Source organism: Enterobacter sp. 940_PEND, from assembly GCF_001059415.1.
Taxonomy (GTDB): Bacteria; Pseudomonadota; Gammaproteobacteria; order Enterobacterales; family Enterobacteriaceae; genus Enterobacter; species Enterobacter cloacae_M.
This window is the reverse complement of sequence record NZ_JUMS01000058.1, coordinates 56844-114514: the sequence shown is the minus strand read 5'-3', so window position 1 is coordinate 114514 and position 57671 is coordinate 56844. Positions and strand designations below refer to the sequence as shown.

Genomic DNA, 57671 nt, shown 5'->3' with positions numbered 1-57671 from the left:
TAACGCCTGCTCAGACTCCATCGGCGGGAAGCGCCATTCGCCCTCTTTGCGCACGAAAATCCGACTTTCACCTTTATGACCATCCGCACTGTAGACAAGATGTTCCAGCCAGAGTTGCAAACCCTGTGAAACGCTAAGCATAGAGGGCCGCCAGCGCAGCAGCCCGTCCGGCTGAACCTGGGTTAACCAGCCCGTGAGCTGTACACCATTGCAGTTGAGATCGATTTCAATGCTTTTCCCTGGCTGTCGGCACGCTCTTACGCGCTCTGCCAGGGCGGTCATCTCCTGACACTGCGCCTCCCAGACAATTTCCCCGAACGCCCCATAGGGCAGCTGCCCTGCAGCACGGTAGCGGCGATAAAGTTTGTCAGCATCTTCCTCTTCAACCAGCGCATTCAACAGCTGCAGGTTTAACTGGTAGCGCTCCAGCCCTTCCAGCGTAAAGGGCTCTGCATCAGGAATTTCACTCTCTTCAGAACGGAAGTTGACCTGCAATCGCTGCTGGAAGAAGGCGCGCACCGGATGCGCCCAAAACCGCTGAAGCTGTTCAAAGGTCAGGGTATCGACAGGGCGCGGGTCAAGTTCCTGTATGAAATCGGTATGCGCACTCCCCTCCTTTTTCGCTGCCGGTAACCACTCCTGCGCATAGCTCTGGCGCTCGCTGGGCGTGTAGTTCACCGGCTCAAACGGCATGCGGCTGTGGAAACAGGTGATATGAGATTTCACCCTCTTCTCGCTTTCATCGCAGTTGCGCTCTTCATCCCCCGGCAGATAGTGACTCTGGCCGATATAGTCCACCAGCTCCTGCACCAGAACGGAGGGAAAACGCTCGCTGTTGTCCTGAATGGAACGGCCGATATAGCTGATATAGAGCTTACTCTGGGCGGAAATGAGCGCCTCAAGGAAGAGGTAGCGGTCATCATCGCGGCGGCTACGGTCGCCCCGCTTTGGATCTGCGCTCATCAAATCGAACCCCAGCGGCGCCAGCGCGCGCGGATAAACGCCGTCGTTCATGCCAAGCAGACAGACCACTTTAAACGGGATAGAACGCATTGGCATCAGGGTGCAGATATTGATGGGACCTGCCAGGAAACGCTGGCTGATTCGCTCCTGATCGAGCCGCTGCGTCAGCTCATCCCTTAACAGCGACAGCGGGATGGCCTCCTGATAGTGGGAGTTCACGCCTTCGTCGATGATCGCCTGCCACTGCGTTTCAATCAGTGCCATTGCCGCTTCGGTGTCACTGTCTGGCAGGAAGAAATCATTAAGCAATGCCCTGCAAACCGGAAGCCACGCTTCAAGCGGACGCGGCTGCATCAGCTCGTGTCGCCAGCGGTTAAGCTGCATCAGGAGTGACGCTAAATGCCCCACCAGTTCAGCAATTAACCCGCTGGACTCATCGTAAGGCAGCACCTCATTCCACTCGCCCTGGCTGCTCTCCATGGCGTAGCCCAGCAGCATACGCGTCAGGCCAAAACGCCACGTGTGCTGCCCGGTAGGAGGAAGTTCGAACTCCTGAACGTTATCGTCATCGATCCCCCAGCGTACGCCAGATTCGTTCACCCACTGACGAAGGTAGCGCAGCCCCTCTTCAGTGATGTTAAAGCGTGCAGCCAGCACGGGAACATCCAGTAACGCCAGGACATCTTCGGAGATAAAGCGGCTATCCGGCAGTGAAAGCAGAGTGATAAAGGCCTGCAGTGCCGGATGCGACTGGCGGGCACGACGGTCAGAGATAGCGTAAGGCAGATATCGCTCGCCCGTCGCACTGCCAAAAACGGCCTGAATGAAGGGACTGTAGCTGTCGATATCCGCCACCATCACCACGATATCGCGTGGCGTCAGTTCGGGATCGTCCTGCAGCATCGCCAGCAGCTGGTCGTGAAGCACTTCGACCTCACGCTGAGGGCTATGGCAAACGTGGATCGTGATGCTGCGATCGTCAGCATCCAGCTTGCGCTTGCTGTCGCTACGTTCGAATTCGTTCGCCGTCACGCCCATCACGGCACGGTTTTCCAGATCGAGGATATCCAGCTGAATATGATGCAGCAGGCTATCAGGGGCAATATCGACAAAGGCATCCACGTCGCCTTCGCCTGATGAAGTGATGTCTGAAAGCATGTGAATGTAGTCACGCCCCAGCTTCCCCCACGAGGCAAGCAGTGGATTGGGCAGGTTCTGGATACCGTCTTCATCAAAAAGTTGCCCGGCAGTCGAGCCGTCTTTAAACAGCGGGACGGAACGTTCTTCAAAAAGGCGCTTTCGTTGGCGAGTTACCAGCCGCGCAAGCCAACGTTCGTCGAGGATATCCCCCCAATACTGTCGGCAAGGGTTGGTGAACAAAATATGGATATCAATATGTTTACCCAGCGCGTTCAACGCCTTCAGATAAACAGGCGGTAAGGCGGATATCCCGCAGATAAAAACGCGTGACGGCAGTCGGGCCGGGCGCTCCGGGGCATTCTCGAGTATTGAGATAAACCGCTCGTACAGGTTGGCACGATGCCACTTAGGCTGCCCAAGTTTCTCCGTATGCTCTACCAGTGCTTTCCACAGCGGTGCCTGCCATATTTGCGCCTCCGGTAGCCCTTCAACCAACTCGCCCGCTTCCCAACGAATTAACCAGTCAGAACGGTAAACAAGGTATTGGTCGTAGAGATCGGCGGTACGCGACGCCAGCTGGAACAGCTTGCGCTTATCGGTATCGTCATTGAGGTAGTGGCGCAGCATGGCGAATTCATCGTGCTGCAGCATTTCCGGCAGCAGCGCCATGAGCTTCCAGCTCATGCCTTGTTTGTTGAAGGCGCTCTGCTCCGGGATGTCCGGCAACACGCGCACAAACATCTCCCAGATAAAACTCGCGGGCAGCGGGAAATCAATATTTGCGGCTATGCCAAATTTACGGGAAAGCGACATTTGCAGCCACTGTGCCATACCGGTGCTCTGCACCAGCACCATTTCAGGCTCAAAAGGATCGTCAAGCCGCTCGCGCTCAACGATAAATTCCATCAGCGCTTCCAGCACATCCAGACGATTTGAGTGGTAGACCCTTAACATAGACGCTCCCGACTACTGGCTAACCGGGCAATGCAGACGCGTTATCTCACCGCGCCGCCCCAGAGGAGAAATAAGTGTGACCGTGATGCTGACACATCCTGCGTGCGTTGTCTGCCCCCGACTGGCCTGCCAGCCTGCCGGGAGAACGTTTGTTGAGAGCTGAGACTGATTCCAGGCATGGTGCCAGAGCTGGCGATACTGATTAAACAGGGTAAACCGCGCCGCCAGCGCCCGGTGATAACCGGACAAAGCCGTCACGACGATCACCAGCAGCATCATCGCCAGCAGTACCTCAACCATGCTAAACCCTTTTTCTCTGTTTACGGCAGCTGGCATAACGCGCTCTCCTTAAGGGGACAAAAATCACTCCAGCCGTGAGGCGAAAAGCGAACGTTCCCGTCGACAATCTCTCCTGAGCGCCAAAGCAGCAGGCCGCTGTCTCCGGCAATCAGCAGCACACGTGCCCCACTCAGCTGGCGCAAACACACTCGCCACGCCGGTGTCTCCTTGCACTGAACCTGTGTCTCTGACGACCAGCTCTGAACCCGTCCCCATTCAAGCGCGGACTGCACCGTCGCCTGCTGCTGAATCGAACTTTTCTCACCGCCAACGAGCGCGCTAAAGGTTGTGAGCTGCTGATTGAGACCGGTGAGGATCAGGGTACCGAGCACCAGTAAAAGCAGAACCATCGCCAGCGAAGACATTCCGCGTTGACGATTCACAGGTTGTACCCCGTGACCGTATACAACGCCTGCCAGGGTTCCCCCTGCTCGCCTTTACGAATCGCCGCCAGTTCGATATTCACCTCTGGCGCAAAACCGGCATGTTCCACTGTCCTCACCACAAAATGCGCGATCGTTAGCCTGTCCGGGTCCGTGAGCTTTTCCCATCCTTTTCCTTCACATGAGGTCGCTCCACGCTGGGTTTCAAGCGCACCAGACTCCAGTCGAAAACCGTTGCTGTCATTTTCTGATGAGCTGTTATCCCAACTGCCGTTACTGTTGGCATCCCACCGCACAATGACGCAACTTCCTTGCCTGGCGGTCACCAGCGCCTGTCCCTGACAGTTTCCCGCACAGTACCCCGCACGCTGGAGCTGTTTGCCCAGGGCAAACAGGTGGTGCCAGACCTCTTCCTCCAGTTGTCTCTGGCCAGATTGCGCTAAGACCGCCCGCTGCAAGCCGGGTAAAAAACGCGATGCGCTTATCAGCAGGAGGCTGCTAATCGCCGTGGCAATCAGAACTTCAGTCAGTGAGAAACCACGCTGCTTCATCGACATGAACCTCCTGCAGAGACCTTACACATCCTGATGCGTCCTCCATTTGAGACAATAATCAGCCATTCTCCCGCACGGCTTTGAACGCGTATCCGCCCTGCCCATGCCGTATCCTTTAATCCATAGAACGCGAGCGACGGCGTTACCTCGCCGATCGCGACCTCAGGCCAGAGTGGTATCAGCACAAAGGGACTGCCCTTCTCACAGCCTTGCACGGCAGAGCTCACCAGACAATCCATGCCTGCCACCCGCAGACGGGTAATTTGATGGTCGCGGTTGTAGCGGTTGGCATGGTTGCGCAGAAACAGCAGGTAATCTCGCACCTGACTGGCGGTTTGCCACAGCCGCTGCTGCCGCTGCCAGCTGTCCCAGCCGTACAGCCCTGAGGCGCTGAGGATAACGACAAGCGAAATCGCGACCAGCGTTTCGATAAGCGTAAAACCGTTCTCTTTTTTCATACCGGGAGTGTGGCGAAGCGCCGTGAACATGACGAGCGACGGTTCTTCGTTTTACGAGGCGTTATCCGAGGAATTGAGAGTGTTGCAGCGCGTTGCACGCTTTCTGGATAGCGCTTCGGGAAACGGGATAAAGGCGAAAAAAAACCGGCGCTAAAGAGCACCGGTTGTGTCACGCTTTATCGCATCAGATAGCGACAGGCGCTTTGATGCCCGGATGCGGGTCATAGCCCTCAATCTCGAAATCATCAAAGCGGTAGTCGAAGATTGATGCCGGTTTGCGCTTGATAATCAGCTTCGGCAGAGCACGCGGTTCGCGAGTCAGCTGGAGATGCGTCTGTTCCATATGGTTGCTGTAAAGATGGGTGTCCCCACCGGTCCAGACAAAATCACCCACTTCCAGATCGCACTGCTGCGCCATCATGTGGACCAACAACGCATAGCTGGCAATGTTAAACGGCAGGCCGAGGAACACGTCACAGGAGCGCTGGTAGAGCTGACAAGAAAGCTTTCCATCCGCCACATAGAACTGGAAGAACGCATGGCACGGTGCAAGCGCCATTTTATCCAGCTCGCCGACGTTCCAGGCGGAAACGATGATTCGGCGCGAGTCCGGATCGTTTTTCAGCTGGTTCATCACGGTGGTGATCTGGTCAATATGGCGACCATCAGGCGTCGGCCAGGCGCGCCACTGCTTGCCGTAAACCGGGCCCAGGTTGCCATTTTCATCTGCCCACTCGTCCCAGATTGAGACGTTATTTTCGTGCAGATACGCAACGTTGGTATCGCCTTGCAGGAACCAGAGCAGTTCATGAATGATCGAGCGCAGGTGGCAGCGCTTTGTCGTCACCAGTGGGAAGCCTTCTTGCAGATTGAAGCGCATCTGGTGGCCAAAAATGGAGAGCGTACCGGTGCCGGTGCGGTCGTTTTTCGGCGTGCCCTCGTCGAGCACTTTTTTCATCAATTCAAGATACTGTTTCATGGTTCCTCAGGAAATTTGTTGCTGTGGACGACGACGATACGCCCAAATCATCATAATGGCACCCGCGACAATCATCGGAATGGAGAGGATCTGCCCCATGCTGATGTACTGTACCCATTCGCCGGTAAACTGTGCGTCAGGCTGACGGAAGAACTCGACGATAATACGGAATGCGCCGTAGCCAATCAGGAACAGGCCGGAGACAGCGCCCATCGGACGCGGTTTGCGGATAAACAGGTTGAGGATGATAAACAGCACCACGCCTTCCAGCGCCAGCTCGTACAGCTGAGACATATGGCGCGGCAGAACGCCGTAGGTATCAAAAATGGACTGCCACTCCGGGTGTGATGGCAGCAGCGCGATATCCTCTGCGCGGGAGCCCGGGAAGAGCATCGTGTACGGCACGCTCGGGTCGACGCGGCCCCACAGCTCACCGTTGATAAAGTTACCCAGACGGCCAGCGCCGAGACCAAACGGGATCAGCGGTGCGATAAAATCTGAAACCTGGAAGAAGTTGCGTTTGGTGCGTTTGGCAAAAATCACCATCACCAGGATCACCCCAATCAGGCCGCCGTGGAAGGACATGCCGCCATCCCAGACGCGGAACAGATAGAGAGGGTCATTCAGGAATACCGGGAAGTTATAGAACAGCACATACCCAATACGGCCACCGAGGAACACGCCGAGGAAGCCCGCATAGAGCAGGTTTTCAACTTCGTTTTTCGTCCAGCCGCTGCCCGGACGACTGGCGCGACGGCCAGCGAGCCACATGGCAAAAATGAAGCCCACCAGGTACATCAGACCGTACCAGTGAAGCGAAACAGGTCCTACTGAGAAAATGACCGGATCAAATTCCGGAAAATGCAGATAACCACTGTTCATCTGTCACCACAAGATGTTGTTATTCCGCTGAAAGTGGACAGCGGTAGAAATGCGATTCTGCCGTAAGCAGAGGCTCCAAAGTTGCGAATCATAGCACAAGGCGGGCGCGGAGGATGCGCCAGAGATGTAAAAGATGTGTATAGGGTTTTATGCGCGCTGGAGCCCTCTCCCGGAGGGAGAGGCAGAAAGATGATTAGCGGCCGCCGCGGATCAGGCCGCCCATACCGCGTCGTTCCATAAACGCTGCGACCTGATGACGAACCTCTGCTGCCAGCTGCGCGTCAAGGCTGCGTTCAGCCAGCTCGCGGGCATCGTTGATGTCGATATGCCGCAGCAGGTACTTCACGCGGGCGACAGCGCGACCGTTCATCGACAGATGGCGGTATCCCAGACCAATCAGGATCGCAACGCACATTGAATCCCCGGCCATTTCACCGCACAGGCGTAAATCAATGCCGTACTGTTCCGCTTCACGGGCAATCATCGCTAACGCGCGAATGATCGCCGGATGCAGGCTGTCGTAGATACTGGCGACACGGGTGTTGTTACGGTCGACGGCCAGAATATATTGCGTCAGGTCGTTCGTGCCGACAGAGATAAAATCAACACGGTTTGCCAGCTGCGGCAGCATAAAGACCATAGACGGCACTTCAAGCATCACCCCGATCCGCGGTTTCGGGATCGCATAGCCGATCATCTCTTCCACTTCACGGCCTGCACGTTCGATCAGTCGCCGGGACTCGTCGATCTCATCAATGCTGGTGACCATCGGGAGTAAGATGCTGAGATTGCCCGTCGCCGCGTTGGCGCGCAGCATTGCACGCACCTGGATCAGGAAGATCTCCGGCTGATCGAGCGTAATGCGGATCCCACGCCAGCCCAGGCACGGGTTTTCTTCGCTGATCGGCATATAGGGCAGCTGTTTATCCGCGCCGACATCGAGGGTTCGCAGGGTGACAGGTTTGTCGTTAAACATCTGCAGCATCCCCTGATACTGCGCCACCTGCTCCTCTTCGGAGGGGAAACCGCTCTGCAGCATGAACGGGATTTCAGTACGGTACAGGCCAATACCGTCGATGCGGCTGCCAAGCTTTTCTTCATGCTCAGGGCTTAAACCGGCGTTGAGCATGACTTTGATCCGCTCTCCGCTCTTAAGCTGTGCGGGCAGGTTAACGTCATCCTCCGCCAGCTTGCTTAATTCATTCTCTTCGCTGATAAGTCGCTGGTATTCCTGGAGCAGAACCGGCTCAGGATCGACCAGCAGCTCACCGCGATAGCCGTCAACCACCAGCGTACGGCGGTGCAGTACCGACGGCTGGATGTCGGCCCCCATTACGGTTGGGATACCCAGCGCGCGCACCATAATGGCGGCATGCGAGTTGGCGGCACCATCGCGCACCACCACACCGGCCAGCCTGTCCTGGGGCAGTTCAGCCAGCGTCGTTGCCGAGAGTTCATCGGCGACCAGAACAAACCGTTTTGGCCAGGCATTCGGCCCCTGAATGGTGTCATCGAGATGGAACAGCAGACGCTGTCCCAGGGCGCGGAGATCGCCAGCCCGCTCTTTCAGGTAACCGTCGGTCAGTGCCGCAAATTGGTCGGCAAATTTTTCGATGACCTTCTTAACCGCCCACTCTGCGACCGAGCCTTTATCCACTTCCGCAAAAAGCTCACGACGCAGACGCGCGTCGGAGAGCAGATGCGAATAGAGGTCGAAGATGGCCGCCGTCTCTTTCTGTGCGCCTGCGGCAAAACGCTTGCTGTAACGACGAAATTCATTCGCCGCCTCTTCCAGCGCAGCGGTAAGACGCTCGCGCTCAAGCGCTTCATCAAGCGTAGAGGCTTCGTAAACCTGCTCCATCAGCGGCAGCGTGGCGTCCATCCAGCCTTCCGCAATCGCTACGCCTGGCGATGCCGGAAGGGCACGAATGCGCGTATGGCGATACTGACCAAAGAGCGCGGCAAGCTGGGACTGGGAGAGGATCGCCGCCATCTGCGTGGCCAGCGTGACGAGGAAAGACTCTTCGCTTTCATCGTACTGACGTAGCTCGCGCTGCTGGACTACCAGCACGCCGAGCAGCTGGCGACGCTGGATAATCGGCACGCCAAGGAAAGCGCGGAAGCGCTCTTCTTTTACGGAAGGGATGTATTTAAAGCTGGGGTGTTTTTGCGCATCAGCAAGGTTGATGGGTTCAGCCAGCCGCCCAACCAGACCCACGATACCTTCATCAAAGGCAAGCGTGACGGTGCGTCCACGTGGTTTTTTCAAACCACGGGTCGCCATCAGGTAATAGCAGCGCCGATCGTGGTCGGCCAGATATACCGAACAGACCTCGGTCTCCATCGCAAGACAGATGTCAGTAACCAGAATATTCAGCGCCTCGTTCAGACGCGGAGCACTGGCCACCTTCTCGACTATTTCTCGCAAGCGGGTGAGCATGATTTGCGTAGCTTAACCTCTTTTACGTCGCCAGGCAGGTGCGCTCTGCGGCTTAGGCGGGATCTCCTGCAGCTGCATTACCACACTTGCAAACTCTTTCATCACCCTACGGTAAACATCGCGTTTAAATGACACGACCTGACGAACAGGATACCAATAGCTCACCCAGCGCCAGCCATCGAACTCCGGCGTACTGCTGGTTTGCATATTGATGTCTGAATCGTTGCCCACCAACTGCAACAGAAACCACTTCTGTTTCTGGCCGATACAAACCGGCTTTGTGTCCCAACGCACCAAACGTTTCGGTAACTTGTAACGCAACCAGTTGCGGGTCGAAGCCAGGATGCGAACATCTTTTCGGCTCAAACCGACCTCTTCAAAAAGCTCCCGGTACATCGCTTGTTCTGGGGACTCTCCCGGATTGATCCCGCCTTGCGGGAACTGCCAGGAGTGCTGACCATATCGCCGGGCCCACATTACCTGGCCCTGACGATTACAAATTACTATTCCTACGTTCGGGCGGTAGCCATCGTCATCAATCACCGGACTACCCCAAATTAAACCTTATATATGAATGATTGTTTCACACTACAGGGAGGCGGTAAACCACTCTCTTACAGGGCTGCAACCTAATAACATTTGAATAACTCACAAATAAGTACTGAGTTATAAACAGATGAGAGGCAGTGAAGGGAATTTTATTCACCTTTTCTGTGGATATAGTTGTGAAGAAGTGTCTGATTACCGATGAACAACCTCAAACCCTGTTTTGCCAACGCTTTCGAGTCATTCAAATAATTCAATATTTTTCATAAAGTTAAATGTGTTTTTATGAACAAAAAACAGAATAGCGTGACGATCGTCACATCAGGGATCGTCGTACTGATGAAAGATCGAACAGCGTCGGTTTTATCCACAGATTGTGCCAATAAGTTAGTCACAATTTGTTTGAAAATTCGATTTTCATCGCACGTCAAGGCTGTAAATTGAAACAGTAGTCAGGGTTATGCCCAGTTATCCCATTTTTCTGTGGATAACATGGTGTAAGATCCTGTTCATTGTCAGTGACCAGATTTGAACAACCGGTTTTCTGAGTCTGGTGAAACGATTTAAAAGCAATAAAAAAACCTATAAATCATATACATGGAATATTGGTACAGAAATAGTTAAACTCTATCCACAGGGGACAATTTCTTCGTTTATTTTTTAATCAAAAGGTTACCTTCATGCATCTGCTTACACCCTTGCTCTCACCGCCGTCCAGCGAGGGCCAGTTGCTACAGCAGGCACAGCGTCTGGCAGGCTTTTCGCTTGGCGAGCTGGCGGCAATGGCAGGGCTTCAGATCCCGAAGGATCTAAAACGGGATAAAGGCTGGATCGGCATGCTGCTCGAGCTGTGGCTGGGCGCCAGCGCAGGGAGCAAACCCGAGCAGGATTTTGCAGCGCTTGGCGTGGAGTTAAAAACCATCCCCATAGACAGCCAGGGCAAGCCCCTTGAGACCACCTTCGTCTGCGTTGCGCCATTAACCGGCAACACCGGCGTGACGTGGGAAACCAGCCACGTTCGCCACAAGCTGAAGCGCGTGTTGTGGGTGCCGGTTGAAGGTGAGCGTCAGATCCCGCTGGCTGAGCGTCGCGTTGGCGCGCCGCTGCTCTGGAGCCCGAACGACGATGAGGAGCAACAGCTGCGTCTGGACTGGGAAGAGCTGATGGACATGATCGTGCTTGGGCAGGTAGAGCGCATCACCGCCCGGCACGGAGAAGTATTACAGCTGCGCCCGAAAGCGGCCAACAGTAAAGCGCTTACCGAGGCAATTGGCGCGCAGGGCGAGCCGATACTGACGCTGCCGCGCGGTTTTTATCTCAAAAAGAATTTCACCGGCGCACTCCTGGCACGTCATTTCCTCCTAAAAACATAGTTTTTTACTTATTTTGCGAGCTCCCAAACATAATCGACTGCTTTTTAAGATTTTACCGCTTCCTCCTGTTGCAATATCAGGTTAAAACTAAACTATGATTTGATACGCGCCAGATGAGGACGATAACGATGAAAAAATGGGCAGTGTTAGTTTCAGCAGTCGGTTTAGCGTTTGCCGTATCGGGCTGTAGCAGCGATTACGTTATGGCGACAAAAGACGGTCGAATGATCCTGACCGACGGCAAACCCGAAGTCGACGATGATACCGGTCTGGTCAGCTACCGCGACCAGGAAGGCAATAAAATGCAGATCAATCGCGACGAAGTATCGCAAATTATCGAGCGATAAACAGAGAGAGGTCAGTCGCTTGCTGGCCTTTTTGATTTTTTTCTTCCCCTTTTGCTTCCCCTCTGCCATGTTTATATTCCTTTGTCGGGCACGCCCTGACGCGGTCTATAAGTCTACTGAGGAAGCCGGCTATGCATTATCACCGTATCCCCCACAGCGCTCTGGAAATAAGCCAACTGGGGTTGGGCACGATGACATTTGGTGAACAAAACAGCGAAGCCGATGCCCATGCACAACTCGATTACGCCGTCAGCCAGGGGATTAACCTGATTGATGTCGCGGAGATGTACCCTGTTCCGCCACGTCCGGAAACGCAGGGACTTACCGAAACCTACGTCGGTAACTGGCTGGCAAAACGCGGCAACCGTGAAAAGCTGGTGATTGCCTCAAAAGTCAGTGGTCCCGCGCGCAACAACGATACCGGGATCCGCCCGAATCAGATCCTCGATCGTAAGAATATCCGCGCCGCACTGGACGCCAGCCTGAAGCGCCTGCAAACCGACTACCTCGACCTGTATCAGGTGCACTGGCCGCAGCGTCCAACCAACTGCTTTGGTAAGCTCGGCTATAGCTGGAATGAGAGCGCCCCCGCCGTAACGCTGCTGGAAACGCTGGAAGCGCTGACCGAGTGCCAGCGCGCGGGAAAAATCCGCTACATTGGCGTCTCTAACGAAACGGCCTTTGGCGTAATGCGCTATCTGCACCTGGCGGATAAACACGATCTGCCGCGTATCGTCACCATCCAGAATCCGTACAGCCTGCTTAACCGTAGCTATGAGGTTGGTCTGGCCGAAGTGACGCAATATGAAGAAGTGGAACTGCTCGCCTATTCCTGTCTCGGCTTTGGCACGCTGACGGGGAAATACCTGAACGGCGCGAAACCGGCCGGGGCGCGAAATACCCTCTTTAGCCGCTTTACCCGCTACAGCGGCGAGCAGACGCAGAAAGCCGTTGCCGCCTATGTGGATATCGCAAAGCGTCACGGTCTTGACCCTGCCCAGATGGCGCTGGCCTTCGTACGCCGTCAGCCGTTTGTTGCCAGCACCCTGCTGGGCGCGACCACGATGGAACAGCTGAAAACCAATATTGAGAGTTTCCATCTGAACCTGAGTGAAGAGGTGTTAGCGGAGATTGAAGCGGTGCATCAGGTTTATACGTATCCTGCGCCGTAATAAAAGCAAAACGGCAACGCACGTTGCCGTTTTTAGGGTTTGCTCCCTCTCCCTGTAGGAGAGGGCCAGAGTGAGGACATCAGGCCGCACTTATCAGCGCCGACGTTGCCAGATCCACAATCCCGCAATCGCCAGCGCAAACAGCCCGCCAAACCCGACGCCAATCCCCACCACCGGCACACCGACTTTTACCGCCAGCGAGTAGAGCCCCAGCATTAGCAGCATCGCCAGGTTTTCACCCAGGTTTTGTACCGCGATGGCATTCCCCGCCCCGATGGTCTGCTTGCCACGTTCCTGCAGCAACGCGTTCAGCGGCACCACGAAGAAACCGCCCAGAATACCAATCAGGATGAGGAGGACATACGCAGGCAATAATGCATGTTGCAGCGAGAAAATCAGCACCACGACGCCAATCAGGATCCCTGCGGGCATGCAGCGTGCTACGGTCTCTAGCGTCACCAGCTTCGCCGCCGCGCCAGCTCCCACCACAATGCCGATGGCCACCATCGCGTTAAGATAGGTCGGCGTCGCGTTGTCGGTAATTCCCAGCGCCACCGGCACCCACAGCACCAGCAGGAAGCGCAGCGTGACGCCCGCCCCCCAAAACATACTGGTTCCCATCAGGGAGAAACGCGTTTCTCCGTTACGCCACAGCACGCGACAGGCGGTAAAGAAACTGCCTGTCATCGGTTTAAAGCGCCAGGATTGCCCCGGGCGAGCCACAGGTAGCTTAGGAATAAACAGGTTCGCCACAACTGCCCCGCCATACACCACCGCGCAGATGCCCAGTGCCGCCAGGACATGCCAGTCGGCCAGTACGCCGCCCGCGACGGATCCAAGCAGGATTGCGGCGATGGTTGACGACTCCATCAGGCCGTTGGCTTTCACCAGCTTATCGCCCGTGGTCAGTTCTCCGAGAATGCCGTACTTAGCCGGGGAGTAAGCGGCAGCGCCAATGCCCACCAGCGTGTAACCAATAAACGGATTGAAGCCAAAGCAAATGCTGGCGGCACCCAGCAGCTTGAGACCGTTGGCAAACATCATCACCCGGCCTTTCGGGAAACTGTCCGCCACCTGCCCGACGAACGGAGCAAAGATAATGTAAGCGCCCACAAACACCATCTGCAGGATCGGCTGGCTCCAGTCGGGGTAAAACTCGGCCTTCAGCAGCGCCAGCGTGGCAAACAGCAGCGCGTTATCACCAAACGCAGAGAGAAACTGCGCAGCGATAACGGCCATCATGCCTTTCGATCTGAGCGATGTGTTAGTGTGTACTGACTCACGCATTTTGCTGTTCCGCCTCTTCAACCATGCCTTTCAGGGTCACGAAATCGGGCTTCCCGCTACCCAGCACCGGGAGCTGCTTCAGGAAGCGAATATCGCGCGGCACCGCCAGTTCAGGAATACCGTGTTCACGCGCATAGCTCAGTAACCTGTCGCGCTTAAGCTCAGCGTCAGTCGTAAACAGCACCAGCGCCTCGCCTTTGCTGGCATCACTCTTCACCACCGTCGCATGCATCTTATCCGCGGAGACGGCCGTCGCCAGCTGCTCAACCATTTCCAGAGAGACCATTTCACCGGCGATTTTGGCGAAGCGCTTCGCGCGTCCCTGAATCTGTACAAAGCCTTGTTCATCAAAACGGACAATATCACCGGTGTCGTACCAGCCGGTTTCAACCTCGCCGTTGACGTTTTCAGCCGTCGGCACCTCAAGCACGCCTGGGTTTTCCACGCGCAGATAACCGTTCATCACGTTTGGCCCTTTCAGCTGCAGACGGCCACCGTCCTCAATGCCCGGCACGGCCAGCAGACGCGCATCCATCCCCGGCAGAATTCGGCCAACAGTACCCGGCTTCGCCGCCATCGGTACGTTAATCGAGACCACGGGAGCACACTCGGTAACGCCATAGCCTTCGAGAATGCGCAGGCCAAACTTGTCCTGCCAGATCTGACGCGTGCTCTCCTGCAGTTTTTCCGCACCGGCCACCACATACCGCACGCGATAGAAGTCATACGGATTGGCGAAGCGCGCGTAGTTGCCGAGGAAGGTTGAGGTGCCGAACAGAACGGTGCAGTTACGGTCATACACCAGCTCCGGCACAATGCGATAATGCAGCGGGCTTGGATAAAGGAACACTTCTGCGCCGGTCAGCAGCGGCGTAAACAGCCCCACCGTCAGGCCAAAGGAGTGGAACAGCGGCAGCGCCGACATAAAACGGTCATTCGCGGTAAAGTCGGCAATGCTTTTGATCTGTTCAACGTTCGCCAGAATGCTCTTGTGGCTGTGGACGACGCCTTTCGGGTTGCCCTCCGATCCCGACGTGAAGAGAATGATCGCGTCATCTTCCGGCTGCTGTTTGACCTGCGCCAGACGCGGCATCAGCAGGTGAGCAAAAATCCACAGCTTGTCGCCGGTGGTCACGTCCGCTTTCAGATCCTCCAGGAAGACCCAGCGCACCTGGGTGAGCTGCTCGGGAAGATGCCAGAGCTTGCCTTTGTCCAGGAACTGACGAGAGGTAAAGACGGTATTAATCTGGGCAGCGGTGATGGCGCTGGTCAGCCCTTTCACGCCCGCCGTGTAGTTCATCATTGCCGGGATGCGCCCCCGGGAAACCGCACCAAAAATCACCGCCGCGCTGATGCCTGCGTTAGGCAGCATCAGGCCAATCTTTTCGCCCTTCATGCTGTATTTCTCAAGAATGCGGCCCACAAAGAGGGTCTTAGTCAGCAGCTTGCGATAGGTATCCGGGGTAAAGTTGATGTCTTCGATGCAGTTTTTCTTCGCGCCATAGCGGTGCTGCGCGGAAAGCAGAGATTCGTACAGCGTTTCGCGCGGACGCACGGCCATGCGCGCTTCCATCATAATCTGATGCAGCATTTCCCCGGCGATTTTACGGCGATCGCGGGCACGCGGGGCGTCCGGCATCGGTAACGACGTGGGCGGCAGAATATGCAGCGTGATTTTTGGGAACAGACGCTGCTTCACCAGCCCCTTCAGTCGGCTGAAATGGGTCAACTCTGCGCCTTCAATACGCAGCGGCACCACGGTCGCTTTTGATTTCGCTGCAACAAACCCCGCGCCATCGTAGATTTTCATCAGCGAACCGGTCACGGAGATACGCCCTTCCGGGAAAATAACCACCGGACGCCCCTGCTCAACCAGACGCACCAGATGCTTAATCATCATCGGCTTTGTCGGGTCGAGCGGCACAAAATCAATCAGCGGCGTGAGCCAGCGCATGTACCACTGCTGGCTGATAGAGGTATAGACCGCAAACACCGGGCGCACGGGTAAAAATAGCGCCAGCAGAATGCCGTCTATAAAGGAAACATGATTTGGCGTGATAAGAACGCGTTCGCCGCGAAGCGCCTGGGTATCGCCAGTAACGCGGATGCGAAAAAGAATACGGAAGAGTGTACGGAAGAACCCAAATAGCATCTCAACTCCCTTTGCCAGCCAGTGTGGAGGGTTGATAGTAAATGGTGGCAGATTACACGAGAAGTGATACGGGAGCGACAGCAAAAGTGGAGGCGAAAAAAAACCTGCGCATCCGCGCAGGTTGGTGCAAGAGATGAGTACGAAACCGTACTAAGAATTCTCACCAATCAATACCTCTGGGATCTTGATTGTGGTCGTTCGACCTGCGCTTCGCCAGCAGGAAAACGCAAGGGAATGAGCCGAAGTGCAACCAGGTGTGAATATTTTCTATTGCTGTTACAGGTTGAACTTTCAGGCAAAAAAAAACCTGCGTAAAAACGCAGGCTGGTGTAAGCGTGTTAATCAACCGGAGTTGACTCCACCTATCAATACCTCTGGGATTTCGACTGTATCAACCTCTCTAACATCCTTGCCATCGGACAATCGCAACAGCCTGACGCAAAGTGTAACCAAAGGTTCAGATTGACATTCTTCAGACATGACTGCGCGTGTAACGATTACACTACCAGTGTTGTCCTGCGTCACGTTTGTGGAGAGCGAAAATCCGCTCCCCTTGAATGCGCGGCGCTTTTCCGCAACACTATTTGGTGTGTAAACGCTTACCCCCAATAAGAAGGTAATGAATGGCGACAATAAAGGATGTGGCCCGTCTGGCAGGTGTGTCGGTGGCAACCGTCTCTCGAGTGATTAACGACTCCCCAAAAGCCAGTGACGCATCGCGCCAGGCGGTACAAACCGCCATGGAATCCCTGAATTATCATCCCAATGCCAATGCCCGCGCGCTCGCCCAGCAGTCCACCGAAACCATTGGGCTGGTAGTGGGTGATGTTTCCGACCCCTTTTTCGGCGCCATGGTGAAAGCGGTTGAACAGGTCTCTTACCAGACAGGCAATTTTTTGCTGATCGGCAATGGCTATCATAATGAGCAAAAAGAACGCCAGGCCATCGAGCAGCTGATCCGCCACCGCTGCGCCGCGCTGGTGGTTCATGCCAAAATGATCCCGGATGCCGAGCTGATTCACCTGATGAAGCAGATGCCTGGAATGGTGATCATCAACCGCATTATTCCCGGGTTTGAAAAACGCTGTGTGGCCCTCGACGACCGCTACGGAGCCTGGCTTGCGACCCGTCATCTGATTCAACAGGGCCATACCCGGATTGGCTATCTCTGTTCCAATCATCCGATTTCTGATGCGGAAGACCGCCTGCAGGGCTACTACGACGCCCTGCGCGAAAACGGCCTGCCGTGTAACGATCGTCTGGTGGCCTACGGTGAGCCGGATGAGAGCGGCGGTGAACAGGCCATGACCGAGCTGCTGGGTCGCGGACGAAATTTCACGGCGGTTGCCAGCTATAACGACTCCATGGCCGCGGGGGCAATGGGGGTGCTGAATGACAACGGGATTGAGGTTCCGGCAGAAATTTCGCTGATTGGCTTCGACGACGTGCTGGTCTCTCGCTACGTGCGCCCGCGGCTGACCACCGTACGCTACCCGATTATCACCATGGCGACGCAGGCCGCCGAGCTGGCGCTAGCGCTGGCTGAACAGCGCCAGCCGCCGGATATTACGCATCTGTTTAGCCCGACGCTGGTTCGCCGTCACTCCGTTGCTTCACCTGCGGAAGCGCAGAGCGAATAACGATAGAGGTGAACCCGCGTGTTGGGGTATTCCAGCCCATCACCGATATACTGCCAGCCGTAACGTTCGTAGAAGTCGCGGCAGGCAGACCAGAGGTGCAGTTCTTCATATCCCGCCTGCGCGGCCCAGGTAATAACGTGCTGCTGTAGCTTTCCTGCCAGCCCCTTGCCTCGCGACGCGTCGTCAACGTAGAGCGCCGCCAGCCACGGAAAGAGATCCTGACGCGTGATCAAATCGCAGCGCCAGAGCCCTACCGTACCAACAAGCTTTTCGTCTTCAACGGCGATAAAGGTCAGCGGTAATGCTCCCGGCGTCTGGCTATGCTCAATAATGCTGTGGAAAAATTCCCGGGAAAGCCCTTCGCCAAAGGCCTGCCAGAGCCAGTCGGTGACCTGCTCCGCATAGTGCGGTGCCTGGTAAAGCGGGAGGATAGCTATCTTTTTCACGTTTCACCTGCGTTTTCTCATCTATTTGCTGGCCTGTCGCCCCAGCTCGGTTCGGCGATTACTTTACCAGAGTCAGACTATTTAGTTTTACTTCAGGCATGCATGACGGATCGTGACCAAAAAGCGTGATCGTGGCAGAAGTTTTGCGCTTCCCGCATCGCTTATACGCCGTGAGGTCTGTGTTAAACTGCAAATCATTACGTGGAAGCAGGAATGTAGAATGGCAACAATGCTGGATGTCTCACTGCGTGCGGGCGTGTCGAAGGCTACCGTCTCGCGCGTGCTGAACGGCACAGGTCAGGTTAAAGAGAGTACGCGTCAGCAGGTCTTTGCTGCGATGGAAGAGCTGGGCTATCGCCCGAACTTTCTCGCGCGTTCGCTGGCTAACCAGACCAGCAACAGCATTGGCCTGGTCGTCTCGACCTTCGACGGCTTTTACTTTGGTCGTCTTCTCCAGCAGGCGTCGCGGCAGACGGAAACTCACGGGAAACAGCTGATCGTCACCGACGGTCACGACGCGCCGGAACAGGAAGAACAGGCGGTGCAGATGCTGGCCGATCGCCAGTGCGATGCCATCGTGCTTTACACGCGCTACATGAGCGAAAAAGCGATCGTCAAACTGATGAACACCGTGAAAACGCCGCTGGTGGTCATTAACCGCGAAGTGAGCCAGGCGCCAGATCGCTGCGTGTTTTTCGAACAGCAGGATGCCGCGTTTAAGGCCGTGGATTACCTGATCGCCCAGGGCCATCGGGAGATCGCCTGTATCACCGTTCCGATCCACACCCCAACCGGGAAAGCGCGGCTGATGGGCTACCGTAAGGCGCTGGAAAAGCACGGCATTCGCCTGGACGAGCGTCGGATAAAGTACGGCGATGCGGGAATGACGCGGGGATACGAGCTGTGCAAGGAATTGATTGTCGACGGTGTGCCGTTTAGCGCCCTGTTTGCCTGTAACGACGATATGGCCCTGGGGGCGTCCAAAGCGTTACACCAGGCAGGGCTTAAAATTCCGCAGGATATTTCACTGTTCGGCTTTGACGATGCCCCAAGCGCGAAATGGCTGGAGCCTGCGCTCTCATCGGTTTATCTGCCCATCGACAACATGATTGTCACGGCCATCGATCAGGCGATCCGGCTGGCAAAAAACCAGCCGGTCGATGCCATCCCGCCGTTTACCGGCACGCTGGTGTTACGCGATTCGGTTACAACGGGGCCATACTTTCATCAGATGAGTTCTAAAGCCAGCAGTTCCTGAATGGTCTGACGACGACGGATCAGCCGTGCCTTGCCGTTATCAAACAGCACTTCCGGCAGCAGCGGGCGACTGTTGTAGTTAGATGACATCGACGCCCCGTAGGCACCGGTATCATGCAGCACAAGATAATCACCCGGTTTGACCTCTGGCAGCGCGCGGGTCTCCACTTTGCCGCCTTCCTGCTGGGTAAACACGTCACCCGATTCGCACAGCGGGCCCGCAACGACCGTCTCAACGCGCGGCGCCTGCGTTAAATCACGGCCGTCGGCGGCCAGGGCGGTAATGTGGTGATAGCTGCCGTACATGGACGGACGCATCAGATCGTTAAAGCCTGCATCAATCAATACGAAGTGGCGAGACCCCATCTCTTTTACGCTGCGCACCTGCGAAACCAGCACGCCGGCTTCCGCCACCAGGAAACGACCCGGCTCAATTTCCAGCTTCACCGAGTGGCCCAGATGCGCGGCGATTTGGTCACGCGCGGCGCTCCACAGACCGTAGTAGTGATCGGTATCGATCGCCTCTTCGCCTTCGCGATAAGGAATGGAGAGACCGCCACCGGCTGAGATCGCCTCCAGATCCTGGCCGAAGTCGACAACCTGGCGCACCATCGCACCGCACACCTGCTCCAGGTGGCCGTAATCGACGCCAGAGCCAATGTGCATATGAATACCCACCAGCTTCAGGCCGTAGCGCTGTAATACCTCCAGCGCGGCAGGCATATCGGCATACCAGATCCCGTGCTTGCTGTTTTCACCGCCGGTATTGGTTTTTTGGCTGTGACCATGACCAAAGCCCGGGTTCACGCGCAGCCAGACGCGATGGCCGGGAGAAACCTGACCCAGCTGATCCAGCATATCTACAGAACCGGCATTCACCGGGATCTGCAGTTCGTGGACGCGCGCAAGCGTCGCATCGTCGATCACATCGGCAGTAAAGACGATCGCGTCGCTGTCGGCTTTTGGATCGTATCCGGCCGCCAGCGCGCGCTCGATTTCGCCGAGTGAAACGGAGTCAACCTTCACGCCCTGCTCACGCATCAGGCGCAGAATATGAATATTGGAGCAGGCCTTCTGGGCAAAACGCACCACGTCAAACTGATGCAGGGCGGCGATCTTCTCGCGAACGATCTGCGCGTCGTAGACCCACACCGGACAGCCAAACTCGGCAGGCAGGCGCAGCAGGTTGTCGGCGTTCAAATCGGTATCGGTCTGGTTCAGCGGGCGTGGCATGGTCTTCTCCAGGTAAATGCGTTTTGATGATTACGCCACAGCGCGAAGAGAATAAAAAATATCGTTTTATCGCGAGTCTATGCAAAAATGATATGGACAGTAATCTGCTTTCAGGTGCCCTATGCCCGCCGTCAATTTACGCCACATCGAGATTTTTCACGCCGTGATGACTACCGGCAATCTCACCGAAGCCGCACAGATGCTGCATACCTCGCAGCCGACGGTGAGCCGCGAGCTGGCCCGCTTCGAGAAAGTGCTGGGGCTGAAGCTGTTCGAGCGCACCCGGGGCAGGCTTCACCCTACGGTGCAGGGGTTGCGCCTGTTCGAGGAAGTCCAGCGCTCCTGGTACGGACTGGACAGAATAGTGAGTGCTGCGGAAAGCCTGCGCGAGTTTCGCCAGGGCGAGCTGTCGATCGTCTGCCTGCCCGTCTTTTCGCAATCCTTTTTGCCGATGCTGCTGCAGCCTTTTCTGGCCCGATACCCGGAGGTCAGCCTCACCATCGTGCCTCAGGAATCCCCCCTGCTTGAAGAGTGGCTTTCGGCCCAGCGTCATGATTTAGGCTTAACTGAAACCCTCTCCACGCCGGCGGGAACGGCGCGCACGGAGCTGATCTCGTTAGATGAAGTGTGCGTTTTGCCCGCAGGGCATCGGCTTGCCGGTAAGGCGGTGCTCACACCGGAGGATTTCCACGGGGAAAACTACATTAGCCTGTCGCAGACAGACAGCTACAGACAGCTGCTGGATGCGCTGTTTGCCGAGCATCAGGTCAAACGGCGAATGGTGGTGGAAACGCACAGCGCGGCTTCGATTTGCGCGATGGTGCGTGCAGGGGTCGGCGTCGCGGTGGTGAATCCGCTCACGGCGCTGGACTATGCCGGAAGCGGGATTGTCATCCGCCGCTTTAGCGTCTCCGTCCCGTTCACCGTGAGCCTGATCCGCCCGCTGCACCGTCCGGCTTCCGCGCTGGTGGACGCGTTCACCGAACACTTAACGGAGCACGCGCGCCAGGTGGCGCTTCGCTTACCTGACCTGCAAAACCCGTTATGACAGCATAAACGCCACGGCATCCGCGGCATGGATGGCGGTGGTATCGAATACCGGGACGGGGCTTCGCTCGGCTGGCACCAGCAGGCCAATCTCGGTGCAGCCGAAGATCGCGCCTTCAGCCCCCTGCTGCGCGAGTTTATCGATGACGCTGACGTAATACGCGCGGGAAGATTCGGTGAAGGTACCGAGGCAGAGCTCGTCAAAGATAATCTGATTGATGCGCGCCCGATCTTCTTCATTCGGGATCAGGCTCTCGATCCCAAATTCGCTGTGCAAACGTCCACGATAAAAATCCTGTTCCATGGTGTAGCGTGTCCCCAAAAGCGCTACGCGGCGCATCCCGGATGCTGCAATCGTACGCCCGGTTGCGTCCGCGATATGCAGAAACGGCAGCGAACAGCGCTCCTCAATATGCGACGCCACTTTGTGCATGGTATTGGTACAAAGCACGATACCCTCGGCGCCGGCGCGCTCCAGCCCCAGCGCCGCCTGGGCCAGGATCTCCCCGGCTTTATCCCACTCCCCGCTCGACTGGCAGGCTTCAATTTCATGGAAATCAACGCTGTGCAGCAGCAGGCTTGCGGAGTGCAGACCACCCAGACGCTGCTTTACCCCTTCGTTAATCAGACGATAATAAGGGATTGTCGATTCCCAGCTCATTCCACCTAAGAGGCCGATCGTTTTCATCATCCCCCCTTTTCGTTGGTTTCTTCTTTTAACACAACCGATGCCAATAAAAAAAGGCGCTCTGTTCAGCACCTTCTTAAACTGCAGCGTTTATTCCGTCACCGGCTCGGGGAGTGGATTACGGGTGAGCATCGCCTCGCGCAGTAAAACGCTACCGCAGGCAAACAGGCCGCCCAGGAGCGCCGCCAGAACGACAATCAGGGCCTTGCCCGGACCATCCTTTTTCACCGGCATGGAAGGAGAGAGCTGGTACCGGAATGGCTCAAGTTTAACATCAGCAAAGGAGAGCTTTTTCAGCTGTGCGAGGTGGTATTCCCGGTTCTGGAAATCCGCATTCAGCTCGGTCACGTCCTTCAGATTTTTTTCGATCTGCAGCTTTTGCGCGATACCGTCAGCGCCGAGCGCAACGGAGTAATCCGGATCGTCTTTTACCGCCTGCCCGTTGCTGTAAACCGGCTTCTTGATGCCGGCGGCATTCGCGACTTCCAGGGAATAATTCAGCCGCTGCAGGTTGGTATTATGAACATTGGTCAGACGGACGCGATCCAGTTCCAGCTGCTGCGCAACCACGTTCGTTTTCAGGGCGATCTGGTTGCGGATATTCTGTACCGTCTCTTTTTCGACGATAGCCGCGATATAATCGATATATCCCTCCAGAACGTTTTGCGCATCGCCTGCCGTCGGCGCAGTGAAGCTTAATGTCCAGGAGACATAGGGGATTTTATCCGCGTCTTTTCCCTGAGCGTTATTCACCGCTACCATTCTGTCTGAGATGTTGACTATCGCCCGATGCAGCTCAAGCGGATCCACCTCCGTGTCTTTAAGCTGCGACATCACGTAAGAAGAGGATTTCAGATACTCTTCAAGCAATGACTGCGACTGAAACTTTTTAATGAACAGGTCAAAGACTTCCGGACGGGTAATCTTCACGTCCACATCAAGCACCTGTAACGCCACCATCATCTGGCGCAGCGGGTTCCACTGCGACTGTTCTGCCGGAGTGATCACCGCTTTGCTGGTCCACTTCTGCGGCAGTAAAAATGAAATGGCCAGCCCCGCCAGTGCAAAAGCAAGGGTAATGGTGACAATGCGTTTTTTGGCCGCCAAAAGGACCGCTAATAAACCGAAAAGATCAATTTCTTTAGCGTGTATTGCCGGGGAGGTATAACGGGGAAAATCAAGATCGGTGCTTTTTTTGATATCCATCTCAGACATAGACATTCTTCTTTTTAGGATGCGTTTCATGTTGCGCAAATAACAGCGGTGTTCCGATGATACATTATCCTAAGAATTATCCTAAGTTCAAATCCCTCTATTCATCCTTCCCTGCCAGAGTTGGTAGTGAATTTCATTACGTTATTATTGTAATGACTAACCATTTTACCAACTCTGACTTGTGTTGAACGCTTAAACAGGCATTACGATCGCACGCCGATATTCCGCAGTTTCTCCCCTGCCATCAGCTTGCGCTCGATATGTTCCAGCGTCACGCCTTTGGTTTCCGGGATCAGCCAGAACGTGACGCCAATAAACGCCACGTTCAGCACCGTATAGAGCCAGAACGTTCCCGCTGCGCCAATCGCGTCCAGCAGCGTCAGGAAGGTCGCGCCGATGATCATGTTCGATACCCAGTTGGTGGTCGTGGAGCAGGTGATGCCAAAATCACGGCATTTGAGCGGCTGAATTTCGGAGCACAGGATCCACACCACGGGCGCGGCGCTCATCGCGTAACCTGCGATACACATCATGGTCATACCGACAGAAAGCCAGGAAAGCCCGCTTGAGGCCGTGCCGTTATCAAACTGCATCAGGCAGTAGCCGAGGATCAGCGTGCCGAGCGCCATCACGCTGAAGCCAATCTTCAGCGCCGGTTTGCGGCCCGCCTTGTCCACGGTGAACACGGCAATAAAGGTGGCGAACATGAAGGTCAGCCCGACCACCAGGGTCGCGATCATCTGCTGTTCCGTAGTGGTAAACCCGGCCATTTTGAAAATGCGCGGCGCGTAGTACATGATGATGTTCATCCCGGTGAACTGCTGCATCGCCTGCAGCAACATGCCGAGGAAGACCGCGCGGCGCACGTTGCGGTTGATCTTAAATAGCGCCCAGCCGCCCTGCTTTAACTTCAGGCTTTCGCGGATGTCGTTCAGCTCTTCGCGCGCTTTTTCCGAGGTATCGCGCAGCATGCGCAGGACCTCTTCCGCCTCCACGTGACGCCCTTTTTGCGCCAGCCAGCGCGGACTGTTTGGCAGGAAAATCACCAGGACGATCAGCACCAGTGCAGGTAAGGCCAGCACGCCCAGCATCGCGCGCCAGTTGCCGCTGTAGCTGAAGTAGGTATCAGACAGGAACGCCAGCACAATACCCAGCGTGACCATCAGCTGATACATGCTGATCATCTTGCCGCGCACGTTTTCACTCGCCATTTCGGAGAGATAAAGCGGCGCCGTGTAGGACGCAATCCCCACAGCCACGCCCAGCAGCACGCGGGAGAGCAGGAGGATTTCAACGTTAGCGGCAAACGCCGAGCCAATGGAGCCGGCAACGAACAGAATTGCCCCGACCATCAGGCTATATTTGCGCCCCAGACGGAACGACAGCCAGCCGTTGAACAGCGCACCGATGGCCGCGCCGAGCATCATGCTGCTCACCACCCACTCCTGCAGGCGACTGCTGAGGGTAAAGTGATCGGTAATAAACGGTAATGCGCCGGCAATGACGCCGATATCCAGTCCAAATAACAGGCCCGCCACGGCGGCGGCAATGGAGACAAACTGGTTCATGCGGCGAGTATCGCGCAGCGCAGCGGGCATTAGGGTAGAGTCATTTATCGATGTCATATTTTTCCTGCCTCAACAGCAAAATTCGTTAACTGAAATTACGAGAAAGCGAGGAAAAGTGTCAGGCCGGAAATCGCGAAGTTATGGATTATTCCGCTACGGCATACGGTTCTGTGATGGATATTACAATTTCAACTCGTGGCGAATAATCACGTATTTTTACTAATCAGTTAATATTTAAGCAATAAAAGTGTGATTGCCGTCATTAGTGATTTTTTAGTATGGATTTTTCATCTTTATCGATATGGACTAAGCCAATTATTGCGCAAAAAAACCTCCGCCCACGGGCAGAGGTTCTTAATACGGGTGGAATTAACGCGCCAGCCAGCCACCGTCTACAGCCACGGTGTAGCCGTTGATGTAATCCGATGCGGAGGAGGCCAGGAAGACAATCGGCCCCATCAGATCGCTCGGCAGACCCCAGCGTCCTGCCGGAATGCGGTCGAGGATTTCCGCGCTACGCTGCTCGTCCGCACGCAGCTGCTGCGTGTTGTTCGTCGCCATGTAGCCCGGCGCAATCGCATTCACGTTGATGTTATGTTTCGCCCATTCGTTTGCCAGCAGGCGGGTCACGCCCATTACGGCGCTTTTGGACGCGGTGTACGACGGCACGCGGATGCCGCCCTGGAACGAGAGCATAGAGGCAATATTGATGATTTTGCCGCCTTTTCCCTGCGCGATAAAGTGCTTCGCCGCCGCCTGGGACATGAAAAATACGCTCTTGATGTTCAAATCCATCACGTCGTCCCAGTCGCGTTCGCTGAAGTTGATCGCATCTTCACGGCGGATCAGCCCGGCGTTGTTCACCAGAATGTCGATATGACCGAATTCAGCCACCGCGCGGTCCAGCAGTTCAGGAATGGTATCGATTTTACGCAGGTCGGCGGTCAGGCTCAGGAAACGGCGCCCAAGAGCCGTCACGCGCTCGATGGTTTCCGTAGGCTCAACGATATTAATCCCGACGATATCGCAGCCCGCTTCCGCCAGGCCTAACGCCATGCCCTGACCCAGCCCGGTGTCACACCCGGAAACCACCGCCACTTTCCCCTGCAGAGAGAATGCATCCAGAATCATGTTTATTCCTTACTCTTTCAGAGCCTGTCACTCACAGGCAGGTTTATGCTTCACCGCCCGCGACTAGCGCAGATCGCCGACCGCAACGTGGTCCATATCATCAAAGACCTGGTTTTCACCCACCATTCCCCAGATAAAGGTGTAGGCTTTCGTCCCTACGCCGGAGTGGATGGACCAGCTCGGTGAAATCACCGCCTGCTCGTTGTGCATCACGATATGGCGCGTTTCCTGCGGCTGTCCCATCATGTGGAACACGCAGGCGTCCTCATCCATATTGAAGTAGAAGTAGACTTCCATGCGGCGCTCGTGGGTATGGCACGGCATGGTGTTCCACAGGTTGCCCGGCGCAAGCTCGGTCAACCCCATGCTGAGCTGGCAGGTCTCCAGCACGTCCGGCACGAAGTATTTATTGATGGTGCGGCGGTTGCTGGTGAGGTTGTCGCCCAGCGTCACAGGCGCGACGTCTGCCGGGGTCACTTTTCTGGTTGGGCAGGTGGCGTGAGCCGGCGCGCAGTTGTAGTAAAACTTCGCTGGCCTGCTGCCGTCGATGCTGGCAAAGACCACGTCTTTCGCCCCTTTACCCACGTACAGCGCCTCGCGATGGCCAATCTCATAGCAGTGTCCGTCTACGATGATGGTGCCCGGCCCGCCGATGTTAATCACGCCGAGTTCGCGACGCTCAAGGAAGTAGCTCACGCCCAGTTGTTTACCGACTTCACCGCCCACGGAGACGCTTTTCGTGACGGGCATAACCCCGCCCACAATAATGCGGTCGATATGGCTGTAAACCATGGTGTACCTGTCGGCCTCGAATACCTGCTCGACTAAAAATGCATTGCGCAGCCCCTGAGTATCGAGCGTTTTGGCGTGCGCACTGTGGATGCTTTCTCTGACGTCCACGGTAACCTCCAGATGTGGTCATGCCCGAAGGCGGAAATAAACGAAACAGCGTTCCGTTTTTCATAATGAGCACATACTATCGGCATAAAGTGGGCTTTTCAATTATATTTAAAACAACGTTTCATTTTTATTTTTGTTTATAGCGGAAATGATGTTCGGATCACAATTCAACCGCCGGGAGAAAAAGGACGCGAAAAAAAACCTCCCGGAGGAGGTCATTTTGTTTGAGAAGAGGTTAGCGTTCGATGGCCAGCGCCACCCCTTGCCCGCCGCCTATACAGAGTGTGGCAATCCCTTTGCGGGCATTACGTTTTTTCATTTCGTGGACCAGCGAAACCAGGATCCGGCAGCCGGACGCACCGATAGGATGCCCCAGCGCGATCGCGCCGCCGTTAACGTTGACCCGCAGAGGATCCCACTCCAGCATTTTTCCGACGGAGATCGCCTGCGCGGCATAGGCTTCGTTCACTTCGATCAGATCCACATCCGAAAGCTGCCAGCCCGCGCGCTCCAGGCAGCGGCGGGTAGCGTAGACCGGTGCGATCCCCATTAGCGCAGGATCAACCCCCACGCTGGCGAATGCTTTAATGCGGGCCAGGACCGGAAGATCGAGTTCAAGGGCTTTGCTTTCGCTCATCATCATCACGGCGGCAGCGCCGTCGTTAATGGAAGAGGCATTTCCCGCCGTCACCGAGCCCTGCATTTCAAACGCGGGGTTCAGCCTCGCCAGGCCTTCTGCGCTGGCGTCGGTGCGCGGCTGTTCATCGGTATCCACGAGGATACGCTCGCCGCTCTGACGCTGCGTGCTGACCGGGACAATTTCGTCGCGAAAGCGACCGGAATCAATCGCCGCACGCGCTTTTTGCTGCGAGCTTAGCGCATAGGCATCCTGCACCTCACGGCTGATGCCGTACTCGCGCGCCAGGTTTTCCGCCGTCACGCCCATATGATAGTCATTGAACGCATCCCACAGCCCGTCATGCACCAGGCTGTCGAGCAGCTGGCTGTTGCCCAGCTGTGCGCCGGTACGGCTGTCGGTCAACACGTGCGGCGCGCGGCTCATGTTCTCCTGCCCGCCCGCGATGATCACGTCCGCCTCACCACACTGAATGGCCTGCGTCGCGAGATGCAGCGCTTTTAATCCAGAACCACAGACGTCGTTGATGGTGATAGCGGAGACGGTATTGGGCAGCCCGCCCTTCAGCGCCGCCTGACGCGCAGGGTTTTGCCCGGCACCGGCCGTGAGGACCTGGCCCAGAATCACCTCATCAACTTCATGTGCTGCGATCCCGCTACGTTCCACCAGCGCTTTTACCACCACGCTACCCAGCTCAACCGCCGAGTGACGCGCGAGCGATCCCTGAAAACAGCCGATAGCTGTACGCAACGCACCCACTATAACGACATCTTTCATCACGACCTCTGTGTTAAATGACATGACGATAGTAGAGGATTGTTACTGGCAATTATCTTAATTGTTTAAAAATAGTGAGTTTAATCACAAGGATCAGCGCGCATCCTGCAGATACTGCCGTAGCCAGCTTCCGGCAACGCCGGGAGGGGATCGTTTATTCCACAGCAGATCGATGCCGATCGCCCGCGGCCAGCCGGGAACATTGAGCTGTACCAGGGATTTCGCGGCGGCAAATTCATCCACCAGCGCACACGGCAGCACGCACCAGCCAAATCCCTGTACCGCCATACTCAAGAGTAACAGGTAATTCGGCGCTGACCAGACGGGCCCGCGCGCGATCTCAGCCTCGCGCTCAAGATAGGTGCTGAGCCGCAGCTCCCGCCAGCCGTGCAGCTCGTCATGCTGAACGTCATGTTGTCCGGCCAGCGGATGCGTGGTCGCGACGTAGATCGCCATGCGGGTCTGCATCGGCAACCGGGTGACGCCAATATCCGTAGGGTAACCGTCGCGCGCTTCCGTCAGGCCAACCTGCGCGCGCTCCTTTTGCAGCAGATCGATCACGTCCTCTTCCTCGCCAATCAGACATTCGAATTCCGTATGGGGAAAACGCGCGTCAAACTGTTTCATCATCTCTTCCAGCACGTCCGGGTTAAGGGTATCGGAAAGAACAAACGTCAGACGCGCTTCCGTTTTCGCCGTTAGCGACACCGCCAGCTCGTCCAGCCGCGTGCTGGCGGCCAGGATAGCCTGCACGTAGCCCAGCACCTGTTCTCCCTGGACCGTTAACACCGGCTGACGCGCCGAGCGGTCAAACAGCTCGAAACCGAGATCGACTTCAAGATTGGCAATGGACGTGCTGATCGTCGACTGGCTTTTACGCAGCCGGCGTGCAGCAGCAGAAAAAGAGCCCGCCGCAACGGTCTCGACAAACGCGGTAAGGGCTTCGGGTGAATAGCGCATAACCTATCTACTTTAGCGATGGATACTATCTTTAATATATCAGCTATAGCGATAAAAATAGGCTGCATCAACGCCCATACCGGCGAATTAATGAGGTCTATGACTATGCAACATCAGGATGCACTCCAACGTAAGCTGCCGGAGCGGATCTTTCATGCTGTCTGTTTCGAAGGGATTGCTACGGCGATCCTCGCCCCTACGGCGGCGTGGCTAATGCAGCGTTCCGTGGTGGAGATGGGGGGATTGACCATTATTCTGGCCACCACCGCCATGCTGTGGAACATTATTTATAACTTTGGCTTCGACCGTTTCTGGCCCGTTCAGCGCGTCAAACGTACCGCAAAAGTCCGTGCGCTGCATGCGCTGGGGTTCGAATGCGGGTTTATTGTGATTGGCGTGTCGATTGTCGCCGCCGTGCTGGGCGTTACCCTGCTTCAGGCATTCACGCTGGAAATAGGTTTCTTCCTGTTCTTCCTGCCGTACACCATGTTCTATAACTGGGCGTACGATAGCCTGCGCGAGAAATTTCTTAAGCGTCGCCAGCAACGGCGCGCCCTGGCAGGCTAAACCGCCTCTGGCCGGACGCCCGTTCCGGCCAAACTCCGTCGAAGCAACTGCGCTCTTCAGGCATAACTATGGTAAATTGCACGCCATTCCGATGGTTTGATAGTTGATACGTTGCTCTAATGTCGAAAATTTGGTCAAAAGATGAGACTCTCTGGAGTTTCGCTCTCTATGGCACGGCCGTGGGCGCAGGAACGCTGTTCTTGCCCATTCAGCTGGGCTCCGCAGGCGCAATCGTCCTGTTTATTACCGCCCTCGTGGCCTATCCCTTAACCTACTGGCCGCACAGAGCGCTGGCGCAATTTATCCTCTCGTCGAAAACGAAAGGCAACGAAGGGATCACCGGCGCCGTTTCGCACTATTACGGCCGGAAGATCGGCAACCTGATCACCACGCTCTATTTCATCGCCTTCTTTGTGGTGGTGCAGATTTATGCGGTGGCCATCACCAACTCGCTCACGGAACAGCTGGCGAAACACCTGACGGTGGATACCGCCGTTCGCGTGCTGGTCAGCCTTGGCGTGGTGCTGGTCCTGAATCTGATCTTCCTGATGGGACGGCATATCACGATAAAAGTGATGGGCTTCCTGGTGTTTCCGCTGATTGCCTATTTCCTGTTTGTCTCGCTCTATCTGATCGGCAGCTGGCAACCCTCGCTGCTGACCAGCCAGATGGCCGTCGATCGCCACACGCTGCACCAGGTCTGGATTTCGATTCCGGTGATGGTGTTTGCGTTCAGCCATACCCCGATTATCTCAACGTTTGCCGTTGACCGTCGTGAGAAGTTTGCTGACGGCGCTATGGATAAATGCAAGAAAATCATGAAGGTGGCTTACCTGATCATCTGCCTGAGCGTGCTGTTTTTTGTCTTCAGCTGCCTGCTCTCAATTCCGCCGTCGTACATTGTGGCCGCCAAAGAGCAAGGGGTAACGATCCTGTCCGCGCTGTCGATGATGCCTTCTTCTCCGGCGTGGCTGGGCATTTCCGGGATTATCGTGGCGATTATTGCGATGTCGAAATCGTTTCTCGGCACCTATTTTGGGGTGATTGAAGGGGCGACGGAGATCGTGAAGTCGTCGCTGAACCAGGTGGGGGTGAAAAAGAGCCGCGCCTTCAACCGCGCGATTTCCATTATGGGAGTGTCGTTAATCACCTTTGCCGTCTGCTGCATTAACCCGAACGCCATTTCGATGATTTACGCCATCAGCGGCCCGCTTATCGCCATGATCCTGTTTATCATGCCGACGCTGTCGACGTATCTGATCCCCTCCCTGAAACAGTACCGCTCCATTGGCAACCTGCTGACGCTGATCGTCGGCGTGCTGTGCGTATCGGTGATGTTTGTCGGCTAAACGCCCTGCATGCCCGGCGTTCTGCCGGGCATGCCTCTCAGTCTCGCCCAGCTGATTCCAGCGGAAAAGGCCTGTCCTGCACCACAGTTTTCATGACAAGCGTAGAGCGAAGATGCTGCACGCCGGGCATGGCGGAGAGCTTCTCGTCGTAGAGCTTCTGGAAAGCGGAGAGGTCGCGGGTCACGACGTGCATCAGATAATCGGGATCGCCAAACAGGCGCTGTGCCAGCACGATCTGCGGAATTTCCTCCACCGCCGCTTCAAACGCGCTAACCGCCTTACGGTCACCCTCCTTCAGCGTCGCAAATACTATCGCCAGGAAGTTGAATCCCATTTTGGCGGGGTCGAGGCTGGCACGGTATCCCGTTATGGCCCCGCTTTGCTCCAGCGCCCTCACGCGACGATGGCACGGCGAGAGGCTCAGATTCACTCTTTCCGCCAGCTCGGTCAGGGATAAGCGGCCATCAGACTGTAGCTCAGCAAGAATTTTTCGATCGATGCTATCCATGTGGAAGATTTTCTCAATTTCACGGTGTTATGAGCATAACATTGAAAGCCTATTTCGCAGGGTTAGCGATATTCTTTTTCTCAACCTTTGACGCACTGCGGGAGTCTTCAGGACGATGGAAATGAGTATTGTGGCCGGCTTTTGGGTGGTTTCTTTTCTGCTTATCATGACGCCAGGCGCCGACTGGGCCTACGCCATTAGCGCCGGGATTAACGGGCGACGCGTGGTACCGGCGGTGATGGGGTTAATGTCCGGGCATCTGTTAGCCACGCTGATTGTGGTGGCTGGCGTGGGCGTAGTGATTGCTCAACACCCGATGGCGTTAACCGGGCTGACCGTCGCGGGGGCCGCGTATCTCCTGTGGCTTGGCATCGGACTGTTGCGTCACCCTGCCGCACCGGAAAAGGCCCCCCATCATGGGGGAAACTGGAGGCAGTGGGCGGTGAAAGGGCTCTGCATTAGCGGTCTTAACCCGAAAGTTTTTTTACTTTTCCTGGCGCTGCTTCCGCAGTTCACCGACCCGACCGGAAGCTGGTCGATAGCGAAGCAGATGTCCGCGCTTGGCGTGATGCACCTTATCACCTGCACGCTGGTCTATCTGCTGGTGGGGTATGGTTCGAAAGCGGTACTGGCGACCCGGCCACAGGCGGCGCGTCTGGTAAGCATGGCGTCAGGAGGGATAATGGTGCTGATCGCGATGGTATTGCTGTTTGAGCAGGTAAGATAAAATAACACCGGCCATCGCCGGTGTTATTTACGCCCGAATATCGTCATATTCCCGCGTTTTATCAAACTCATGCTTCGCGAACGGGCACAGCGGGATAATTTTGCGATTCTCACCGCGCATCTTCTCCACCACTTTCGCCACCAGCTGTTTACCGACGCCCTGCCCTTTCAGGCTCTCATCCACGTCGGTGTGCTCGATAATGCTCAGGTGCTCGCCGGTCGGTACGAAGACAATCTCCGCGACCTGATTGCCGTTCGCATCATTCACGTAAAACTTGTTATGGCCTTCCAGAATATCCATGGTTCCTCGCTTATTTTTGGCGATACTTCAGCGCACCGCTCGGGCAGGTATCAATCACGCGTACAACCGTTTCAACGTCCACTTCATCGGGAATGATCCACGGCTTACGTTTCAGATTAAACAGCTTTGCGCTCCCACGCACGCAGTTACCTGAGTGTTTGCAGATCCCGGTATTGAAGTAAACGTCAATTTTCTCGCCGGTATAGACCCGGTAACCTGCATCCAGTAGTTCTTTATCCATGACATTGCCTCTGTAATTATTATCGTGCTGAATGAAGCATAGCCTTACGGGATCCTGATGGCTATAACGCCGAAAACGAAAAGCCAGGTCACAACTCTTTTCTCGCCAGATTGCGTCCGCTATTGGCCCATGTCAGGCTCGGCAAATGTCACTTTTACATAACTTCCGCAGGTTGAATGAAACGCAGACTCTCTTTTCAGGTAAAGCTGTTTTTAGCGCTGGTGTGCTTCTCCTGCCTGCTGTTAGTTCTGCTGGGAACAATCCTGTTTCATTTTATTGACCGTCAGCTCCACCACGATCTCGGCCAGCGCGCCCGGGTTCAGGCCAGCCAGATCGCGCTGATGCCGGGTCTGGCGGCAATGGTAGCGGCCAGGGATATTCCGGGAATAGCCCGCTTAATTCAGCCGCTGCGCGCCGAAAGCGATGCCAGCTACATTGTGATTGGCGATACCGAGGAGCAGCACCTCTATCATTCGGAATCCCCGGAGCGGATTAATTTACCGATGATCGGCGGGGATAATGCGGAGGTATTAAAGGGCAAAACCATTATTTCCGTGCGTCAGGGCGGGATTGGCGTGTCGCTACGCAGTAAAGCGCCCATCTTCAACGCGCAGCATCAGGTGATTGGTATTGTCTCGGTCGGCTATCTGACGTCGTATATTGCCAATATTAACGCCCGCATTCTCTGGCAGTCCGGGCTATACGGCGCTGCGCTTCTGCTGCTGCTGTTTATTTTCTCCTGGCTGTTTACCCGCAATTTAAAAAAACAGATGTTCCGGCTGGAGCCGAAAGATATCGCTCAGCTGGTTTTGCAGCAGCGCGCGCTATTAGAAGCCATGTACGAAGGCGTATTTGCCGTTAATAGCGAGAAGCAGCTGATTTTAATTAACCGCGCGGCACGCGAAATGCTGGATATTCGGCAAAATGAGAAAGAACTTATCGGTAAACCGCTGGAGGACATTCTGCAGACGGCGCCGGGATTTTTATCCCAGCGCTACGCCTCGGTGAGCAGCGGGAGCCACGACCAGATTGCGGTGCTGAACCAGCGCGAGGTGATCGTCAACCGGGTAGCCATTGAGGTCGAACCGGGCGTTGAAAGCGGTTGGGTGTACAGCTTTCGCGACAAAAATGACATTAACACGCTCAGCAGCCAGCTCAGTCAGATCAAACGCTATGCGGATAACCTGCGCATTATGCGCCATGAACAGCTGAACTGGACCGCCACTCTCGTCGGGCTACTGCAGATGAAACACTATGACGAGGCCATCCGTTACATTCAGGTGCAGTCAGAGGGCGCGCAGCGCGTGCTGGACTTTGTCTCAGCCCGTTTTTCCTCTCCCGCGCTGTGTGGGCTGCTGCTAGGAAAATACGTCAGCGCGCGCGAAAAAGGCATCGAGCTGCTGTTTGATCCCGCCTGCCAGCTCACCCGCATGCCTGCCGCGCTGAGTGAAACGGAGCTGATGTCCATTATTGGTAACCTGCTGGATAACGCCGTGGAGGCGACACTCAACGCCCCGGTCCACGCGCCGGTAGAACTCTACATTTCTGACCGTAACCAGGAGCTGCTGATCGAGGTGGCCGACCGGGGCTGCGGGGTGGACGATGCGATGAAGCCGCATATTTTCCGCCAGGGGTTCAGCAGCAAGCCGGACAGCGAAAACGACATTGTGGGCACCGAGCACGGTATTGGCCTGTTCCTGGTGGCAGGATATATCGACAAGGCCGGCGGCAGTATTGAGATTGCCGACAACACGCCGCAGGGCACTATTTTTTCTGTGTTTATACCTATTCTACTCCCCGATCAACAGGGCTAAAGCATGAGCACCACCCGACCACTTGACGTTGTGATAGTTGAAGATGAGCCGCACCTGGCGGAGCTGCATCGCGAGTATATCGAGCAAAATTTTCATTTGCGCGTGGTGGGCATCGCCGCGTCGATTGAGCAGGCGTGCAGGCTGATTCGTCAGCATCAGCCGCGACTTATCCTGCTGGACAACTATCTCCCGGACGGTAAAGGCGTGGAGCTCATCGATAATCCGCTGCTGAAAAGCTACGAATGCTCGGTGATCTTCATCACCGCCGCCAGCGATATGCAGACCTGCAGCCACGCCATGCGCAGCGGCGCGTTTGACTACCTGATTAAGCCCGTCTTTTTCCAGCGCCTGCACGCCTCGCTGGAGCGGTTTATGCGTTTTATCCACACCGTGCAGCAGGTGAAGGTGGTCGACCAGCATGCGCTGGATCGCCTGTTTAATCTGCCCGCCGCGGAAGCCTCCATTACGCCGTCGACGAAGGGCATTGAACCCCAAACGCTGGAACGGATTAAACGCCTGTTCGCCGAGCATCCCGACGATGCGATGTCGGTTGAAGAGGTGGTGGAAAACGTGGGGATCAGCAAAACCACGGGGCGTCGCTACCTTGAATACTGCGTGGAGAGCGGGTTAATCAGCATCGAAATGCTGTATGGCAATATTGGTCATCCGCGAAGGTTATACCGCAAAGCGCCCGATAAACCGTAATCCAGAACCGTTCGGAGGCAAACGTTCGCGGATTTTATGGTGTTAATTGCTGAAACGACGGCGACAATCACACTTCGGAATCATTGCTTGCTTCACCCTCTTGTGGGTGGAGCCCGATACGCTATGTTGACAATTAGTTCCTCAAATGTAACTAAAAGGTTAACTATAATGTCGAACACGTTCCGAATTTCTCTGCTTACCGCTACTGTATTGTTCTCTGCTTCTGCACTTTCTGCCCTGCCGCAGGGCTATCCTGCTGAGTATCAAAAAGTTGTAGATGCCGCAACGAAAGAGGGCAAGGTTGTTATTTACTCCACCACCGACATCAAGGCCGCCGGGCCGCTGATCCAGGGCTTCGAAAAAACCTATCCCGGCATTAAAGTCGAATACAACGACATGAACAGCACCGAGCTGTACAACCGCTTCATCAGCGAACAGGCCTCCGGCGGCGTGAGCGGCGACGTGGTCTGGAGCTCCTCTATGGACACCGGCCTGAAGCTCGCCACCGACTACGCCATGGAGTATAAATCGCCGGAGCAAAGCCAGCTGCCGAAATGGGCGGTCTGGAAAGATAAGGCCTACGGCACCACCTATGAGCCGGTGGTCTTTATCTACAACAAGCGCCTGATCCCGGCCGGCGACGTGCCGGACTCTCACGCCGCGCTGGCGAAGCTGATTGCCAGCCAGACGGACAAATTCAAGGGCAAAGTCACCACCTACGACATCGAAAAATCGGGTCTGGGCTTTATGCTTTCGGTGCAGGATCACAACGCCGATCCTAATTACTTCAAAACCCTGGCCGACGTCGCCAAAGGTGGCTTATCGGTGCAGTCGTCTACCGGCACCATGATGGAGCGCGTCTCCTCCGGTGAAAACCTGATCGGCTTCAACATCCTCGGTTCCTACGCGGAAGCGCGCGCGAAGAACGATCCGTCGCTCGGCATCTCCTATCCAAAAGATTACACCCTGGTGCTGTCGCGCGTGTCGTTCATCAGCCAGCAATCGCAAAACAGCAACGCCGCGAAGCTGTGGCTGGACTATGTGCTGTCTGAACAAGGGCAAAACATTCTGGCCAATCAGGCGGATATTCCCTCCATTCGTAACGATATCGAAGGGAAAAATGATATCGACGGCCTGACCAAAATCCTCGGCAACGCGCTGAAGCCAATTCCGGTTGATGAAACGCTGCTGGAATACCTGCAGCCGAAAAAACGCCTGGAGTACATCAAAGAGTGGCGTACCGCCGCCGGTAAATAAGCGTCTGAGCGCGGCGCAGGCCGCCGCGCTCCCTTATCGACTGAGTTCGTTTTTCTGGGCTGCAACACCAGGGATACCCCATGAATACATTACGCAGAAAGTGGCAAAGCCTGCCGCGAGGCATCGTCGTGCTGATAACCGCCCTGGTTATCTATACGCCGCTGTCGTTTATCGTGATACAGAGCTTCCTGTCCGCCCCGTTCTTTTCGCCGTCAAAAGAGTGGAGCTTTGAATCATTTGAGTTTATTTTCACCGACCCTGATTTTTATAAGGCCCTGAAAAGCGGCTTTATTCTTGCTTTCGGGCTGGTCTTTATCTCCATTCCGCTGGGCGGCGTGCTGGCGTTTCTGATGGTGCGTACCGACCTGCCCGGCCGCCGGTTGATTGAGCCGCTTATCCTGGTCCCGATTTTCGTTTCACCGATGGTGCTGGGCTTCGGCTACGTGGTGGCCGCCGGTCCGGTGGGCTTTCTCTCCCAGTGGGCTCAGGCGCTGATTGGCTTTGTGCCGTGGAATATCTACGACATGTCGAGCATTGTGGTCATCGCCGGCCTGACGCACGTCCCGCACGCCTATCTGTATATCTCGTCAGCGCTGCGCAGCGTGGGCTCCGATGTGGAAGAAGCCGCGCGCACCGCGGGCGCGTCGCCCTGGCAGGTGATGACCTCCGTCAGCCTGCCGATGGTGCGCCCGTCCATTCTGTACGCCACCGTGCTGCTGTTCTTCCTCGGGCTGGAAGTGTTCGGTCTGATGCTGGTCCTCGGCGACCCGGAAGGCAACATGGTGCTGGCGACCTATCTCTATAAGCTGACGAACAAGATGGGCACCCCATCCTATAACCTGATGGCGGCGGTTGCCGTGGTGCTGATCTGCATCACCATCCCGCTGGTGATGCTCCAGCGTCGCCTGATGCGCACCGCCAACCGCTTCGTCACCATGAAGGGCAAAGCCTCGCAGGCCCGCGCGCTGCCGCTGGGTAAATGGCGCTGGGTGGCTGGCGGAGTGATTGCCTTCTGGCTCACCGTCACCATCGGCGTTCCGCTGCTCGGCGTGGTATTGCGCGCGTTTATCTCCAACTGGGGCGTGGGCGTTTCGCTGTGGGACGAGCTTTCTCTGAACACCTTCCGCACCATCTGGGCACAGCCCAACCTGCTGCGCGCCATCGTCAACTCCATGGCGATTGGCGTCATTGGCGGCGCGCTGGCCGTGGTGTGCTACCTGTTTGTCGGCATTGCCATGCACCGCAAGCCGGACAACACCACGCGTTTTCTGGACTACAGCGTGCTGGTGCCGCGCGCCGTGCCTGGCCTGCTGGCGGGTCTGGCGTTCCTGTGGGTGTTCCTGTTCCTGCCGATGTGGCTCGATAACTCGCTGAAATCCGGCTGGCTTTCCGGGTTCGCCTGGACCGACTGGATGCGCGAAAACGTCATCGTCTGGCTGCGTTCGCTGCGCAGCACCATTTTCAGCGTCTGGCTGGCCTATACCGTGGTGTGGATGGCTTACGGGCTGAGGCTGATCTCTTCCACGCTGCTGCAGGTGGGGCCGGAGCTTGAAGAAGCGGCGCGCAGCACCGGAGCGACGCGCGGGCAGATCACCCGCCACGTCACCATCCCGCTCTCCCGCTACGGTCTTATCGGTTCGTGGCTGCTGATGTTCCTGATCTTTGAGCGCGAATATTCAACGGGTGTGTACCTGCTTTCACCCGGCACGGAGACCATCGGCTCGATGCTGGTTTCCCTCTGGGCCGCGGGTGCCATCGATATCGTGGCGGCGCTCTCTTTCATTAACATCCTGCTGGTCGTGGTAGGTCTGGGCATTGCCCTTCGTTTCGGAGTGAAAATACATGATTGAATTAGCGGTTGACGATCTGCACTTAACCTACGGCGACAATCCTGTTTTAAAAGGTGTCTCCATGAACCTGAAGCGCGGCGAAGTGGTCTCCCTGTTAGGCCCCTCCGGCAGCGGTAAAACCACCCTGCTGCGCGCCGTTGCGGGTCTGGAAAAACCGACGCAGGGGTCGATTGTCATTGGCAATAATAAAGTTTACGACGGCACGCCGCGCAGCGAGGTCCCGGCGGAAGAGCGTAACCTGGGGCTGGTGTTCCAGTCCTATGCCCTGTGGCCGCACAAGACCGTGTTTGAGAACGTGGCCTATCCGCTCAAGCTGCGTAAAGTCCCGGCCAAAGAGATCCAGCAGCGCGTGCAGGACGTGCTGGACCAGTTGGGTCTGGGCCATCTTGGCAAACGTCACCCGCACCAGCTCTCCGGCGGGCAGCAGCAGCGCGTGGCGATTGGCCGGGCGCTGGTCTACAACCCGCCGGTAATTTTGCTGGACGAGCCGCTCTCAAACCTCGACGCCAAGCTTCGCGAAGAGGCCCGCGTGTTCCTGCGCGAGCTGATTATCAAGCTCGGGCTATCGGCGCTGATGGTGACGCACGACCAGAACGAAGCGATGTCGATTTCCGACCGCATCCTGCTGCTTAACAACGGCAAAATTGAGCAACAGGGCACGCCGCAGGAGATGTACGGCTCGCCGAAAACGCTGTTTACCGCTGAGTTTATGGGCAGCAACAACCGCCTGCACGGCAAGGTTACCGAAGTGCGCGAAGGCAAAGCGCGTATCGAAGGCAAAGGCTGGGTGCTGTGGGGGCAGGCCGGTGAAGGGGTGCAGAGCGGTGATGAAGCCACGGCGGTGATCCGCGTCGAGCGCGTGGCGGTGGTCGAGGGGCCAGGGGAAAATCAGCTTGAGCTGCCGCTGCTCACCAGCATGTACCTCGGCGACCGCTGGGAGTACCTGTTCCGCACCGTGGGGGATGATTTTGTCATTCGTGCGTATGGGCATGAGGTTCGGGATCCGCAGCACTGCCATCTTTCGCTGCCTGAGAAGCATGTGTGGGTGTTCCCGAAAGGGTGAATTTAAGAGGAAAAGGCTGCGGGATGCGGCCTTTTTTGCTTTGACAGAATGAGAGCATGCAATCTACCTCTCAAATGTTACTTTTCCGTTGTCAACAACGTCTGCACTTGCCTGGTTTACTCAAATTGTGGAATGCCTGGGCTGCCGCAGATAGTGGCAGTGGAATGGCCAGTATCGCGCAGGAGTTCCATGCGCCCATTACGTGATGGCGCCGCAGGCTGTCCCTGCTGCAGAACTCAGGGAAGCGGCCCCGAGCATGCCGGCGACAATGCCAAGGAACGAGGCCCTGGTCAGCCAACTACGGGCAAAGTTGAGGGAAAGCAGGTAGGACCGGGCAGGATTAACCGGGTCTTTACCTTCGGGCAGCATCGGCATGAAATTCTCATTGGGCAGAATGACAGATGGCGACAGGTTAAGCTCAGGATCATCATCGGGTATCAGGACATTCAGGGCCCGTCCGGGGCGGAAGTCCTCCGGCGCGCTGCGTGAAAAATCGAGGTGAATGATACTGTCTGAGCGTACCGCAGAGAGTCTACTTTTCAAAGGTATATTTTAATAAGTAGAAATTTGATTGAATGTCATTGTGTGTTTTGACTATATTAAACACATATGAAAAGTTAATTATTGATTAGATGATATGCTTCGCGGACCAAACCTTTAGGTGGGGAAATTATTCCAGCAATCTTTACCCTATTATTTTTAGTAATTTACCAACTACATAGCTGTATGTTATAAGTGGTGCATTCTCAAAAATGGTTGATATAAATTATGTCTATGAAAAATATGTTTAAAGGATTTTACACTGGTAACATTAAAGAGAATAACGAGGTTTACACAGATGAAAACACTATTTTTGTTTTCGATACAAATGTTATTTTAGATTTGTATCGAAATAACTCCGAAACAATATCAGCAATAAAAAAATCTATAGAACAAGTAAAAGATAGAGTATTCCTGCCTTATTTTACTGCATTAGAGTATCAAAGAAGAAGACTTGGTGTTATTGATGATCAAAAACATTTAATATCTAGTACAACGTCGCCGATAGTTGAAATAATAACATATTCCAGTAAAATGATTGAGAAATGCACTAACTCTAAGGCTAGACATTACGAGGGGCTAAATAGGCAGGTTTTAGACTTGATCTCTCGTTCTAATGAGCTACTCAACACTGGTTTAGAATCTATGTATGAAACACTTCAAGAGTCCATAGAAGAGCTAAATACAAAAGATATCCACAGAGAGTGGATAGATTCAATTTTCTCTGGAAAAATAGGCACAAAAAAAGAGCAAGAATACATTGATAACTTAGATGTTGAATGTAAAAAAAGATTTGATTCAAAAACGCCTCCTGGTTTTTGTGATATAGACAAATTAAATAAACCAGACAATATTTTCGTATACGACGGGATTAAATACCAAAGGGCCTTTGGCGACTTCTATATTTGGAAAGAGATAATGGAGCATGCCGCAAACATACAAGCGAAAAATGTTTTCCTTATAACCAATGACGCCAAAGATGATTTTATATTCAAGGTAGGCAGAGATAAAGACAATAGAGAAAATAAAGGGGTGCATGCTATCTTAAGAGAGGAAATAGTAAACACTGCTAACGTTCAAAATTTCGATGTTTTAAACACGAAAGAACTGATTTTAAATATCAACAACGCATTTGATTTAAAGATAGACACTGGGAACCTTAATATTTCCACAGGAAATAGCCACACTGCAAGAGATAAAATTAGCAGTGGGGAATACCGTATTATACTTGAAAATAAGATAAAACGAACTAAAATAGAACTTAGTGAGTTATCCCGCAAACTTGAGGCGGCAACCGATCCAGAAATAATAGCAAGGATTAGACTTTTAATGAAAGGGAAGCTAATATCTAATAAGAAAGCAAACGCTCTCCTTTCATCAGTTCAGGAATAAAAGGAGTATCATATGAATGACCACTCTTTTTTGATGAGGAAAATATCATTGGAATCATTGGGATACATGGAAGATTATTTCGACGACTCAATGGAAGAATCGCTCCTTTCTCTAGACGATGAAATCAGGAACATGCGCTTAAGCGTGCAACATGCCTTCACCGACGATGATATGGAACTCGGGAACTTAAGCCGTACTCTTGACGATGAAATCCGGAGCTTGCAGCTTAGTCTGAAGAACTCATTCCCTGACGATGATGGACATCTCGGAGAGCTAAGCCGAACTCTTGACGATGAAATCCGGAGCTTGCAGCTTAGCCTGAAGCACTCATTTCCTGACGATGATGGACATCTCGGAGAGCTAAGCCGCTCTTTCGATGATGAGCTTCGGAGCTTGCAGCTTAGTCTGAAGCACACCTTCTTTGATGAAGATCTGGGGGAGATGAGCCGCTCTCTTGACGATGAAATCCGGAGCTTGCAGCTTAATCTGAAGCATTCATTCTCTGACGATGATATTAGCCGTTCTCTTGACAATGAAATCCGGAGCTTGCAGCTTAGCCTGAAGCACTCCTTCATTGATGATGATCTACAGCTTACTGAGCTGAGCCGCTCTCTTGACGATGAAATCCGGAGCTTACAGCTTAGTCTGCAGCACTCCTTCATTGATGATGTACAGCTCACGGAGCTGAGCCGCTCTCTTGATGATGAAATCCGGAGCTTGCACTTCAGTCTGCAGCACCCTTTCATTGATGTTGATTTACAACTTGCGGAGCTGAAGCGCTCTCTCGATGATGAAATCAGAGGTTTACACCTCGTATTCACTGATGACGATGACGTACAGAGCCGCTACCTTCATGATGATTCTAGGATTATGTATAAGGCTCTTAATAATCGCTTATTTGATGATGATATTCAGTTAAAGGAGATAAGCCAATCTTTGGATAAAGATTTAAGAGTAATCAGTCATTACAAAAAAAAATAAGTAATGGAGGGGAGTGTTACAAATGCGAATAGTTATATTCCCCTCGACGAACCGCAGGGGAATGAGTGCATGTGGGATTAATAACGAATTTTAAAATGATATGATGAAATTACCGTTGCAAACTTTATCAGGGTTACGTTCGAGTATTCTAAAAAGCAAATGATACTTTAATAAAACATTCGCACCAGAATTTTAAGAGAGAGCTTGAACCACAAACAAATAATATTAAAGATGAAAATATTGCTTTCCTGTCGAATCGTAAAAACCATTGGGCACAGGATGAAGGCGAATTGGAAGATTCCTGAAATTCTCGAAATTATGATGAAGCAAGCAGTAATTACAAACTAGCAGTATAGTATTATCCAAAACATGAGCATTCGCATAAACCTCGAAAAGATATTCCATTCATTTTAAATTGATCTCATGCACAAGCGATGAACTAAAAGCGGTAATTCATGAAAAATGTCCGCAGGCTGACCAAGACTCAGGTTACGTTCAGTGATACCCTGAAGAATTTTGAGGCGGTTGATTTCTTTCGCGGTGAACATCCCGGCTCCATATATATTGGTTTATTTCTGCGATCTTTTGGAGTGCATTATGTTTCTAGCCTCCCAATAGTCACTTAATTTGAATCGTGTGTGATGTATCAAAGTAAGAATATCGTTCAGGGAATCAATGCTAAACTGAATATATTCTTGGTTAATTCCTTCCTTGGTAATTTTAACACCCAGATAAGTATATCCTTCAAGGTCCGTATTATTCCAATCTGCATGTACAGTCAGATTCCGTAACCGACCACATTCCCTTAGATCTCTGATCAACGAGTCATACTCACTATAAGTTTCTTGTAAAGCGAGATGCAAAAGGTCAGAGTACCTTTTGAAAAGGTCTATCTTCGCTGAGTAGTTCATACTGCCTATAACAATAATACCTAATTGATCAGAGCGGTCACTGAAACTTTCGTAGATTATGCTATCCAGGTCCTTTTCCAATGTATTGAAATACATCACAATCTGACCAATCAAAGGGAAAGCGGCTTCTAGATATGCCTCCTCCAAATCCCCATTTAACTCTTCTATGTCGTGCATTAAGAATTGCTCAAAGGGCTTTCGCTTAATTTTCATATACTCATTCCATAGTCGCTTTTGTCTGATAACACCATCTTTCAGGCAATGATACCCATTTAGCGCCGTGTTGGGCATACCAACATCAAGCGCCGAAGGCGTATCATCATTTTCTTGTCAGTTAACCGTTCTCTTATCGAGTACCGATCATTTATGGCTCGGTGAACACCACGGCAGAGCCAGCCCCTTTCCCGGACTGGTTAGGCTTCCCAACATTCGCTCGTTTATCCGTGGCGTGTCATCACGACAGGCTGTTACGGGACACCGCGCTAAGTGTGGAACGGTTAAAAGTTTCAGGAATGGTTTACAGCCGTAGTGAAAGGCTTTGTTTTCTTGTTGGACTATCGCGGTAAGTCACTGGAACGACCGCCAGCGTTTTGATAAGCTTCCTGATCACTACTCACCAAATCGCGGTAGTTACCAAGGTAGAACGTCGAGAGGGTTCTCAACAGCGCTTACAGAGCGACTCCCTCTAAGCACCGGAAACATAACGATTTTTTAGCTGATTTTGAGCGTAAAAAATCGCTGGAGCGGGCGAAGGGAATCGAACAGACCCCCCCAAGAACCGCGAAAGATCTCAACATTGGTAGTTGATAGCGGAGATTGTAGAGGATCATTCTCATGTCTATCAAGGGTCAATCTTATCTATATCCAACTGCGGAAGGGGTCTGGATGTTTCAGATCTTCATTCCGGCGTACATGCGCCACATCTTCGGCGGGAAACGTCTATACCGGAAATCAACGGGAACTAAAGATCTTGCCGCCGCTAAACACTTCCGTAATCACATGCTCATCGAGTGGAAGACACTCAAGGAACAGTATTCCCCAAACACGGAGGAACGGCGCATTCAAAACGCCATAGCCGGATTACATAAGCAAACCACGCTACGCGCCCCACTCCAGACCGTGCCAACATTAACCGCCATACGTGATCAATACGCTGACAGATACAGTGATAAGCGCTCATTCTCGACGCTGGCTAAATCTGCTCGCGCCGTAGAGGTATTTCTCACTTCGCTTGACCGTGCAGACATTCAGGTCACGGAGATCAGACGGTCACAAGTGGCGATGTTTATCAATCAGCAGGACAAGAAAGCCCCCCAAACCGTGCAGAACTGGCTGACGTGCCTGGGAAGTCTGTACGAGTATGCACGGAGAGGTTACGACGACATAGCACCAGATAACCCGTTTCACGGTCACAACCTCGAAGCACGAGCCAGCATTGTAAGCTATGAACCATTTGAAGCTCATCATATGCAAAAGCTACTGGATGCAGCAGAGCCGGAGATCAGGAATATCATAATCATGGGGCTTTTTTCAGGATGCCGCCTTGATGAACTGGCAAGCCTTAAGAAATCAGAGATTCAAACGATGGAAGGTGTACGCTGTTTCTACATCTCGAAGTCAAAGACCAAGGCGGGGGTACGGTACGTCCCTATTCATTCCAGGCTATCTGCGATTGTCGATGAATACCTGAGCCATAGTTACGGCGAGTACCTGTTCCCACAGGCTAACAAGATTAACCGTGCTGACGGTAAGAAAGGCCCGTTCTACTCCCAAGCGTTCACCAGGTTACGCCGCCGAGTATTGCCTACCGCTACAGATCGTCAATGCTTCCACAGCTTGCGCGGGATGTTCATCACCTGCTTAGACCGTGCAGGGGTTAGCGAAACAAGGATCGGGGCCATCACCGGACACACTGAACAGAAAGCGAAAACCGAAGCATTCCGTACCTATTCAAAGGGGGCGAGCATGGAAGAGTTAGCAGGGTATGTCGAATTGGTGGACTACCCTGAAATCTAATTATAGTAACGTTTCAACAAGACCATTATCCTTCCCAGAGTTAGTTAATGAAAGTGTATTATTCATTACAACTTTTCATAAAAAAGTTATCATTATTGTATGCTAAAGAAATTTTGAAAATGGATTAAAATCAACATGATAATTAAACCTAAGATTCGTGGATTCATTTGTACCACCACACATCCGGTTGGTTGCCAAGTCAACGTAAACAAACAAATCGAGTACATCCGCAAAAACGGAAAACTCACTGATGGCCCTGCGCGCGTGCTGGTGATCGGTGCTTCCACTGGTTATGGGCTTGCTTCCAGAATTTCTGTAGCATTTGGCGGCGGTGCTTCCACTGTCGGTGTTTTCTTTGAAAAACCGGGGACGGATGCCAAGCCAGGCTCAGCGGGCTGGTATAACTCTGCGGCTTTTGATGAAGCAGCGAAACGTGAAGGTCTTTACTCGAAAAGCATCAACGGCGACGCGTTCTCCGATGAGTGCCGCGACGAAGTTATCAGCCTCATCAAAGAAGATCTGGGTCAGATTGATTTAGTGGTTTATTCGCTTGCATCTCCGGTAAGAAAGATGCCAAAAACAGGCGAAATTGTTCGCTCTGCGCTGAAGCCAATCGGTGAGGTTTATACCTCTAAAGCCATTGATACCAACAAAGATCAGATCATTACTGCCAGTATCGAACCGGCAACCGAAGAAGAAGTGCGTAACACTGTTACCGTGATGGGTGGCGAGGACTGGGAACTGTGGATTGATGCGCTTAATAACGCTGGCGTTCTGGCTGATGGCGTGAAGACCGTTGCTTACTCCTACATCGGCACGGATTTGACCTGGCCTATTTACTGGCACGGTGCGCTCGGTAAGGCGAAGGAAGACCTGGATCGGGTGGCAAAAGAGTTACGCAACAAGCTGGCTCCTCTCAACGGTGCTGCAAACGTCGCGGTGTTAAAGTCTGTTGTCACCCAAGCGTCTTCAGCTATTCCAGTCATGCCGCTTTATATTTCTATCGTGTTCAAGCTCATGAAAGATCGTGGGATACACGAAGGCTGCATCGAGCAAATTAATCGTCTGATGACTACCAGCCTGTATGGGGGTAATGCCAAACTTGATGACGAGCAGCGAATCCGCATGGACGATCTGGAACTGCGTGAAGATGTGCAGCAGGCGTGCCGCGAAATCTGGCCGACCATTACCGATGAAAATCTGGAGCAGTTAACAGATTACATTGCTTATAAAGAAGAGTTCCTGAAGTTGTTTGGGTTCGGATTCGAAGAAGTTAACTACGAAGCCGATACCGATACAAACATAGATTTTGATGTGAAAACATTAATCTAATAAAAGGGGGCGCAAGCCCCCTTATTTTTTATTAAACTCCGTAGTCACCGTATCACCTTCGGTTTTCTTAGGTGCATTGTTCACCACCTTCTGTTTCACCGTACCGCCTACAGATTTATTTCCCTGCGTTTTAGTTGCAATCACATTAACCGTAGCTTTGCTGACAAGGCGAATTTGCTCGAATTCAAGATCGAATTGCATAGCAAATTCAGATTTATAATCGTAGGAGATGCCGGAGAGAATAACATTCTCGTACACTTTATGTTCTGTCACTAATGTGATGGGCTGACGACTGTCAAATATTTGATCGAGATAGGTGATAGCTTGTGATATTCGCGTACCATTAACACCAGCACTGTATAATAAATCTCCCTCAAGTCTGATCGGAGTTTCCGTGATTACTCCAGACATTTTGAATGTATTATTCTTAATCTGAACGTGGTCGCTCACCTCTGCCCCGCTCTCAACGGGATAGCTCGTAATATCAGCCTGTCTACGTACTCCCGTATCTGTCACAGCATCAAAAACTATCGCCTGATAGTTACGAATATAGTTATCAGAGGCTGGGTTATATACCGATGCAAGAATGGTGAATCCGTTTTCACCTTTGGTACGGGTAGCGCTGCTGTTATTACTGTTCTGAGTTGAATTGATTCGGGAGGAATCGCCCCCGATTGTTAAACTTCCTGGTGTTGCCATTTTATTCCTTACGAAGAGGGGCATTAGCCCCCCGCCCCTTGTCCAGATGAAACAGCCAGCACAATACGCTGATTATTGTCATTGATACGCTGATCAACGGTAGCATTAAGCATGTTTCCAAACGTTGGATCAGGAGAAATAGTTAGATGGATAAGCCCTTCCGGTAGCTGATTCTGCAACACTACAGGCTGCATGATCGGCGCACTGGCTGGCTTAGCTGGCGCTGCTGCACTCTGTTTCAACATCGAAACAGGAGAGTAATCTCCGTTTGTGCTCTGCGCGTAGCTGCTCACGTCTTTAGCGTCGCTTATCCCGTTCCACCAATCATGGAATGTATCGAACATGTTCGGCTCATGTGTGCCGTCTGATTTAGGCTGGCTGCCTCCGTAAGCGTTAGCCACAGGATTACTTCCTGGCTGTGCAGGTGCTGACGTAGTGCCGTAATGCTGACTAACAGCCTCTTTAGAAGTGTTGTCACCGTTAAGGAGGTTTAGCTTGCCTGTGATCCAGTTGGTTAGCTTCATTAAGCCGTCTACTACATCACCCGCCGCTTTTCCTAAACCTTTAAAGAAGGGTAACGCCTCCTGCATAGCTTCCTTAAACTCTCGCATGGTTTCAGGGTCAATCTCTGACATAAACCCTTCGAAGAATGCCAGCTTCTGGCTATCGGAGAGAATGCTAAGCTCCTGGTTAAACTTACGGTATTGAACAAGCTGATCCTGCTGGGCTTCATCCAGCCACTGACCATTACGCTTGAGCACGTCCACCTGATCAGTGATCGCTTTTCCTTGATTAGAAAATGCCTTGTGATACAAGCCTAAATCGTCTGCAAGGTCTTCCAGGTTATGAAGGATTTGCTCTTGTGAATAGCCTTTGCCCTGCATGGTGTTGGTATAGGCAGAAACGAAGCCAAACGGATTGGATTGGTAGGATTTCAGATCGTCTTTAGTGAATCCCATGTTCAGGGCTGTATTTACTGCGGCGTTCCCGCCTTTCCATTTTCCAGACTTCTTATCAAAGGTGCTGTTGGTGTAGCTGTCTGCCAGCTTTTCGGAAATGTCCTTTCCGTTGTCGAGCAACTTCCGCTGACCTTGCAGCCCCATCCCACTATCGATCCCGTTAGCCGAGGCATACTGTGAAAGTGCCTGGAGGACGTTATAATCCACACCGCCCAATCTGGCACGCTGCACAATCTCGCTGCGCTCTTCCTGTGCGGTAACAGCCTCTTTGCCCCATGAATAAGCGCCATAAGCCGCCGCACCAATACCAGCGCCAGCCAGCGCACCAGTGCCTAAGCCCATCAGAGAGCCAGAGATAGCCCCTGTAGCCTTACCACCGCCAGCAAGAGCGTTAGCCCCTCCCGCTTTTGCCGCTGCCCTACGCTCTGCGTTAATACGTCTGTAGCTCTGCTGGAGGCGTTTGATCTCGCTGTTTTGGCGTTGTAGGCTGATCGTTCCATCAGCATAACTACGGGTAATCCTGCTGGCCTGTAATGCCGCCTGTGTAAGCTCAACATTGGTAAGGTGTTGCATTGATTTAAAGCTGCTGGCTGTATCCAGGAGTTTTAGCTCCGCACGTTCACGCCGCTGTGCGTTTCTCGCGGCCTCTTTCGCTGCCTGAGCCTCTACACGGGCTTGTGCCTTAGCTGCCCTTGCCTTTTCTTGTTCATCGTTGCTACGAGGTTTGGCGGCGTTTTTATTGGCTTTCTCTGTTTCACGCTTCGCCTGTCGCATATTCTCTTTCATGCGCTTGAAGTTCATCTTCGGATCTTGAATCTTCTCGAAGGCTTTCTTTAAGTCAGAAGCAGCCCGTTTAGCCTCTGCAATATCTTCTTTACTAACGACAAAACGAACACTTGTTTTTATTGAAGCGACGTTGATATCAAGCATTATTCACCGCCTTGTTTGTCTAAGAAATAGTGAATAGCTTGCTCAATCGTATCTCCTCGAAAAATACGTTGCCTAACACCTGTATATGAAATATCTAATAGCGCACATAGTTGACTTACTTTAAGTAAATCTGATGCACTATCACCTTGAATATCAATATGAACGCCTTTTGCACTCTTGAGTATTAACTGCATATTATCTTTCCTCATTCTGGAAATAAAAAAGGGGCAAGGGCTGGCGCATTTGCTTTGCGTGTTCCAGTTCCCTACGCCCTTGATTACAAGCTCTTCTGTTATTTTTCAGACGTGAAGAGCTAACGTCTATCGATCGTTATTCTGCGACAGTACCGAAGATGATCGCTTGTGGAATATTCACAATTGCCAGATAACTGCATTCAGTTGCGATCTCTGGGAATCCCCAACGCTGATCTACTACGACATACTGGTGATATAGCTCTGCGCCTTTGCCTTGTGTGGCATGGCGAACACCGACACCAGAGTGAAGAACGTAAGCGTTAGACTGTTCAGACATAACAGGAATGCTCACAAAGCCATCAACCCCGATTTTGTCAGTGATGAGGCTATAGCCTGTCACATCGATCACGGTGACACCGTTTAGTGTCCAGGTTTCGAAAGCAGGGTTTGCACTTTTAGTACGGGTGTAGAAGTTGTCTCCCTGCTCCAGAGGGAGCGTATACACCATGAAGTCTCTCACTGATGGGTGATAGCGTAGCGCTACGGCTGCTTTACCGGAGGCCAGGATCACTACGCCCTGTTTAGCCTGTGCCAGTCCTGAGCCAAGTTTCACATTCTGAATGCGCCCGATCTCGCTTAGTTGCTGGAACACGTTAGCGCTTGCACTGATATCCATCGTGTATGCGGTTTTGCTCCCACCTGCGAGGAAATCTAAATTACCCTGTCCGGCGTATTGTGACTGCACACGAAGCCCTAACAGCGCCTCTACCAGGTCAACCTCTACCGTATTACTCACCTGGGCGTATTGTGCATCGCTGAAATCACTAATAGCGAGGGTGATTTGATCAGCAGTGTCTACTGTTCCACGCGCTTTATACTGCTCAAGATCACGTGAGGTGACGGAGTTAAGGGAGTTAGTATATTTAAGCTGATACAGCACATTGCTGAATTCTGGACGTTCTGCACTGTTCCAATCGCTTTGAGCGTAGGGCATCTTTTCAGGTGCAACAAGATTTTTCACATCTGTGATTTTCTCAAGAGCGATTGTATTGACGTCGTGGTTCTCAATTTTAAATAACCCAAGATTACTTACAATTGCATTCAACTGAGTAGAGAATGTAAACGGGCTGGCAAAATCGTACATGTTGCCAGAAAATAGATCTGAATAAGCCATTCTTATTATTATCCTTGATTAGGTGGTGCGTAGGGCTACGGTGTCGTAGTCAGTGAAAGTAAAGCCAAGAGTTGCTAATTGCGCTTGAGCCAGAGATTTATCCAGACTTCCAAATTCAATGCCAACCAGGGCTAAAATAGTATGTTCTGGAGAAGCTACAATAAACGCCTTATCGCCAGCGCGTGCAGGTTCTACGACAACATACGCAATGTCACCAGGGGCGGCAGCTTTCTTACCTGTAACGTCAACAAGCTCACCAACAATGAGAGAATCGGGAATACCGGATTCCACACGGATCAGCTTATCCTGCATAATTGCATCAGATGCGTAAGCCACTACTTTATATCGGGCGTGGCTGTTATTCCCGTTAAGAGTTTGAAATGTTCCAAATTGCATTGGTTATTTTCCTTTTGCTATTGCTTTTAGTTTTAATCGTTCCTCAAACCCTGATGATGGGTGAGAACCTTCTTTTGATTTGGTGATAGTGGCGGTAGGCCAGAATTTCTCTGTAGCCTCTCGAATCTCTTCGACACTTACACCTAATACATTCGCCGCTTGTTTCATCATCTTTTCAGAGAGAATAAGAGAAGCACCTTTGTGTGTTATTACACGATCATAATTCATAAGGAACATGAGATTTCCTTCGTATTGTTACTGCGTTCATTAATAACGGAAGTGTTACATGCAGATTGTTAAAAAGGGGCAATTAAGCCCCTGGAGAGATGCCCTTGTTAGAAAGCATTGTTTAACGTCATCGTTTGGGAGGATTATGAAGTTAAAGAATGGTTTCTTGAATAAAATGAAGGGCGCAACTGTTACGAATAACAGAAGTAGGATCGCCCGTCATTGCTCCCACTTCAAAACAGAAGCCCTTCTGTCATGGCGAGAAGTGGAAATGGAATCTCAATATCACCACTGGAATAGTAATAAGAGATTGCCAGCCTGAACGTAACTACCGCTGACGGCGTTTATTCAGTCTGACTACATTCATCCTGACGGAATGAATGAGTAAAGAGCGAATGCCCTTTCTGAAAAAGTCGGAGATGCGCGGTGATTGCGATGCAATACCAACACAACGAGATATTACATCCCGCGCATTCCTTCGGAACTAAACAAAGAAGAAATAACCAACACTTTCAGAGGGAGAGAATGCCGCTATGGGAACGGCATTCTCAAGGAGTGCGTATTAACATACGAGGGTGAAGTGATTCGAATACTTACCCTATACTTCATAGTAACATAAAAGTTATGCACATGTCAAGCGATTTCAGTGAATAATTATTCACTTTTACATGATCCAAATTCTTCCGCTATGTCCTGCGCCAACCCGTTTAAATCCTGCATACAGGACACAAGGGACTGAGCCACCTGTGACACTTCGCGTAGTACGTCTTGATCTTCATTCAGGCTGTCTGTACGCTCCACAATGCCTATAATCCCTTCCAGTGCTACCGCTGACAGGTGAAGCATTTTAATAGCGTCAGAGAGGCTCTCAGGGGTTCCCTGTCGGTAGGCTTCCGTAGTCGCATCAAGAAGCGGAATGTGTAGTTGCTCGTGAAATTCCTGTAGCATTAGGTCAATATCGGTTTTAGTCATTTTTCTTTTTTTCCATTGTCATTTTGATTTTATTTGCAGCAGCCAGGAAAGGCGCTGCGAGAGTAAGGATTCTGTTTTCAAGGTCATCAAGTGCCATTATTTTTTCTTCATCTGTCAGAAAAGCATCATTGATGACATTCTCGATTTCATCGTAATACCATTCGCAACATTTAACGTGCTGCGCAAATCTTTTAGTTTGTGTTGTCTGTGTGTGCATTATTCTGTGTTGCTGTCTCCGATGTTAAATAGTTCATCAAAATCCCTGACTCCCGCCACGGTGTTATTCATTGCGTTGAATGTGAGGTAATGACGTAAAGAGGTGAAACCGAGGCACTGCCATTTTTTCAAATTTGAGTCATCCCAGGTGTAAACCTTCCGTTTACGTGGGCGGTAATACGCACCAGGACAGGAAGTGAGGATATCATTCAAAGCAGCCCACTCTTCCACAGAGGGCGGTTGTGAATGCACTTCTTCAACGTGTTCTATTAGTTCACCAGGGATTTCTTCAAGAGACTTTACGTACAGGCGGGAAGGCTTAACTCTGGTGGTGTTCTCTCGCTCAATGCGTGTGAGCGTGTTCCGTTCTTTCTTAGACATTGCACCTCGTCTTAGTGATTCGAGGTGATGAAAGAAACGTTATGGTTAACGTCAAAATCGTAATACCCGCCCCTGCGAGTAATGGTGATCACCTTCGCGTCTTTTAGGAGCGAAAGCCAATATCTGATCCCGCTTTCCGAGTAGCCCAGGGCAGACGCCAGGGTTTTGACGCTGGAACGGAATGTTCCATTCTCACGGTGGAGGCTTGCAAAGTGGTTATAGATTCGTCTGCATACTTCGTTGCATCCGAGTTGAAACTTTGTATCTTCGTTCAGTAAGTACAGGTTGTTCATAATCCTCCTGGTTAAAATGGGATCGTTGATTGTTCAATCTGGGTGTATTCATACGGGTGTGTTTCCTGAAATAGTTGCTCTATTCCCATTGAATGATCTATTCCAAGCCGTTGTAACACCCTTGATGACCAGCAATAAAAGCTCTCGTCCTCTCGTCGTTGTGACAGATTTTCAAACAGGTGTTTCACTGCGTCAGAAGTACGGATTCTTTGAGGCGTTATCGCTGGTGTGTCTTCGTGGGTTACTGCGGTCTTCGCTGTTTCAGGCGCTGGTTGGTGTGGCACTACATCAGAAATTATAACAGGTTGCACCGTCAGTGCTTCTGGTGGGGTAACGTGCGCATCAGTGATCGGAAACGTCCGGTAAACTTTGGAACGATAACCAGGATTTTTCTCTTTCGTGATTAGCCCTGCATCTTGCAGTTTCTTAATGAGTTTGCAGGTTCTCTCCCTGGATAAGTCGATCACCTTTCCAAGCTCTTCCTGACTTTCGTAACAGAAATTCCCTGAATTTTCCCACCCCTGAAAATAGCAATACAACTTTTGCGCCTTGGGGCAAAAGTCCATGTAACCATCCTGGAGGTTGGGAGAATAAATTCTGGGAATGTCTCGGAAATAATGTGGGGTGTTAATTGTACGATCTTTTACTTCACCAGTTTTCTTGTCGGTGTATTGGTAGTCTGCCTTAATCTCGGCGAGGGTTTTTGCCATTGTTCTATGCTCCTATGTATGCTCAGTAAATTACGAATGCTCTTCATTTGGGTTTTCTCCGCTTCTCATTCGTGGGGGGATGTAAATGCTGTTTCGTAGTTGTTACGCGCCAGCTTTCGAATATTTAACCGCCAAGTTTTGGCATTCTTCAAGAAGGAGTGCGCTTACGCTCATTTTTCGGCGCTTTGCTTCTTTGAACAGAATCTGGAATGTGGCATCCGGTATCATTAACGATGTGGACGGCGGTAGTTTGGTTTTCTTCTCGATCATTCTGGTTTCCTCCTGGGTTAGCTGGTCACTGGGGTGAAATTTGGCGTTGCTCGCCATTCGTCAAAGCGTCGGATCGCTTCCTCGAACATTTCCACCCTGTCCGTTTGTTCACTCTTACGCGCTCGGACAAGTGAACTGTAAACAAGTGTTCGTGTTGTTCGGCCTGTAATCAAATCTGCGTAGATTTGGTCAACGTTGAAGTAACGCATGTTGTTTGCTCCTGTTTGGTTTTCTCCAGACGCAAAAAAGCCCCCGCACCAAAAACCTGGTGGAGGCTGCAATTTATGCGTGATGGAATGTTGTTGGATGGGGATTAGATGATAATGATTATCACCATACTTTTAATAGTACACTAAAAGCACACCTGTTGCCAAGCTATTTTTCAATAACTTAGAAAAAGTCAAGTGCATTACGTGCTTTATACAAAAAATGGATGATTGCTGTCAATTGAAATTTGTGGTAGATCTTGCCACCAGAGAAGATAGCCACAAGAAACTCTCAAAACAGCCTGTAACGCTCTCTGCGGCGTTCTGATGTATTGAGGCTACATCTGCATTCCCTCCCCCCTCTCAAAACCGCTTACAGCGCGTCTGAGGCGCTCTATTCGCATCACTGCCGCCCCTGGCACTTATCCCACACCAACACCAAGAATCTGCACTCAGAAGATTGAGCGGTAGCGAGATCGGACAGGTGTAGATGATTGGATATGTTGGCTTAGTGAATCGTAACACGGTGAGCTTTAGCCCCTGACTTACTGAAACCTTGCATGGGTGAACGTTAGTTCATGAATGGATGGTTGAAGTTAGTCAGCTTATCAGATGGACAATCAACGGTAGTTGGTTGGTCAGATGGTAATTCCGCGCACAGCGCAAAGATGAATTACGCCGTGGGCGTAATGTGCATGTGCCTGACTCACGTCAAGGCCAAAGCCTGGCACAATCCCAACTTGTAAAGAGGTGTAGCTTGCGCAGCGCTGTGAGCGGAACGAGGCCAGCCAACGTAGCCCGAAAGGTAGCGGAGTAAGGCTGCTTGCCATGAGTGACGGCGAAGAGCCGCCCGCAAATGATCTTGCGACAAGCGCAAACCATGAGAAATAGTCTTATTTATCTTAGTATTATAATTAAGTAGTCTTATAGTGTGACATAACGTCACAGATAACGTGCCCCAGGTGTGACGCAGCGTCACAGAAGTAGTTTGTAAGTGTGACATAACGTCACAGATAGGACGATTAGTATGTGTGACGCTCCGTCACATAGTCGGGTTTTTCCGTGTGTTCTCATGCAGAGAGTGACAATACGTCACTATACAACGGTAGATCGTCGCCCTGCTCACTCCGAATCGCCATGCAACAACACTAAGAGTAACGAGAGGTTATTTCTATCAAAACAACACGATAATCATAGCTAAACCTATCTTAAATGACAGGAAAAGATTGCCGTTGTTACATGGGTAAAGTTGCCATAGTAACTATCACTCACTTTGCGTAAAGCCGCACGGCGCAAGGCTTACGCGATCATTGTCCACAATGAGCACTTTCCATGTAGGTGCAATTTTGCTTAACGACTTTTTGTTATAAAGTAACAACTTAATTTTTCCATGCCAAACCCCCCCATTGGTTAGCATCCTAATCATTTCTTGATGCAATCAATTCAGATGGGAATCATTATCATCTATCGTGCAATTTCGCCCCGCTTCGATACACATTAGAAAAGTGTATTCTGCAACTAATTGATTTTATTTAATCAGAACACTTTTCCCTCACTTCACCGTGCAAACAGGGGTAACTCCCCGTCATCGAAAATAAATCTCTTGACAGAATCACCGTTTCATGAATCATGTGATTAAATTTATTTTCTTTTATTTTTCAATGCCTTACTGATATTTGCCAAGATCTGCGCCTGGAATTGGGGCGGCCTCGATCACGCCGTTAAGCAACTCAGGCAACCGCGCACACATTTTGATCATTTAGTGCTCTTCTGAAAAAACGTATCGTGCAACATGTTGAAAATGATCAATTTATGATCAATGATGCTTTCAACGAAACGAACATAAGGAGGGTAAAGATGAAAGGCATTAGCCAGGCGCTAAAGAGTGCAGACGAAGTTAAAGCAGTGGCGGCAGAGCTACAACGCAACGCCAGAAGCAACCTGTTCTATTGCTTGTGGGTGTTTATGTATGAATCGGGCTTACGTATCTCTGACGTGCTCAAACTCCGGTACGAAGATGTAGAGGGGCAATCTCACCTCAAGGTGAAGCAGGAGAAAACCGGAAACGTGGTGAGGCCAAAGGTGACAGCCGCGATGCTGTCAGTGATGGCACAACGCAAGGCAGAGCAAGCCGATATGCCAGTGAAGACGGATTTCATTTTTAGCAAGGGCGATATACGTAGCAAAGGCAACGCCGTAACCCGTAACACGGTATTCACTGAATTTGGGAAGATGGGACGTAGAGCAGGATTCTCTAACGTGGGATGCCATACACCACGTAAAAGCCGTGGGCGCGTGATGTTCGATGCTGGAGTGGCTATTGAAACAATCGCCCATTTCCTGGGACAGACAGATCCGCGCTCAACGATGTATTACATCGGGTATGGTCAGGACGTGCAGGACGATTTAACAGAGGAGTTTTCTTTAGAGTGGTGACGGAATGTACTTATTCTAAAATTGACCAAAGGTTGAAAGTAACATATCAACTGGATCTGATCTTCAAAAATAATTTCCATTTACTGCGCAGTTTATTCTCGTCTAACTTCACAGTATGTGCCCCTATTATTTTACCCTCAAACATATGGGCATATATACATTCAACATTAAAATGTATGGTTAGGGTATCTGGATTTATACCAAGTTGGCCGTTATCGAACATTCGATGACAATCCGAGGTAAGTAGGATGCCGTTACTGGTATCCATATTGTGCGAAGAACAATAATCCTCTAAATGACAGGCTTGAAGCAAAGATTGAATTGATTGTCCAGTTACTGCACACCTACCTTTGAAGTTGGTCTCAACTCTCCTTCGGAAACTTTGTTGGTCACTAATTCTTCTTAACTGCAGTGTACGCTGAACATTACTCGAAATTAATTTAAGATCCACTGATTCAGGATAGGAACTAATTTTCTCTTGTTCCTTTCTTACTGCGCCAGAATCTTTTTTACTTAGAGAAATCTTATAACCTACTGTGATAAGGTCATACAAAACCCTTTCAGATTGCCCTTGTTTCTTGGCAAT

Annotated in this window: 56 protein-coding genes (2 of these 56 cut by a window edge); 19 read left to right on the top strand and 37 right to left on the bottom strand. The window is 52.5% G+C overall.

The window, feature by feature from the left end; all coding sequences use genetic code 11:
- The 9 genes from recC to rppH form a co-directional block, all read right to left on the bottom strand.
- Positions 1-3057 carry the 5' portion of an exodeoxyribonuclease V subunit gamma gene (gene recC, locus ADJ24_RS09520; RefSeq protein WP_023309041.1) on the bottom strand. The gene continues 318 nt to the left of window position 1, outside the view, so the window shows 3057 of its 3375 coding nt (coding positions 1-3057); its start codon is at positions 3055-3057; its stop codon lies off the left edge, out of view.
- Positions 3058-3069: 12 nt separating this feature from the next.
- Positions 3070-3393: a prepilin-type N-terminal cleavage/methylation domain-containing protein gene (locus ADJ24_RS09515; RefSeq protein ID WP_023309042.1), complete on the bottom strand. Its 324-nt coding sequence runs from the start codon at positions 3391-3393 to the stop codon at positions 3070-3072.
- Positions 3378-3779 carry a DUF2509 family protein gene (locus tag ADJ24_RS09510; protein ID WP_032667920.1) on the bottom strand — a complete coding sequence of 134 codons (402 nt, stop codon included), beginning with the start codon at positions 3777-3779 and terminating at the stop codon, positions 3378-3380. Before ADJ24_RS09510 ends, ADJ24_RS09515 begins: the two co-directional genes overlap by 16 nt.
- On the bottom strand, positions 3776-4336 hold the full coding sequence (locus tag ADJ24_RS09505; RefSeq protein ID WP_032667921.1) for a prepilin peptidase-dependent protein: 561 nt from the start codon (positions 4334-4336) through the stop codon (positions 3776-3778). The genes ADJ24_RS09510 and ADJ24_RS09505 overlap by 4 nt, the downstream gene beginning before the upstream one ends.
- The gene (locus ADJ24_RS09500) at positions 4327-4791 is read right to left on the bottom strand and encodes a prepilin peptidase-dependent protein (protein WP_032668262.1); all 465 of its coding nucleotides are present in this window, start codon (positions 4789-4791) and stop codon (positions 4327-4329) included. The genes ADJ24_RS09505 and ADJ24_RS09500 overlap by 10 nt, the downstream gene beginning before the upstream one ends.
- A gap of 184 nt (positions 4792-4975) precedes the next feature.
- A complete protein-coding gene (thyA, locus tag ADJ24_RS09495) occupies positions 4976-5770 on the bottom strand; it encodes a thymidylate synthase (RefSeq protein ID WP_014885081.1) in 795 nt (264 codons plus the stop codon).
- A gap of 6 nt (positions 5771-5776) precedes the next feature.
- On the bottom strand, positions 5777-6652 hold the full coding sequence (gene lgt, locus ADJ24_RS09490) for a prolipoprotein diacylglyceryl transferase (RefSeq protein WP_023309046.1): 876 nt from the start codon (positions 6650-6652) through the stop codon (positions 5777-5779).
- 193 nt (positions 6653-6845) lie between these two features.
- Entirely contained in the window at positions 6846-9092 is a 2247-nt protein-coding gene (gene ptsP / locus ADJ24_RS09485) for a phosphoenolpyruvate--protein phosphotransferase (RefSeq protein WP_023309047.1), read from the bottom strand.
- Between the two features lie 12 nt (positions 9093-9104).
- On the bottom strand, positions 9105-9635 hold the full coding sequence (rppH, locus tag ADJ24_RS09480; RefSeq protein WP_013098553.1) for an RNA pyrophosphohydrolase: 531 nt from the start codon (positions 9633-9635) through the stop codon (positions 9105-9107).
- 683 nt (positions 9636-10318) lie between these two features.
- Between rppH and mutH the strand changes: the two genes are divergently transcribed.
- The 3 genes from mutH to ADJ24_RS09465 all read left to right on the top strand — a co-directional run bounded on the left by mutH (position 10319) and on the right by ADJ24_RS09465 (position 12530).
- Positions 10319-11011, top strand: coding sequence for a DNA mismatch repair endonuclease MutH (mutH, locus tag ADJ24_RS09475; protein ID WP_023309048.1), 693 nt, complete (start codon positions 10319-10321; stop codon positions 11009-11011).
- Positions 11012-11139: 128 nt separating this feature from the next.
- Positions 11140-11358: a YgdI/YgdR family lipoprotein gene (locus ADJ24_RS09470; protein WP_008499668.1), complete on the top strand. Its 219-nt coding sequence runs from the start codon at positions 11140-11142 to the stop codon at positions 11356-11358.
- 131 nt (positions 11359-11489) lie between these two features.
- Positions 11490-12530, top strand: a complete 1041-nt coding sequence (locus tag ADJ24_RS09465; protein ID WP_023309049.1) for an NADP(H)-dependent aldo-keto reductase — start codon at positions 11490-11492, stop codon at positions 12528-12530.
- A 93-nt stretch (positions 12531-12623) separates the two neighbouring features.
- On the opposite strand, the gene lplT is transcribed toward ADJ24_RS09465, so the two are convergent.
- Positions 12624-13817, bottom strand: a complete 1194-nt coding sequence (gene lplT / locus ADJ24_RS09460; protein WP_023309050.1) for a lysophospholipid transporter LplT — start codon at positions 13815-13817, stop codon at positions 12624-12626.
- A complete protein-coding gene (gene aas, locus ADJ24_RS09455; protein WP_023309051.1) occupies positions 13810-15969 on the bottom strand; it encodes a bifunctional acyl-ACP--phospholipid O-acyltransferase/long-chain-fatty-acid--ACP ligase in 2160 nt (719 codons plus the stop codon). Before aas ends, lplT begins: the two co-directional genes overlap by 8 nt.
- A gap of 623 nt (positions 15970-16592) precedes the next feature.
- Here aas and galR point away from each other — a divergent pair.
- Positions 16593-17609, top strand: coding sequence for an HTH-type transcriptional regulator GalR (gene galR / locus ADJ24_RS09450; protein ID WP_023309052.1), 1017 nt, complete (start codon positions 16593-16595; stop codon positions 17607-17609).
- Here galR and ADJ24_RS09445 read toward each other — a convergent pair.
- Entirely contained in the window at positions 17570-18046 is a 477-nt protein-coding gene (locus ADJ24_RS09445; protein WP_032668263.1) for a GNAT family N-acetyltransferase, read from the bottom strand. The genes galR and ADJ24_RS09445 overlap by 40 nt on opposite strands.
- A 229-nt stretch (positions 18047-18275) precedes the next feature.
- Here ADJ24_RS09445 and ADJ24_RS09440 point away from each other — a divergent pair, with 229 nt between their 5' ends.
- The gene (locus ADJ24_RS09440) at positions 18276-19313 is read left to right on the top strand and encodes a LacI family DNA-binding transcriptional regulator (protein WP_023309054.1); all 1038 of its coding nucleotides are present in this window, start codon (positions 18276-18278) and stop codon (positions 19311-19313) included.
- On the opposite strand, the gene lysA is transcribed toward ADJ24_RS09440, so the two are convergent.
- On the bottom strand, positions 19283-20545 hold the full coding sequence (gene lysA, locus ADJ24_RS09435; RefSeq protein ID WP_023309055.1) for a diaminopimelate decarboxylase: 1263 nt from the start codon (positions 20543-20545) through the stop codon (positions 19283-19285). The genes ADJ24_RS09440 and lysA overlap by 31 nt on opposite strands.
- A 121-nt stretch (positions 20546-20666) precedes the next feature.
- Here lysA and ADJ24_RS09430 point away from each other — a divergent pair, with 121 nt between their 5' ends.
- Entirely contained in the window at positions 20667-21593 is a 927-nt protein-coding gene (locus ADJ24_RS09430) for a LysR family transcriptional regulator (RefSeq protein WP_023309056.1), read from the top strand.
- Here ADJ24_RS09430 and ADJ24_RS09425 read toward each other — a convergent pair.
- The 7 genes from ADJ24_RS09425 to ADJ24_RS09395 form a co-directional block, all read right to left on the bottom strand.
- Positions 21588-22280: an aspartate/glutamate racemase gene (locus ADJ24_RS09425; RefSeq protein ID WP_023309057.1), complete on the bottom strand. Its 693-nt coding sequence runs from the start codon at positions 22278-22280 to the stop codon at positions 21588-21590. The genes ADJ24_RS09430 and ADJ24_RS09425 overlap by 6 nt on opposite strands.
- 90 nt (positions 22281-22370) lie before the next feature.
- Positions 22371-23495 carry an LPS O-antigen length regulator Wzz(fepE) gene (wzz(fepE), locus tag ADJ24_RS09420; protein ID WP_047743860.1) on the bottom strand — a complete coding sequence of 375 codons (1125 nt, stop codon included), beginning with the start codon at positions 23493-23495 and terminating at the stop codon, positions 22371-22373.
- Positions 23496-23698: 203 nt separating this feature from the next.
- Entirely contained in the window at positions 23699-25120 is a 1422-nt protein-coding gene (locus ADJ24_RS09415) for a sugar porter family MFS transporter (protein ID WP_023309060.1), read from the bottom strand.
- Between the two features lie 312 nt (positions 25121-25432).
- The gene (kduD, locus tag ADJ24_RS09410; protein WP_023309061.1) at positions 25433-26194 is read right to left on the bottom strand and encodes a 2-dehydro-3-deoxy-D-gluconate 5-dehydrogenase KduD; all 762 of its coding nucleotides are present in this window, start codon (positions 26192-26194) and stop codon (positions 25433-25435) included.
- A 63-nt stretch (positions 26195-26257) separates the two neighbouring features.
- Entirely contained in the window at positions 26258-27094 is an 837-nt protein-coding gene (kduI, locus tag ADJ24_RS09405; protein ID WP_023309062.1) for a 5-dehydro-4-deoxy-D-glucuronate isomerase, read from the bottom strand.
- Positions 27095-27329: 235 nt separating this feature from the next.
- On the bottom strand, positions 27330-28508 hold the full coding sequence (locus ADJ24_RS09400; RefSeq protein WP_023309063.1) for an acetyl-CoA C-acetyltransferase: 1179 nt from the start codon (positions 28506-28508) through the stop codon (positions 27330-27332).
- A gap of 93 nt (positions 28509-28601) precedes the next feature.
- Positions 28602-29468: a LysR family transcriptional regulator gene (locus ADJ24_RS09395; RefSeq protein ID WP_023309064.1), complete on the bottom strand. Its 867-nt coding sequence runs from the start codon at positions 29466-29468 to the stop codon at positions 28602-28604.
- 105 nt (positions 29469-29573) lie between these two features.
- Between ADJ24_RS09395 and ADJ24_RS09390 the strand changes: the two genes are divergently transcribed.
- Together ADJ24_RS09390 and ADJ24_RS09385 are read left to right on the top strand one after the other, a co-directional pair.
- Positions 29574-30035, top strand: coding sequence for a multidrug/biocide efflux PACE transporter (locus ADJ24_RS09390; RefSeq protein WP_023309065.1), 462 nt, complete (start codon positions 29574-29576; stop codon positions 30033-30035).
- 119 nt (positions 30036-30154) lie between these two features.
- Entirely contained in the window at positions 30155-31384 is a 1230-nt protein-coding gene (locus ADJ24_RS09385) for an amino acid permease (RefSeq protein ID WP_023309066.1), read from the top strand.
- 37 nt (positions 31385-31421) lie between these two features.
- On the opposite strand, the gene ADJ24_RS09380 is transcribed toward ADJ24_RS09385, so the two are convergent.
- Positions 31422-31892, bottom strand: coding sequence for an Lrp/AsnC family transcriptional regulator (locus tag ADJ24_RS09380; protein WP_023309067.1), 471 nt, complete (start codon positions 31890-31892; stop codon positions 31422-31424).
- A 115-nt stretch (positions 31893-32007) separates the two neighbouring features.
- Between ADJ24_RS09380 and ADJ24_RS09375 the strand changes: the two genes are divergently transcribed.
- A complete protein-coding gene (locus ADJ24_RS09375) occupies positions 32008-32619 on the top strand; it encodes a LysE family translocator (RefSeq protein ID WP_032667924.1) in 612 nt (203 codons plus the stop codon).
- A gap of 27 nt (positions 32620-32646) precedes the next feature.
- On the opposite strand, the gene ADJ24_RS09370 is transcribed toward ADJ24_RS09375, so the two are convergent.
- Both ADJ24_RS09370 and yjdI read right to left on the bottom strand, forming a co-directional pair.
- Entirely contained in the window at positions 32647-32919 is a 273-nt protein-coding gene (locus ADJ24_RS09370) for a GNAT family N-acetyltransferase (protein ID WP_008499687.1), read from the bottom strand.
- 10 nt (positions 32920-32929) lie between these two features.
- Positions 32930-33160 (bottom strand): 4Fe-4S mono-cluster protein YjdI, encoded by a 231-nt coding sequence (gene yjdI / locus ADJ24_RS09365; protein ID WP_023309069.1) that lies wholly within the window; start codon positions 33158-33160, stop codon positions 32930-32932.
- A gap of 176 nt (positions 33161-33336) precedes the next feature.
- Between yjdI and ADJ24_RS09360 the strand changes: the two genes are divergently transcribed.
- From ADJ24_RS09360 to ADJ24_RS09340, 5 genes are all read left to right on the top strand, one after another.
- On the top strand, positions 33337-34974 hold the full coding sequence (locus tag ADJ24_RS09360) for an ATP-binding protein (RefSeq protein WP_023309070.1): 1638 nt from the start codon (positions 33337-33339) through the stop codon (positions 34972-34974).
- Positions 34975-34977: 3 nt separating this feature from the next.
- A complete protein-coding gene (locus tag ADJ24_RS09355; protein ID WP_023309071.1) occupies positions 34978-35679 on the top strand; it encodes a response regulator in 702 nt (233 codons plus the stop codon).
- A 168-nt stretch (positions 35680-35847) separates the two neighbouring features.
- Positions 35848-36936, top strand: coding sequence for an ABC transporter substrate-binding protein (locus tag ADJ24_RS09350; RefSeq protein ID WP_023309072.1), 1089 nt, complete (start codon positions 35848-35850; stop codon positions 36934-36936).
- 80 nt (positions 36937-37016) lie between these two features.
- Positions 37017-38786 carry an ABC transporter permease gene (locus ADJ24_RS09345; protein WP_023309073.1) on the top strand — a complete coding sequence of 590 codons (1770 nt, stop codon included), beginning with the start codon at positions 37017-37019 and terminating at the stop codon, positions 38784-38786.
- Positions 38779-39849, top strand: coding sequence for an ABC transporter ATP-binding protein (locus tag ADJ24_RS09340; RefSeq protein ID WP_023309074.1), 1071 nt, complete (start codon positions 38779-38781; stop codon positions 39847-39849). The genes ADJ24_RS09345 and ADJ24_RS09340 overlap by 8 nt, the downstream gene beginning before the upstream one ends.
- A gap of 198 nt (positions 39850-40047) precedes the next feature.
- Here ADJ24_RS09340 and ADJ24_RS25800 read toward each other — a convergent pair whose 3' ends face one another.
- Positions 40048-40392: a hypothetical protein gene (locus tag ADJ24_RS25800; protein WP_373276155.1), complete on the bottom strand. Its 345-nt coding sequence runs from the start codon at positions 40390-40392 to the stop codon at positions 40048-40050.
- Between the two features lie 225 nt (positions 40393-40617).
- On the opposite strand from ADJ24_RS25800, the gene ADJ24_RS09330 reads away from it, so the two are divergent.
- Together ADJ24_RS09330 and ADJ24_RS09325 are read left to right on the top strand one after the other, a co-directional pair.
- A complete protein-coding gene (locus ADJ24_RS09330; RefSeq protein WP_023309076.1) occupies positions 40618-41781 on the top strand; it encodes a PIN-like domain-containing protein in 1164 nt (387 codons plus the stop codon).
- A 12-nt stretch (positions 41782-41793) separates the two neighbouring features.
- Complete coding sequence (locus ADJ24_RS09325; RefSeq protein ID WP_048702310.1) at positions 41794-42762, top strand: hypothetical protein; 969 nt, start codon at positions 41794-41796, stop codon at positions 42760-42762.
- 569 nt (positions 42763-43331) lie between these two features.
- On the opposite strand, the gene ADJ24_RS09320 is transcribed toward ADJ24_RS09325, so the two are convergent.
- Positions 43332-43886 (bottom strand): hypothetical protein, encoded by a 555-nt coding sequence (locus ADJ24_RS09320; protein ID WP_023309079.1) that lies wholly within the window; start codon positions 43884-43886, stop codon positions 43332-43334.
- A 621-nt stretch (positions 43887-44507) separates the two neighbouring features.
- Here ADJ24_RS09320 and ADJ24_RS09315 point away from each other — a divergent pair.
- Together ADJ24_RS09315 and fabV are read left to right on the top strand one after the other, a co-directional pair.
- Positions 44508-45689, top strand: coding sequence for a tyrosine-type recombinase/integrase (locus tag ADJ24_RS09315; protein ID WP_023309080.1), 1182 nt, complete (start codon positions 44508-44510; stop codon positions 45687-45689).
- A 135-nt stretch (positions 45690-45824) separates the two neighbouring features.
- Positions 45825-47021, top strand: a complete 1197-nt coding sequence (gene fabV / locus ADJ24_RS09310) for an enoyl-ACP reductase FabV (RefSeq protein WP_023309081.1) — start codon at positions 45825-45827, stop codon at positions 47019-47021.
- A gap of 21 nt (positions 47022-47042) precedes the next feature.
- On the opposite strand, the gene ADJ24_RS09305 is transcribed toward fabV, so the two are convergent.
- From ADJ24_RS09305 to ADJ24_RS25345, 11 genes are all read right to left on the bottom strand, one after another.
- Positions 47043-47720 carry a phage baseplate protein gene (locus ADJ24_RS09305; RefSeq protein WP_038417074.1) on the bottom strand — a complete coding sequence of 226 codons (678 nt, stop codon included), beginning with the start codon at positions 47718-47720 and terminating at the stop codon, positions 47043-47045.
- 23 nt (positions 47721-47743) lie between these two features.
- Positions 47744-49609 (bottom strand): hypothetical protein, encoded by a 1866-nt coding sequence (locus ADJ24_RS09300; RefSeq protein ID WP_038416655.1) that lies wholly within the window; start codon positions 49607-49609, stop codon positions 47744-47746.
- The gene (locus ADJ24_RS09295; RefSeq protein ID WP_038416657.1) at positions 49609-49803 is read right to left on the bottom strand and encodes a hypothetical protein; all 195 of its coding nucleotides are present in this window, start codon (positions 49801-49803) and stop codon (positions 49609-49611) included. The genes ADJ24_RS09300 and ADJ24_RS09295 overlap by 1 nt, the downstream gene beginning before the upstream one ends.
- 136 nt (positions 49804-49939) lie before the next feature.
- Positions 49940-50977: a major capsid protein gene (locus tag ADJ24_RS09290; protein WP_045340091.1), complete on the bottom strand. Its 1038-nt coding sequence runs from the start codon at positions 50975-50977 to the stop codon at positions 49940-49942.
- Positions 50978-50995: 18 nt separating this feature from the next.
- Positions 50996-51373 (bottom strand): hypothetical protein, encoded by a 378-nt coding sequence (locus tag ADJ24_RS09285; RefSeq protein ID WP_038416659.1) that lies wholly within the window; start codon positions 51371-51373, stop codon positions 50996-50998.
- A gap of 3 nt (positions 51374-51376) precedes the next feature.
- Positions 51377-51601, bottom strand: coding sequence for a hypothetical protein (locus ADJ24_RS09280; RefSeq protein ID WP_130951944.1), 225 nt, complete (start codon positions 51599-51601; stop codon positions 51377-51379).
- A gap of 654 nt (positions 51602-52255) precedes the next feature.
- Positions 52256-52573 carry a hypothetical protein gene (locus ADJ24_RS09275; RefSeq protein WP_038417269.1) on the bottom strand — a complete coding sequence of 106 codons (318 nt, stop codon included), beginning with the start codon at positions 52571-52573 and terminating at the stop codon, positions 52256-52258.
- Positions 52566-52790, bottom strand: a complete 225-nt coding sequence (locus tag ADJ24_RS09270; protein ID WP_038416663.1) for a hypothetical protein — start codon at positions 52788-52790, stop codon at positions 52566-52568. The genes ADJ24_RS09275 and ADJ24_RS09270 overlap by 8 nt, the downstream gene beginning before the upstream one ends.
- A complete protein-coding gene (locus ADJ24_RS09265) occupies positions 52790-53170 on the bottom strand; it encodes a hypothetical protein (protein WP_038416665.1) in 381 nt (126 codons plus the stop codon). Before ADJ24_RS09265 ends, ADJ24_RS09270 begins: the two co-directional genes overlap by 1 nt.
- A 304-nt stretch (positions 53171-53474) precedes the next feature.
- Positions 53475-54173 (bottom strand): MarR family transcriptional regulator, encoded by a 699-nt coding sequence (locus ADJ24_RS09255; RefSeq protein WP_038416669.1) that lies wholly within the window; start codon positions 54171-54173, stop codon positions 53475-53477.
- Positions 54174-54275: 102 nt separating this feature from the next.
- On the bottom strand, positions 54276-54443 hold the full coding sequence (locus ADJ24_RS25345; protein ID WP_022649293.1) for a hypothetical protein: 168 nt from the start codon (positions 54441-54443) through the stop codon (positions 54276-54278).
- Between the two features lie 2063 nt (positions 54444-56506).
- On the opposite strand from ADJ24_RS25345, the gene ADJ24_RS09245 reads away from it, so the two are divergent.
- The gene (locus ADJ24_RS09245; RefSeq protein WP_023309090.1) at positions 56507-57085 is read left to right on the top strand and encodes a tyrosine-type recombinase/integrase; all 579 of its coding nucleotides are present in this window, start codon (positions 56507-56509) and stop codon (positions 57083-57085) included.
- A gap of 46 nt (positions 57086-57131) precedes the next feature.
- Here the strand turns inward: ADJ24_RS09245 and ADJ24_RS09240 are convergent, their stop codons facing one another.
- Positions 57132-57671: the 3' portion of an HNH endonuclease signature motif containing protein gene (locus ADJ24_RS09240; protein WP_023309091.1), read on the bottom strand. Its footprint extends 843 nt past the window's final position; only the last 540 of its 1383 coding nucleotides appear in the window; its start codon lies beyond the right edge, outside the window; its stop codon occupies positions 57132-57134.

Bases quoted from the DNA above. Each gene is read 5' to 3' on its own strand.
- aas (WP_023309051.1), bottom strand. From the start codon at position 15,969: ATGCTATTTGGGTTCTTCCGTACACTCTTCCGTATTCTTTTTCGCATC.
- lgt (WP_023309046.1), bottom strand. From the start codon at position 6,652: ATGAACAGTGGTTATCTGCATTTTCCGGAATTTGATCCGGTCATTTTC.
- ADJ24_RS09295 (WP_038416657.1), bottom strand. From the start codon at position 49,803: ATGCAGTTAATACTCAAGAGTGCAAAAGGCGTTCATATTGATATTCAA.
- ADJ24_RS09470 (WP_008499668.1), top strand. From the start codon at position 11,140: ATGAAAAAATGGGCAGTGTTAGTTTCAGCAGTCGGTTTAGCGTTTGCC.
- lysA (WP_023309055.1), bottom strand. From the start codon at position 20,545: ATGCCACGCCCGCTGAACCAGACCGATACCGATTTGAACGCCGACAAC.
- thyA (WP_014885081.1), bottom strand. From the start codon at position 5,770: ATGAAACAGTATCTTGAATTGATGAAAAAAGTGCTCGACGAGGGCACG.
- ADJ24_RS09425 (WP_023309057.1), bottom strand. From the start codon at position 22,280: ATGAAAACGATCGGCCTCTTAGGTGGAATGAGCTGGGAATCGACAATC.
- ADJ24_RS09255 (WP_038416669.1), bottom strand. From the start codon at position 54,173: ATGGCAAAAACCCTCGCCGAGATTAAGGCAGACTACCAATACACCGAC.
- ADJ24_RS09300 (WP_038416655.1), bottom strand. From the start codon at position 49,609: ATGCTTGATATCAACGTCGCTTCAATAAAAACAAGTGTTCGTTTTGTC.
- ADJ24_RS09265 (WP_038416665.1), bottom strand. From the start codon at position 53,170: ATGTCTAAGAAAGAACGGAACACGCTCACACGCATTGAGCGAGAGAAC.
- ADJ24_RS09305 (WP_038417074.1), bottom strand. From the start codon at position 47,720: ATGGCAACACCAGGAAGTTTAACAATCGGGGGCGATTCCTCCCGAATC.
- ADJ24_RS09375 (WP_032667924.1), top strand. From the start codon at position 32,008: ATGGAAATGAGTATTGTGGCCGGCTTTTGGGTGGTTTCTTTTCTGCTT.
- ADJ24_RS09245 (WP_023309090.1), top strand. From the start codon at position 56,507: ATGAAAGGCATTAGCCAGGCGCTAAAGAGTGCAGACGAAGTTAAAGCA.
- ADJ24_RS09415 (WP_023309060.1), bottom strand. From the start codon at position 25,120: ATGACATCGATAAATGACTCTACCCTAATGCCCGCTGCGCTGCGCGAT.
- ADJ24_RS09340 (WP_023309074.1), top strand. From the start codon at position 38,779: ATGATTGAATTAGCGGTTGACGATCTGCACTTAACCTACGGCGACAAT.
- ADJ24_RS09360 (WP_023309070.1), top strand. From the start codon at position 33,337: ATGAAACGCAGACTCTCTTTTCAGGTAAAGCTGTTTTTAGCGCTGGTG.
- ADJ24_RS09430 (WP_023309056.1), top strand. From the start codon at position 20,667: ATGCCCGCCGTCAATTTACGCCACATCGAGATTTTTCACGCCGTGATG.
- ADJ24_RS09505 (WP_032667921.1), bottom strand. From the start codon at position 4,336: ATGTCGATGAAGCAGCGTGGTTTCTCACTGACTGAAGTTCTGATTGCC.
- ADJ24_RS09345 (WP_023309073.1), top strand. From the start codon at position 37,017: ATGAATACATTACGCAGAAAGTGGCAAAGCCTGCCGCGAGGCATCGTC.
- ADJ24_RS09330 (WP_023309076.1), top strand. From the start codon at position 40,618: ATGTCTATGAAAAATATGTTTAAAGGATTTTACACTGGTAACATTAAA.
- ADJ24_RS09395 (WP_023309064.1), bottom strand. From the start codon at position 29,468: ATGCGCTATTCACCCGAAGCCCTTACCGCGTTTGTCGAGACCGTTGCG.
- fabV (WP_023309081.1), top strand. From the start codon at position 45,825: ATGATAATTAAACCTAAGATTCGTGGATTCATTTGTACCACCACACAT.
- ADJ24_RS09440 (WP_023309054.1), top strand. From the start codon at position 18,276: ATGGCAACAATGCTGGATGTCTCACTGCGTGCGGGCGTGTCGAAGGCT.
- ADJ24_RS09400 (WP_023309063.1), bottom strand. From the start codon at position 28,508: ATGAAAGATGTCGTTATAGTGGGTGCGTTGCGTACAGCTATCGGCTGT.
- ADJ24_RS09280 (WP_130951944.1), bottom strand. From the start codon at position 51,601: ATGAATTATGATCGTGTAATAACACACAAAGGTGCTTCTCTTATTCTC.
- lplT (WP_023309050.1), bottom strand. From the start codon at position 13,817: ATGCGTGAGTCAGTACACACTAACACATCGCTCAGATCGAAAGGCATG.
- ADJ24_RS09465 (WP_023309049.1), top strand. From the start codon at position 11,490: ATGCATTATCACCGTATCCCCCACAGCGCTCTGGAAATAAGCCAACTG.
- ADJ24_RS09385 (WP_023309066.1), top strand. From the start codon at position 30,155: ATGTCGAAAATTTGGTCAAAAGATGAGACTCTCTGGAGTTTCGCTCTC.
- ADJ24_RS09355 (WP_023309071.1), top strand. From the start codon at position 34,978: ATGAGCACCACCCGACCACTTGACGTTGTGATAGTTGAAGATGAGCCG.
- ptsP (WP_023309047.1), bottom strand. From the start codon at position 9,092: ATGCTCACCCGCTTGCGAGAAATAGTCGAGAAGGTGGCCAGTGCTCCG.
- ADJ24_RS09380 (WP_023309067.1), bottom strand. From the start codon at position 31,892: ATGGATAGCATCGATCGAAAAATTCTTGCTGAGCTACAGTCTGATGGC.
- ADJ24_RS25345 (WP_022649293.1), bottom strand. From the start codon at position 54,443: ATGATCGAGAAGAAAACCAAACTACCGCCGTCCACATCGTTAATGATA.
- ADJ24_RS09290 (WP_045340091.1), bottom strand. From the start codon at position 50,977: ATGGCTTATTCAGATCTATTTTCTGGCAACATGTACGATTTTGCCAGC.
- kduD (WP_023309061.1), bottom strand. From the start codon at position 26,194: ATGATTCTGGATGCATTCTCTCTGCAGGGGAAAGTGGCGGTGGTTTCC.
- ADJ24_RS09275 (WP_038417269.1), bottom strand. From the start codon at position 52,573: ATGACTAAAACCGATATTGACCTAATGCTACAGGAATTTCACGAGCAA.
- ADJ24_RS09315 (WP_023309080.1), top strand. From the start codon at position 44,508: ATGTCTATCAAGGGTCAATCTTATCTATATCCAACTGCGGAAGGGGTC.
- ADJ24_RS09515 (WP_023309042.1), bottom strand. From the start codon at position 3,393: ATGCCAGCTGCCGTAAACAGAGAAAAAGGGTTTAGCATGGTTGAGGTA.
- ADJ24_RS09390 (WP_023309065.1), top strand. From the start codon at position 29,574: ATGCAACATCAGGATGCACTCCAACGTAAGCTGCCGGAGCGGATCTTT.
- ADJ24_RS09285 (WP_038416659.1), bottom strand. From the start codon at position 51,373: ATGCAATTTGGAACATTTCAAACTCTTAACGGGAATAACAGCCACGCC.
- ADJ24_RS09325 (WP_048702310.1), top strand. From the start codon at position 41,794: ATGAATGACCACTCTTTTTTGATGAGGAAAATATCATTGGAATCATTG.
- ADJ24_RS09270 (WP_038416663.1), bottom strand. From the start codon at position 52,790: ATGCACACACAGACAACACAAACTAAAAGATTTGCGCAGCACGTTAAA.
- ADJ24_RS09320 (WP_023309079.1), bottom strand. From the start codon at position 43,886: ATGAAAATTAAGCGAAAGCCCTTTGAGCAATTCTTAATGCACGACATA.
- galR (WP_023309052.1), top strand. From the start codon at position 16,593: ATGGCGACAATAAAGGATGTGGCCCGTCTGGCAGGTGTGTCGGTGGCA.
- ADJ24_RS09350 (WP_023309072.1), top strand. From the start codon at position 35,848: ATGTCGAACACGTTCCGAATTTCTCTGCTTACCGCTACTGTATTGTTC.
- yjdI (WP_023309069.1), bottom strand. From the start codon at position 33,160: ATGGATAAAGAACTACTGGATGCAGGTTACCGGGTCTATACCGGCGAG.
- ADJ24_RS09500 (WP_032668262.1), bottom strand. From the start codon at position 4,791: ATGAAAAAAGAGAACGGTTTTACGCTTATCGAAACGCTGGTCGCGATT.
- mutH (WP_023309048.1), top strand. From the start codon at position 10,319: ATGCATCTGCTTACACCCTTGCTCTCACCGCCGTCCAGCGAGGGCCAG.
- ADJ24_RS09370 (WP_008499687.1), bottom strand. From the start codon at position 32,919: ATGGATATTCTGGAAGGCCATAACAAGTTTTACGTGAATGATGCGAAC.